This is a genomic window from Bifidobacterium magnum, assembly GCF_000741255.1.
Classification (GTDB): Bacteria; Actinomycetota; Actinomycetes; order Actinomycetales; family Bifidobacteriaceae; genus Bifidobacterium; species Bifidobacterium magnum.
On record NZ_JGZB01000010.1, the window covers coordinates 1 to 57,671 of the forward strand.

The 57,671-nt window shown below is 58.9% G+C and carries 52 protein-coding genes, 3 tRNA genes and 1 pseudogene (1 of these 56 running past the window's edge); 43 read left to right on the forward strand and 13 right to left on the reverse strand.

What is annotated here, in order from left to right:
- The 13 genes from BMAGN_RS06680 to BMAGN_RS06740 form a co-directional block, all read left to right on the forward strand.
- On the forward strand, nt 1–617 hold a 617-nt coding region (locus BMAGN_RS06680), incomplete at its 5' end, for an Asd/ArgC dimerization domain-containing protein (protein WP_034250453.1).
- Complete coding sequence (gene argJ, locus BMAGN_RS06685; protein ID WP_022859347.1) at nt 614–1,783, forward strand: bifunctional glutamate N-acetyltransferase/amino-acid acetyltransferase ArgJ; 1,170 nt, start codon at nt 614–616, stop codon at nt 1,781–1,783. The genes BMAGN_RS06680 and argJ, both read left to right, overlap by 4 nt.
- A gap of 2 nt (nt 1,784–1,785) precedes the next feature.
- The gene (argB, locus tag BMAGN_RS06690) at nt 1,786–2,751 is read left to right on the forward strand and encodes an acetylglutamate kinase (RefSeq protein ID WP_022859348.1); all 966 of its coding nucleotides are present in this window, start codon (nt 1,786–1,788) and stop codon (nt 2,749–2,751) included.
- Entirely contained in the window at nt 2,744–4,033 is a 1,290-nt protein-coding gene (locus BMAGN_RS06695; RefSeq protein WP_022859349.1) for an acetylornithine transaminase, read from the forward strand. Before argB ends, BMAGN_RS06695 begins: the two co-directional genes overlap by 8 nt.
- A 25-nt stretch (nt 4,034–4,058) precedes the next feature.
- Complete coding sequence (argF, locus tag BMAGN_RS06700; protein WP_022859350.1) at nt 4,059–5,024, forward strand: ornithine carbamoyltransferase; 966 nt, start codon at nt 4,059–4,061, stop codon at nt 5,022–5,024.
- Entirely contained in the window at nt 5,024–5,533 is a 510-nt protein-coding gene (gene argR, locus BMAGN_RS06705; RefSeq protein ID WP_022859351.1) for an arginine repressor, read from the forward strand. Before argF ends, argR begins: the two co-directional genes overlap by 1 nt.
- A gap of 73 nt (nt 5,534–5,606) precedes the next feature.
- Nucleotides 5,607–6,845 (forward strand): argininosuccinate synthase, encoded by a 1,239-nt coding sequence (locus tag BMAGN_RS06710; protein ID WP_022859352.1) that lies wholly within the window; start codon nt 5,607–5,609, stop codon nt 6,843–6,845.
- Between the two features lie 27 nt (nt 6,846–6,872).
- Complete coding sequence (argH, locus tag BMAGN_RS06715; RefSeq protein ID WP_022859353.1) at nt 6,873–8,378, forward strand: argininosuccinate lyase; 1,506 nt, start codon at nt 6,873–6,875, stop codon at nt 8,376–8,378.
- On the forward strand, nt 8,375–8,845 hold the full coding sequence (locus BMAGN_RS06720; protein WP_022859354.1) for an HD domain-containing protein: 471 nt from the start codon (nt 8,375–8,377) through the stop codon (nt 8,843–8,845). Before argH ends, BMAGN_RS06720 begins: the two co-directional genes overlap by 4 nt.
- A gap of 148 nt (nt 8,846–8,993) precedes the next feature.
- Complete coding sequence (gene tyrS, locus BMAGN_RS06725) at nt 8,994–10,319, forward strand: tyrosine--tRNA ligase (protein WP_022859355.1); 1,326 nt, start codon at nt 8,994–8,996, stop codon at nt 10,317–10,319.
- Between the two features lie 152 nt (nt 10,320–10,471).
- Nucleotides 10,472–11,935: a hypothetical protein gene (locus tag BMAGN_RS06730; RefSeq protein ID WP_022859356.1), complete on the forward strand. Its 1,464-nt coding sequence runs from the start codon at nt 10,472–10,474 to the stop codon at nt 11,933–11,935.
- A 45-nt stretch (nt 11,936–11,980) separates the two neighbouring features.
- On the forward strand, nt 11,981–13,021 hold the full coding sequence (locus BMAGN_RS06735) for an HAD-IIA family hydrolase (RefSeq protein WP_022859357.1): 1,041 nt from the start codon (nt 11,981–11,983) through the stop codon (nt 13,019–13,021).
- A 13-nt stretch (nt 13,022–13,034) separates the two neighbouring features.
- On the forward strand, nt 13,035–13,805 hold the full coding sequence (locus BMAGN_RS06740; RefSeq protein WP_022859358.1) for a TlyA family RNA methyltransferase: 771 nt from the start codon (nt 13,035–13,037) through the stop codon (nt 13,803–13,805).
- A gap of 51 nt (nt 13,806–13,856) precedes the next feature.
- Here the strand turns inward: BMAGN_RS06740 and BMAGN_RS06745 are convergent, their stop codons facing one another.
- Entirely contained in the window at nt 13,857–14,507 is a 651-nt protein-coding gene (locus BMAGN_RS06745) for a potassium channel family protein (RefSeq protein ID WP_022859359.1), read from the reverse strand.
- A gap of 65 nt (nt 14,508–14,572) precedes the next feature.
- Entirely contained in the window at nt 14,573–16,048 is a 1,476-nt protein-coding gene (locus BMAGN_RS06750; RefSeq protein ID WP_022859360.1) for a TrkH family potassium uptake protein, read from the reverse strand.
- A gap of 275 nt (nt 16,049–16,323) precedes the next feature.
- Between BMAGN_RS06750 and BMAGN_RS06755 the strand changes: the two genes are divergently transcribed.
- On the forward strand, nt 16,324–17,325 hold the full coding sequence (locus BMAGN_RS06755) for an NAD kinase (protein WP_022859361.1): 1,002 nt from the start codon (nt 16,324–16,326) through the stop codon (nt 17,323–17,325).
- Between the two features lie 94 nt (nt 17,326–17,419).
- Nucleotides 17,420–19,156 (forward strand): DNA repair protein RecN, encoded by a 1,737-nt coding sequence (gene recN, locus BMAGN_RS06760; RefSeq protein WP_022859362.1) that lies wholly within the window; start codon nt 17,420–17,422, stop codon nt 19,154–19,156.
- A 6-nt stretch (nt 19,157–19,162) separates the two neighbouring features.
- Here recN and thrC read toward each other — a convergent pair whose 3' ends face one another.
- The gene (gene thrC, locus BMAGN_RS06765; protein WP_022859363.1) at nt 19,163–20,650 is read right to left on the reverse strand and encodes a threonine synthase; all 1,488 of its coding nucleotides are present in this window, start codon (nt 20,648–20,650) and stop codon (nt 19,163–19,165) included.
- A gap of 104 nt (nt 20,651–20,754) precedes the next feature.
- Between thrC and BMAGN_RS06770 the strand changes: the two genes are divergently transcribed.
- The 16 genes from BMAGN_RS06770 (at nt 20,755) to BMAGN_RS06845 (ending at nt 35,415) form a co-directional block, all read left to right on the forward strand.
- The gene (locus tag BMAGN_RS06770; RefSeq protein WP_022859364.1) at nt 20,755–22,065 is read left to right on the forward strand and encodes a glutamate-5-semialdehyde dehydrogenase; all 1,311 of its coding nucleotides are present in this window, start codon (nt 20,755–20,757) and stop codon (nt 22,063–22,065) included.
- Nucleotides 22,066–22,166: 101 nt separating this feature from the next.
- Nucleotides 22,167–22,622, forward strand: coding sequence for a phosphoribosylglycinamide synthetase (locus tag BMAGN_RS06775; protein WP_238548778.1), 456 nt, complete (start codon nt 22,167–22,169; stop codon nt 22,620–22,622).
- A 145-nt stretch (nt 22,623–22,767) separates the two neighbouring features.
- Nucleotides 22,768–23,448, forward strand: coding sequence for a nicotinate-nucleotide adenylyltransferase (nadD, locus tag BMAGN_RS06780; RefSeq protein ID WP_033510523.1), 681 nt, complete (start codon nt 22,768–22,770; stop codon nt 23,446–23,448).
- A 111-nt stretch (nt 23,449–23,559) separates the two neighbouring features.
- Nucleotides 23,560–24,579, forward strand: coding sequence for a ribose-phosphate diphosphokinase (locus BMAGN_RS06785; RefSeq protein ID WP_022859367.1), 1,020 nt, complete (start codon nt 23,560–23,562; stop codon nt 24,577–24,579).
- Nucleotides 24,580–24,678: 99 nt separating this feature from the next.
- Nucleotides 24,679–24,749: transfer RNA gene (locus BMAGN_RS06790), tRNA-Gln, on the forward strand.
- A gap of 147 nt (nt 24,750–24,896) precedes the next feature.
- Complete coding sequence (glmU, locus tag BMAGN_RS06795; protein ID WP_022859368.1) at nt 24,897–26,279, forward strand: bifunctional UDP-N-acetylglucosamine diphosphorylase/glucosamine-1-phosphate N-acetyltransferase GlmU; 1,383 nt, start codon at nt 24,897–24,899, stop codon at nt 26,277–26,279.
- Nucleotides 26,280–26,283: 4 nt separating this feature from the next.
- Nucleotides 26,284–26,661 carry a ribosome silencing factor gene (gene rsfS, locus BMAGN_RS06800; RefSeq protein WP_022859369.1) on the forward strand — a complete coding sequence of 126 codons (378 nt, stop codon included), beginning with the start codon at nt 26,284–26,286 and terminating at the stop codon, nt 26,659–26,661.
- The gene (locus BMAGN_RS06805; RefSeq protein WP_022859370.1) at nt 26,648–27,373 is read left to right on the forward strand and encodes a histidine phosphatase family protein; all 726 of its coding nucleotides are present in this window, start codon (nt 26,648–26,650) and stop codon (nt 27,371–27,373) included. Before rsfS ends, BMAGN_RS06805 begins: the two co-directional genes overlap by 14 nt.
- 220 nt (nt 27,374–27,593) lie before the next feature.
- Nucleotides 27,594–28,676 (forward strand): hypothetical protein, encoded by a 1,083-nt coding sequence (locus tag BMAGN_RS06810; RefSeq protein WP_051892949.1) that lies wholly within the window; start codon nt 27,594–27,596, stop codon nt 28,674–28,676.
- Nucleotides 28,677–28,874: 198 nt separating this feature from the next.
- Nucleotides 28,875–28,947 (forward strand) — tRNA-Ala (locus BMAGN_RS06815).
- A 30-nt stretch (nt 28,948–28,977) separates the two neighbouring features.
- Nucleotides 28,978–29,053: transfer RNA gene (locus tag BMAGN_RS06820), tRNA-Ala, on the forward strand.
- A gap of 233 nt (nt 29,054–29,286) precedes the next feature.
- Nucleotides 29,287–29,613, forward strand: a complete 327-nt coding sequence (locus tag BMAGN_RS06825) for a hypothetical protein (RefSeq protein ID WP_152593219.1) — start codon at nt 29,287–29,289, stop codon at nt 29,611–29,613.
- Nucleotides 29,614–29,675: 62 nt separating this feature from the next.
- Nucleotides 29,676–30,350 (forward strand): DNA methyltransferase, encoded by a 675-nt coding sequence (locus BMAGN_RS06830; protein WP_022859373.1) that lies wholly within the window; start codon nt 29,676–29,678, stop codon nt 30,348–30,350.
- A complete protein-coding gene (locus tag BMAGN_RS06835; protein WP_033510490.1) occupies nt 30,350–31,957 on the forward strand; it encodes an Eco57I restriction-modification methylase domain-containing protein in 1,608 nt (535 codons plus the stop codon). Before BMAGN_RS06830 ends, BMAGN_RS06835 begins: the two co-directional genes overlap by 1 nt.
- Before the next feature lie 2 nt (nt 31,958–31,959).
- Entirely contained in the window at nt 31,960–34,785 is a 2,826-nt protein-coding gene (locus BMAGN_RS06840) for a GIY-YIG nuclease family protein (RefSeq protein ID WP_033510491.1), read from the forward strand.
- Between the two features lie 309 nt (nt 34,786–35,094).
- A complete protein-coding gene (locus tag BMAGN_RS06845) occupies nt 35,095–35,415 on the forward strand; it encodes a hypothetical protein (RefSeq protein ID WP_022859375.1) in 321 nt (106 codons plus the stop codon).
- A gap of 328 nt (nt 35,416–35,743) precedes the next feature.
- Here the strand turns inward: BMAGN_RS06845 and BMAGN_RS06850 are convergent, their stop codons facing one another.
- From BMAGN_RS06850 to BMAGN_RS06865, 4 genes and pseudogenes are all read right to left on the reverse strand, one after another.
- Nucleotides 35,744–37,171 (reverse strand): RNA-guided endonuclease InsQ/TnpB family protein, encoded by a 1,428-nt coding sequence (locus BMAGN_RS06850; RefSeq protein ID WP_022859377.1) that lies wholly within the window; start codon nt 37,169–37,171, stop codon nt 35,744–35,746.
- The gene (locus BMAGN_RS06855; RefSeq protein ID WP_022859378.1) at nt 37,168–37,785 is read right to left on the reverse strand and encodes an IS607 family transposase; all 618 of its coding nucleotides are present in this window, start codon (nt 37,783–37,785) and stop codon (nt 37,168–37,170) included. The genes BMAGN_RS06850 and BMAGN_RS06855 overlap by 4 nt, the downstream gene beginning before the upstream one ends.
- A 51-nt stretch (nt 37,786–37,836) precedes the next feature.
- A pseudogene (locus tag BMAGN_RS06860) lies at nt 37,837–37,959 on the reverse strand (MazG nucleotide pyrophosphohydrolase domain-containing protein); the annotation flags it as partial.
- A 111-nt stretch (nt 37,960–38,070) separates the two neighbouring features.
- A complete protein-coding gene (locus BMAGN_RS06865; protein WP_022859380.1) occupies nt 38,071–39,042 on the reverse strand; it encodes an L-lactate dehydrogenase in 972 nt (323 codons plus the stop codon).
- A 120-nt stretch (nt 39,043–39,162) separates the two neighbouring features.
- Between BMAGN_RS06865 and BMAGN_RS06870 the strand changes: the two genes are divergently transcribed.
- The 3 genes from BMAGN_RS06870 to BMAGN_RS06880 all read left to right on the forward strand — a co-directional run bounded on the left by BMAGN_RS06870 (nt 39,163) and on the right by BMAGN_RS06880 (nt 41,038).
- Nucleotides 39,163–39,840: an SOS response-associated peptidase family protein gene (locus BMAGN_RS06870; RefSeq protein ID WP_022859381.1), complete on the forward strand. Its 678-nt coding sequence runs from the start codon at nt 39,163–39,165 to the stop codon at nt 39,838–39,840.
- 33 nt (nt 39,841–39,873) lie between these two features.
- Nucleotides 39,874–40,509, forward strand: a complete 636-nt coding sequence (locus tag BMAGN_RS06875; protein WP_022859382.1) for an NAD(P)H-binding protein — start codon at nt 39,874–39,876, stop codon at nt 40,507–40,509.
- Between the two features lie 145 nt (nt 40,510–40,654).
- Nucleotides 40,655–41,038, forward strand: coding sequence for a hypothetical protein (locus BMAGN_RS06880; RefSeq protein WP_022859383.1), 384 nt, complete (start codon nt 40,655–40,657; stop codon nt 41,036–41,038).
- A gap of 55 nt (nt 41,039–41,093) precedes the next feature.
- On the opposite strand, the gene BMAGN_RS06885 is transcribed toward BMAGN_RS06880, so the two are convergent.
- Nucleotides 41,094–41,786 (reverse strand): DUF4357 domain-containing protein, encoded by a 693-nt coding sequence (locus BMAGN_RS06885; protein WP_022859384.1) that lies wholly within the window; start codon nt 41,784–41,786, stop codon nt 41,094–41,096.
- 417 nt (nt 41,787–42,203) lie between these two features.
- Here BMAGN_RS06885 and BMAGN_RS06890 point away from each other — a divergent pair, with 417 nt between their 5' ends.
- Both BMAGN_RS06890 and BMAGN_RS08355 read left to right on the forward strand, forming a co-directional pair.
- Nucleotides 42,204–42,431: a hypothetical protein gene (locus BMAGN_RS06890; protein ID WP_022859385.1), complete on the forward strand. Its 228-nt coding sequence runs from the start codon at nt 42,204–42,206 to the stop codon at nt 42,429–42,431.
- Between the two features lie 57 nt (nt 42,432–42,488).
- Nucleotides 42,489–43,652: a proline-rich domain-containing protein gene (locus BMAGN_RS08355; RefSeq protein WP_152593220.1), complete on the forward strand. Its 1,164-nt coding sequence runs from the start codon at nt 42,489–42,491 to the stop codon at nt 43,650–43,652.
- A gap of 105 nt (nt 43,653–43,757) precedes the next feature.
- On the opposite strand, the gene BMAGN_RS08570 is transcribed toward BMAGN_RS08355, so the two are convergent.
- From BMAGN_RS08570 to BMAGN_RS06920, 4 genes are all read right to left on the reverse strand, one after another.
- Nucleotides 43,758–44,756 carry a hypothetical protein gene (locus BMAGN_RS08570; protein ID WP_022859387.1) on the reverse strand — a complete coding sequence of 333 codons (999 nt, stop codon included), beginning with the start codon at nt 44,754–44,756 and terminating at the stop codon, nt 43,758–43,760.
- Nucleotides 44,757–44,788: 32 nt separating this feature from the next.
- Nucleotides 44,789–45,646 carry a hypothetical protein gene (locus BMAGN_RS06905; protein ID WP_022859388.1) on the reverse strand — a complete coding sequence of 286 codons (858 nt, stop codon included), beginning with the start codon at nt 45,644–45,646 and terminating at the stop codon, nt 44,789–44,791.
- A gap of 57 nt (nt 45,647–45,703) precedes the next feature.
- On the reverse strand, nt 45,704–47,224 hold the full coding sequence (locus BMAGN_RS06910; protein WP_022859389.1) for a hypothetical protein: 1,521 nt from the start codon (nt 47,222–47,224) through the stop codon (nt 45,704–45,706).
- 110 nt (nt 47,225–47,334) lie between these two features.
- Nucleotides 47,335–47,547 (reverse strand): hypothetical protein, encoded by a 213-nt coding sequence (locus tag BMAGN_RS06920; RefSeq protein WP_022859390.1) that lies wholly within the window; start codon nt 47,545–47,547, stop codon nt 47,335–47,337.
- A gap of 152 nt (nt 47,548–47,699) precedes the next feature.
- On the opposite strand from BMAGN_RS06920, the gene BMAGN_RS06925 reads away from it, so the two are divergent.
- The 5 genes from BMAGN_RS06925 to BMAGN_RS06940 all read left to right on the forward strand — a co-directional run bounded on the left by BMAGN_RS06925 (nt 47,700) and on the right by BMAGN_RS06940 (nt 52,125).
- The gene (locus BMAGN_RS06925) at nt 47,700–48,065 is read left to right on the forward strand and encodes an MGMT family protein (RefSeq protein ID WP_022859391.1); all 366 of its coding nucleotides are present in this window, start codon (nt 47,700–47,702) and stop codon (nt 48,063–48,065) included.
- 112 nt (nt 48,066–48,177) lie between these two features.
- Entirely contained in the window at nt 48,178–48,915 is a 738-nt protein-coding gene (locus BMAGN_RS07940) for an ABC transporter permease (RefSeq protein ID WP_051126594.1), read from the forward strand.
- Nucleotides 48,879–50,570 carry an FtsX-like permease family protein gene (locus BMAGN_RS06930; protein ID WP_051126595.1) on the forward strand — a complete coding sequence of 564 codons (1,692 nt, stop codon included), beginning with the start codon at nt 48,879–48,881 and terminating at the stop codon, nt 50,568–50,570. The genes BMAGN_RS07940 and BMAGN_RS06930 overlap by 37 nt, the downstream gene beginning before the upstream one ends.
- Nucleotides 50,571–50,727: 157 nt before the next feature.
- On the forward strand, nt 50,728–51,621 hold the full coding sequence (locus BMAGN_RS07945; protein ID WP_022859392.1) for a Fic family protein: 894 nt from the start codon (nt 50,728–50,730) through the stop codon (nt 51,619–51,621).
- Between the two features lie 51 nt (nt 51,622–51,672).
- The gene (locus tag BMAGN_RS06940; protein WP_022859393.1) at nt 51,673–52,125 is read left to right on the forward strand and encodes a PhzF family phenazine biosynthesis protein; all 453 of its coding nucleotides are present in this window, start codon (nt 51,673–51,675) and stop codon (nt 52,123–52,125) included.
- Here the strand turns inward: BMAGN_RS06940 and BMAGN_RS08360 are convergent.
- Complete coding sequence (locus BMAGN_RS08360) at nt 52,023–53,441, reverse strand: hypothetical protein (RefSeq protein WP_152593221.1); 1,419 nt, start codon at nt 53,439–53,441, stop codon at nt 52,023–52,025. The two genes, BMAGN_RS06940 and BMAGN_RS08360, sit on opposite strands and share 103 nt — an antisense overlap.
- A gap of 244 nt (nt 53,442–53,685) precedes the next feature.
- Here BMAGN_RS08360 and BMAGN_RS06950 point away from each other — a divergent pair, with 244 nt between their 5' ends.
- The gene (locus BMAGN_RS06950) at nt 53,686–54,045 is read left to right on the forward strand and encodes a YccF domain-containing protein (RefSeq protein WP_022859396.1); all 360 of its coding nucleotides are present in this window, start codon (nt 53,686–53,688) and stop codon (nt 54,043–54,045) included.
- Between the two features lie 248 nt (nt 54,046–54,293).
- A protein-coding gene (gltB, locus tag BMAGN_RS06955; RefSeq protein ID WP_051126609.1) for a glutamate synthase large subunit crosses the window boundary here: on the forward strand, nt 54,294–57,671 show its 5' portion. Its footprint extends 1,146 nt past the window's final position; 3,378 of the gene's 4,524 nt are visible here — the first part of the coding sequence; it begins with the start codon at nt 54,294–54,296; the stop codon falls past the right edge of the window.

Genomic DNA, 57,671 nt, shown 5'->3' on the forward strand with positions numbered 1-57,671 from the left:
GATGCAATGTCACCGCCGTGACGCTGGCCATGCAGCCGGCCATGGCGAACGGGCTTGTTGACGCGTCCACGCTGGTGGCCGACCTCGCCGTGGGCTACTCGGGAGCCGGCAAAAACCTCAAGCGCACGAACCTGCTGGCGAGCGAGGCCATCAATTCAGCCGTCCCGTATTCCGTGGGCGGCACGCACCGCCATATTCCCGAAATCTTGCAGAACTTGCGCCATGCGGCCGGCGAGCCTTGCGATGCGGCGATCTGCTTCACTCCGATGCTTGTGCCCATGTCGCGCGGCATCCTCGCGTCCGTCAGCGCATGCATGAGCGAACGCGCCAAGGCCATGTCCGACGCCGACATCCGCCAAGCGTGGCTTGACGCCTATGCGGACGAATACTTCATTGACGTGCTGCCTGAAGGCATGCTTCCCGCCACACAAAACGTGCTCGGCTCCAACGCCGCCCACGTGCAAGTCGTGGCGGACCGGGCCAGCGGACGCATCCAGGCGTTCGCCGCCATCGACAACCTCAACCGCGGCACGGCCGGCCAAGCCGTGCAATCGCTCAACATCGCGTTGGGCCTGGATGAATCCACCGGTTTAACCAAGATTGGAGTGGCACCGTGACCGTTACGTTTCCGAGCGGATTTTCCGCATCCGGCGTGTGCGCGCGCATTTCCGCAGTCCCCGGCAAAAAGGATCTCGCCCTTGTCATGAACGAAGGCCCGTACTGGAACGCCGCGGGCGTGTTCACCACGAACCGTTTCTGCGCGGCCCCCGTACGCTGGACGCGCGCGGCCGTGGCCGACGGGCATCTGCGCGCCGTGGTGCTCAACTCGGGCGGCGCCAACGCGTGCACGGGAGCGGAAGGCTATGAGCAGAGCGTCAAGGAAGCCGAATCCCTTGCCGACATGCTGGGCATCGACCCCGCCGACATCGGCGTATGCTCCACGGGCATTATCGGCAAACTGCTGCCGCTTGAACGCGTATGCGACGGCATCCTCGCCGCCTACGCTTCGCTTGGAGACGACGAAAACCACGGCATGGACGCCGCGCAGGCCATCATGACCACCGACACGCGATCCAAAACGGTGGCCATGGAAGGCTCGGGATACCGCATGGGCGGCATGGTCAAAGGCGCGGGCATGATCGCGCCGCAGCTGGCCACCATGCTGTGTGTGATCACCACGGACGCCGTCGTCAGCTCCGGACAGATGCAGGCGGCGCTCAACCTTGCCGTGGACACCACCTTCAACCGCATTGACGTGGACGGATGCATGTCCACCAACGACACGGTGCTGCTATTGTCCTCGGGCGCCAGCGACGTGGTGCCCGACCCCGACGAGTTCAACGCGCTGGTCAAAGCGTGCTGCAAGGAACTGAGCCAGGCCATCGTCAATGACGGCGAAGGCTCCAGCCACACCATCCGCATCACCGTTGCGGGCGCCCAGACGCAAGACGCGGCGCTCGCATGCGCCCGCGCCATCGCAGCCTCCAACCTGCTCAAATGCGCCATCAGCGGCAACGACCCCAATTGGGGCCGCATTGTCAGCTCGCTGGGCACCGTTCCCGTCGGCGTGGCCGCGTTCGACCCCGACCATGTGGACGTGACCGTCAACGACGTGTGCGTATGCAGGGGAGGCACTCCCGCCACGGATCCGCGGGAAGTGGACATGGCGCCGCGTCTGGTGCGCATCGACGTGGACCTGCACGCGGGCGAGGAATCGGCCGACGTGTGGACCGACGACCTGACGCATGAATACGTGCACATCAACGCGGACTATGAAAGCTGAGCATGGTGGAACACAATAGGCAGCACGTGGATTTCTCCGACCAGGAAGTGGTCGCCAACTTGGAAAACAGCCAGAAAGCGCAGGTGCTTATCGAAGCGCTCCCATGGCTCGAAGAGTTCGCCGGGCAGACGGTAGTGGTCAAATACGGCGGCAACGCCATGGTCAACGACGAGTTGCGCCGCTCGTTCGCGCAAGACATGGTGTTCCTGCGCCAGGTCGGCATGCATCCCGTGGTGGTGCACGGCGGAGGGCCGCAAATCTCCCGCATGCTCAACGCGCTGGGCATCGCCTCGGAATTCAAGGGCGGCCTGCGCGTGACCACGCCGGAAGCGATGGACGTGGTGCGCATGGTGCTCACGGGCAAAGTCTCGCGTGACCTCGTCGGACTGATCAACGCGCACGGGCCGTTCGCCGTGGGCCTTTCGGGCGAGGACGGGGCGCTGTTCCGCGCCACGCAGCGCAAACCCATCATCGAAGGCAAACGCGTGGACGTGGGCCTGGTGGGAGACGTGGTGCGCGTGGACCCCTCCGCAGTGGAAGACCTCATCCGCGCGGGCCGCATTCCCGTAGTCTCCTCCGTGGCGCCCAATGTGGACGACGCGACGCAGGTGCTCAACGTGAACGCCGACTCGGCCGCCGCCGCGCTGGCCGCCGCATTGGGCGCGCGAAAGCTCGTGATCCTCACGGACGTGGAAGGCTTCTACACGAACTGGCCCGACCGCGATTCGCTGGCCAGCCGCATTGGCGCGCACACCTTGCGCCAGATCCTTCCCGACCTGGAAGCGGGCATGCGCCCCAAGATGGAAGCGTGCCTGCGCGCCATCGACGGCGGCGTCAGCCAAGCGCACATCATTGACGGACGCGTGCCGCATTCGATTTTGAACGAAGTGTTTACCAGCGCCGGCATCGGCACCATGGTGGTGCCCGGAACCGGCATGGACATGAGAGACGGGAAGCACCATGAATGACGCGACCACACCGCAGCGCCAGCGCTCGGACGAATGGACGGACGCGTACACGCGCGTCCATATGAACGTGTTCGGCACGCCGCTGCGCGTCCTGGACCATGGCAAAGGCTGCCACGTGTGGGACGTGGACGGCAACCAATACCTCGACTTCCTCGCGGGCATCGCCGTGAACGCCTTGGGCTACGCGCATCCCGACTGGGTGAAAGCCGTGGGCGAGCAGGCCGCCAAAGTGGCGCATACCAGCAACTATTTCGCCACCGTCCCGCAGATCGAGCTGGCCCAACGCCTGATTGCCCTGGCCGGAGCCCCCGAAGGCTCGCGCGTATATTTCGCGAACTCGGGCGCCGAAGCGAACGAGGCCGCGCTCAAACTCGCGAAAAAATACGGCGGATCCCTGCCCGACGCGTGGCCCCACATGGGTGACAAGCCCGCGCGCATCCTCGCGCTGACCCACGGGTTCCACGGCCGCACCATGGGCGCACTGTCCGCCACATGGAAGCCCGCGATCCGCAAACCGTTCGAACCGCTGGTCCCCAATATCGAATTCGTGGCAGCCGGCGATGCCGGTGCCATGCGTGACGCGTTCGCCCAGACGGGACTCGGCCACTACGGCAAAGGACCCGTCGCCGCCGTCATCATGGAACTCGTGCAGGGGGAGGCCGGCGTGGTTCCCCTCAAGGCCGACTATGTGCGTGAAGTGCGCGAACTGTGCACGCAACACGACGCGCTGCTCATCATCGACGAAGTGCAAACGGGCGTGGGCCGCACGGGCGAATGGTTCGCATTCCAACGGGAAGACCTGGGCGGAGTCGCGCCCGACGTGGTCTCCTTCGCCAAAGGCGTCGCCTCCGGATTCCCCATGGGCGGCATCATCACATTCGGACCGAAAACGTCCTCCATTCTCGATCCCGGCTCGCACGGCTCCACCTTCGCCGGCAACCCGCTCGGGGCGGCCGCAGCGCTCGCCACGCTCAACGTGATCGAACGCGACTCGCTGCTCGCCAATGTGGAAGAGCGCGGCAAGCAATTGCGCGAAGGCATTATGGCCACGGGCAATCCGCTGTTCGCCTCGGTGCGCGGATCCGGCCTGCTCAACGCGGTGGTGCTCAACCGTCCCTGCGCCCACGAGGCCATGCGATGGTGCCTCGACCACGGACTGATCGTGAACGCGGCGGCCCCCTCGGTGCTGCGCCTGGCGCCGCCACTGATCGTAACGGCCGACCAGGTGGACGAGGCACTCGCCATTTTGGCGCGGATTCCCGCGGATTTGGACAACGACTGATTTTTTTACAAGAAAGGCTTGGCTTATGGCACAGCAGTTACGGCACATGTTGCGTGACGACGACGTAACGCACGAGGAACAAAAGCAGATTCTGGAATTGGGCATGAAATTCCGCGAGAACCGGCACTACCACATGCCGTTCGCGGGGCCGCAAGGCGTGGCCGTGCTGTTCGACAAGCCGAGCACGCGCACGCGCTCAAGCTTCTCGATCGGCGTGGCCGAATTGGGCGGCTATCCGCTGGTCGTCGACAAGTCCGGCTCCCAGCTGGGCCGCGGCGAGCCCGTGGAAGATACGGCGCGCGTGCTCACGCGCATGGCGAGCGCCATCGTATGGCGCACGTTCGGTCAGGACCGTGTCGAGACGATGGCCGAATATTCCACCGTTCCCGTCGTCAACGCGCTGACCGACGACTTCCATCCGTGCCAGGTGCTGGCCGATTTCCTCACCATCGCGCAGCACAAGGGCGGCGTGGACGCGCTTGAGGGCATGACGATCGCCTATGTGGGCGATGCCGCGAACAATATGGCGAATTCCTACCTGCTGGCCGGCGCGGTGGCGGGCATGCATGTGCGCGTGGCCGGACCGTACGGATTCCTGCCGCGCGAGGACATTGTCGCCGACGCTGAACGCATCGCGGCCACTACGGGCGGCTCGATCCTCGTGACCACGGACGTGCGCGAGGCGGTGGCGGGAGCGGATTGCATTTTCACCGATACTTGGGTATCAATGGGTGAGGAAAGCGAATACGCGGTAAGGTCCAAGCCGTTCTGGCCCTACCAGGTGAACGAGTCGCTGATGGCATTGGCGAAGCCCGACGCCCTGTTCCAGCATTGTTTGCCCGCGTATCGCGGAAAGGAAGTCACGGCCGCCGTCATTGACGGCCCCCAGTCGGTAGTCTGGGATGAGGCCGAGAACAGGCTTCATGCACAAAAGGCACTGCTTACGTGGCTTATCGGTAAGCAACGAGACGACGAAAGCTTATTACTCTAATGACACAGCAATACGACAACATGTTCCGTCCCGCAACCAGAACCGCGCGTCTGAACGCCATTGAACAGGCGTTGCGCGCGCACGTGATCACGTCCCAGGCACAGTTGGCCGCCATTCTGGCGCAGCAGGGCATCGACGTGACGCAGGCGACGCTGAGCCGTGATCTCGACGAGATCCACGCGGCGAAAAGCAGGCTGGCGGACGGCACCATGGCGTATATGCTTCCCGACCACGATCCGAACATGCATCCCGAGGATCTCGTGGACGAGAAGGAAGAGCAGCATATGGCGCGCGTGCTGTCCGGACTGGTCACTTCCGTGGCCCGCGCCAACAACCTCATCGTGATCCATACCTCCAGCGGTGCGGCCCAGTATGTGGCCAGCGTCATCGACCGCCAGATCACCCAGGAAGTGCTGGGCACCATCGCGGGCGACGACACGGTGCTGGTGATCTGTGCGACGGACGCCATCGCGCAGGAAAAAACGGACTGGCTCGTCAATATCGACTAGTACCGCGGCACGCACGGTGAATATATATACAGACCATTGTATACTTTTATGTATCAAATGAAAGGGATACCCGATGACTGAACAAAACCGCATCGTATTGGCATATTCCGGTGGCCTGGACACTTCCGTGGCAATTCCGTACCTGAAGGACCGCACCGGCAAAGACGTGGTGGCCGTGTCCTTGGACGTCGGACAGGGCGGCGAAAGCCTCGAAACCATCAAGGAGCGCGCGCTGGCTTGCGGCGCCGTGGAATCCTACGTGGTCGACGCCCGCGACGAATTCGCCAACGAATACTGCATGCTCGCGCTGCAGGCCAACGCCATGTACGAAGGCGTCTACCCGCTGGTGTCCGCCATCTCGCGCCCGCTGATCACCAAGCATCTCGTGCGCGCCGCCCACCAGTTCGGCGCCGACACCATCGCCCACGGCTGCACGGGCAAAGGCAACGACCAAGTGCGTTTCGAGGTCTCGATCCAGTCGATCGACCCGACACTCAAGGCCATCAGCCCGATCCGCGACCTGTCGCTGACGCGCGACGTGGAAATCGCGTACGCCAACGAGCACAACCTGCCGATCGTGCAGACCGAAAAGAGCCCGTTCTCCATCGACCAGAACGTGTGGGGCCGCGCCATTGAAACGGGCTTCCTCGAAGATCCGTGGAACGCGCCGACCAAGGACTGCTATTCCTACACCGACGATCCGGACTTCCCGCCTGTCGAGGACGAAGTCGTCATCGAATTCAAGCAGGGCATCCCCGTCAAGATCGACGGCCGCGACGTCACGCCGCTGCAGGCCATCGAAGAGATGAACCGCCGCGCCGGCGCCCAGGGCATCGGCCGCGTCGACCTGATCGAAGACCGCCTCGTGGGCATCAAGTCGCGCGAACTGTATGAGGCGCCGGGCGCCATCGCACTGATCACCGCGCACCAGGAACTCGAAAACTGCTGCCTCGAACGCGAACAGCACCGCATCAAGCGCGACATCGACAAGCGCTGGGGCGAGCTCGTCTACGACGCGCAGTGGTTCAGCCCCGCCGTCAAGTCGCTCAACGCCTTCATTCGCGACACCCAGGAATACGTGTCCGGCGAAATCCGCATGGTCATGCACGCCGGCCGCGCCGTGGTGGTGGGACGCCGCTCCGACAGCTCCCTGTACGACTACAACCTCGCGACCTACGATTCGGGAGACTCCTTCGACCAGCACGCCTCGAACGGATTCATCGAGATCTACGGACTGCCCACCAAGGTGGCCGCCGCCCGCGACGTGAAATTCGGCAACGGCATCGAAGTCCCGCAAAACGACGTAGAGTAGCCAAGCCAAGGAAAGCAGGCCAATCCCATGACCGACAACACGGCATCACAACCATCGGCACCACAGGAAGAGCATCTGGCGCTCTGGGGAGGACGTTTCTCCTCGGGCCCGTCCGCCGCGCTCGCCAAACTGAGCAAATCCACCCAGTTCGACTGGCGCCTCGCCGACGACGACATCGCCGGGTCGAGGGCCCACGCCCGCGCGCTCGGCCGCGCCGGCCTGCTCAACGGCGAAGAGCTCAACCGCATGGAACAGGCGCTCGACGAGCTTCAACGCCAAGTCGACAGCGGCGAATTCGAACCGCGCGAAGATGACGAGGACGAGGCGACCGCGTTGGAACGCGGACTGCTGGCCATTGCGGGCGACGAACTTGGCGGCAAACTGCGCGCCGGACGCTCGCGCAACGACCAGATCGCCACGCTGATCCGCATGTGGCTGCGCCGCCACGCACGCGTTATCGCCAACCTTGTGCTCGACACCTGCGACGCGATCATCGACCAGGCCAAGCGCGCCGGCAACACCGTCATGCCCGGCCGCACGCACATGCAGCACGCCCAGCCCGTCCTGCTCGCGCACCAGCTCATGGCGCACGTATGGCCGCTGCTGCGCGACGTGCAGCGCCTCGTGGACTGGGACGCGCGCATCAACTACAGCCCGTACGGCGCCGGAGCGCTCGCGGGCAACACGCTGGGACTGTCTCCCATGTCCGTGGCGCAGGAGCTGGGCTTCGCGAACGTGACGGCCAACTCCATCGACGGCACGTCTTCGCGCGACCTTGTCGCCGAATTCTCGTTCGTCGCCGCCATGATCGGCGTGGACCTGAGCCGCCTTTCGGAAGAAATCATCATCTGGAACTCCCAAGAATTCTCGTTCGTCAAACTCGACGACGCGTATTCCACGGGCTCCTCGATCATGCCGCAGAAGAAGAATCCGGACATCGCGGAACTGACGCGCGGCAAGGCCGGACGCCTGATCGGCGACCTGACGGGACTTCTCGCCACCTTGAAGGGCCTGCCCACCGCGTATGCGCGCGATCTGCAGGAAGACAAGGAGGCCGTGTTCGACCAGGTGGACACGCTTGAAGTGGTGCTGCCGGCGTTCACGGGCATGGTCGCCACGATGGTCTTCCAGACCGAACGCCTGGAACAGGAGGCGCCCACGGGCTTCGCGCTTGCTACGGACATCGCCGAATGGCTTGTGAAGAACGGCGTCCCGTTCCGCCACGCCCACGAACTTTCCGGAGCCTGCGTCAAGCTGGCGGAAGGCCGCGGACAGGAACTGTGGGATTTGACGGACGAGGATTTCGTGGAAACCTTCCAGGAATTCGTCGCGCCCGAACTGGCGCCCGAAGTGCGCGGCGTGCTGTCGGCCGCCGGGTCCGTCTCGTCGCGCAACGGCAAGGGCGGCACGGCGCCGCTGCGCGTGCGCGAACAGATTGTGGCCGCCAAAAGCGAGACCGAAGCGTTGCGCGCATTCGGCCGTTCGAATAGTGACGGCACGGCCTTCAAGCCGGCGCATAGTCTGAAAGGGTGATTTCTAGAACCGCCATCGACCGTATCGTGCAGTATTACGGACGCGACATTCTCGAACACGAGAATATGGAAATAACCAAGTCCGCGATGCAGCACGGTACGGTCTCCACATATGAACATTCCCTCAAAGTGGCCCGTCTGGCCGTCCATTTGGCCGACAAGCTGCGTCTATGGAACCATGTGGACTTGCGTTCGCTCGTACGCATCGCGCTGCTCCACGACTATTTCCTCTACGACTGGCACCATGTGGGGGACGGGTCGCACCGGTTCCACGGATTCCGCCACGGGTTCCGCGCCGCACGCAACGCGCACCGCGACTTTTCACTCGACAAAGTGGAACGCAACGGCATCCGCCACCACATGTTTCCGCTGACGCCGATCCCGCCTCGCTTCCTCGAGGGAATCCTCGTGTCCCTCGCCGACAAAATCAGCGCCACATATGAAACCTTCCATATCGAACGCTGGTAGGCGCCGCCACATCCAAAAGGGCGCCGCATAAATGGCAAACCTAATAATCGCAACGGTTTTTCTGTCTTGTGTTGCTGCCACACTGGTACAGCTACGCGGTACGCCGCGCGGCGGTATCCACCATGAGGCAACAAGGAGAAAGTGACCGATGGCTCACGTAATCGACTTTAAAGAAGCAGGATTTGATTCGCTTCTCGACGAATTGCAGTGGCGCGGCTTGATCTCCCAGTCTACTGACCGGGAGCGGCTCGCGCAGACGTTGAACGGAGAGCCGGTTACGTATTATTGCGGTTACGATCCCACCGCCGCTTCGCTGCATATCGGCAACCTCGTGCAGCTGATCATCATGCGCCACCTGCAGGAAGCCGGACACCACCCGATCGCGCTGGTCGGCGGCGCCACGGGCCTGATCGGCGATCCGCGCCAGTCGGGCGAGCGTACGCTCAACTCCAAGGAGATCGTGGCGGGCTGGGCCGAGCGCCTCAAGCGCCAGATCGGCAACATCCTCGTTCAGGACGGCAACAATCCCGTACAGTTCGTCTCGAACTACGACTGGACGGCGTCCATGAACGTCATCGACTTTTTGCGCGACGTCGGCAAGAACTTCCGACTGGGCACCATGCTCGCCAAGGACATTGTGGCCAGGCGCCTGAACTCCGAAGAGGGCATCTCGTTCACCGAGTTCAGCTACCAGGTGCTGCAGGGCAACGACTTCCTGCACCTGTTCGACGAGTTCGGCTGTGTGCTGGAGCTGGGCGGCTCCGACCAGTGGGGCAATCTGACGTCCGGCCTCGACCTGATTCACAAGGTGCGCGGCGTGGACGTCAACGTCATGACGAGCCCCATCATTACGGACGCGCAGGGCAAGAAGTTCGGCAAGTCCGAAGGCAACGCCGTGTGGCTTGACCCGACCATGCTCAGCCCCTACAAGTTCTACCAGTTCTGGATCAACCGTCCCGACGCGGAAATGGAAAGCCTGCTCAAGGCGTTCACGTTCCTGCCGAAGGCCGAGATCGAGCGCCTCGTGCACGAAAGCGAGACGAACCCGGGCGCCCGCGAAGCGCAGCGTACGCTGGCTTGGGAAGTGACGAGCCTGGTCCATGGCGAAGACGCGACGCGGGCCGCCATCGAGGCTTCGGGCGCGTTGTTCGGCCGTGGCGGCGATTTGCGCGCCATCGACGAGGCCACGCTGGAAAGCGCTCTGGACGGCTTGAAGGTTGAAGACGAGGACGGTGGCAAGGAATTCGCCCAGGCCCATGTGGATGAACGCGTGGCCGAAGCGGCCGTGACGGCCGGACTGTTCAAGTCGCTGTCCGAAGCGCGCAAGACGATCAAGTCGGGCGGCGTGTACCTCAACAACACGCGCGTGGAAGACACCGAGCAGACGCTTGGCGCCGACGATTTCCTCGCCCGGCGTTTCGCGCTGATCCGCCGTGGCAAGAAAGCCCTCGGCGTGGTGGAACTCGGCGAGTGATTCGTGACGCTACTATAGTTTTCTATAGTTTCCCCCTAAAGCGGTGTGCCGTACAGGCGCGCCGCATTGTGGGTTTTACCGGCAGCGCGTATTGACACGTATTAACTAATAGATAACCATGGGCGCAGGCCCAACGAAGATAAAGGACAAACATGGCAGACGAACGCGGATCTCATCGTTCGAATGGACAGGGCCGTTCCCACGGTTCCAACGCTTCCCGCGGCAACTCCAACGGCCGTGGCTACAAGCCGCGCGGCAAGTCGTTCGGATCGAACCGCTCTTCCGGCGGTTTCCACAAGGGCAACCGCAACGGATCCTTCCGCCGCGACAACGGACACGGCCAGGACCGCGACTTCCGCCGTGACGGCGAGGGCGGCCAGGAGCGCCGTTCCTTCCACCGCAACGACCGCTTTGAGCATGGCGAGCGCCGTGACTTCCATCGTGATGACCGCCGTGACTTCCATCGTGATGACCGCCGCGACTTCCACCGTGACGACCACCGCAACGACCGTGGCAAACGCCGCGATTTCACGGCCGAGGAGAAGCAGCAGTACCGTGAGAAGAAGCGCCGCGACTACATGTCCAAGTCCCGCCGCAACTCAGACGGCACGGTAAGCTTCCCGTCCCAGAACCCGTACACCGCACGCCGCTCCAACGAGCCGAAGATGCCGGCCGGCATCGAATGGCGCATGCTCAGCAAGGAAGAGCGCGAGCGCCTGCGCGGCCTGTCCAAGGAACACGCCGAGAACATCGGCCTGCACATCCTCGCCGCCTTCTCGCTTGAAGAGATCGATCCGGACCGCGCCTTGGCCCACGCCAAGTGGGTGGCGCACCAGGCTTCGCGCATCGATTTCGCCCGCGAAACGCTGGCTCTCATCGCTTACCGCCGTGGCGACTACAAGCTCGCCCTGCGCGAGTTCAAGACGGCCCAGCGCATGAACGGCTATCTCGACTACCTGCCGTTCATCGCCGACTGCGAGCGCGGTCTGGGCAATCCGAAGAAGGCCGTGGAAATCGCGCAGTCCGACGAAGCCAAGCAGCTGACGGGCGAAGCCAAGGCCGAAATGTTCCTCGTGTACGCAGGCGCCCTGGCCGACCTGAACATGTGGAACCAGGCCATCGAGATCGTCAAGACGCTCTCGCACGCCAAGGGCCTGCCGGGCGAGTACCGCATGCGCGCCGCCCAGGCCGAGCAGTACTTCCTCGAAGAGTCGGGCCGTTCCGACGAGGCCGTGGCGCTCGACGAATTCATCGATTCGCTCGAGGACCGTTACGCCGACGTGGAAGAGGACGAGAACGACGATTCCTACGTGGTCGACTACGATGTGGCCGACCTGCCGGAAGACCTCATGGCCAAGCTCGGCGTGACGCCGGACGACGCCCAGTACGCTCCGCTCGACGGTGAGGACGGCGTCAACATGGACGACGAGACCCGCCTCGAAGAGCAGGAGGAGCTGTCGGGCGCCGAAATGACGATCGAGCCGGCCCAGCAGCAGGAAATCAACGAACGCCACGATGAAAACGGCACGATGGGTGATCCCGATCTCGACGATCTGGGCCGCGCCACGGCCGAACCGGGCGATTTCGAGGAACAGGTCAAGGAAGAGCTCGAGTAGTCGCTACCGGGTTCAGCAAACAATCAATCAAGTAGAGGGTGGGTCGTGCTCAAAGCTACCAGTGCGCCGTTGAGCGAAACATATCGTTTGGCATTGTTGGATCTGGACGGGGTGGTGTACCGCGGGAAGAATCCCGTGGAACACGCTTCGGCCAGCATCCGCAAGGCGCAGGCCCATGGCATGACGATCGAGTACACGACGAACAACTCGTCGCGCATGCAGCAGGTGGTCGCCGACCAGTTGCGCGGTTTCGACCTTGACGTCGAACCGTGGCAGGTGATCACCTCGTCCGTGGTGGCGGCGCGCATGGTCGCCCGCGCCGTCGAGCCGGGCGCCGACGTGCTAGTGTTGGGCGCCGAGCATTTGCGTGAGGAAGTGGCGCGTCAGGGGCTGCATGTGGTCGACGACGCGCAGGCCCACCCTCAGGCCGCCATCCAGGGATGGTATCCCGAAATGACGTGGTCGATGATGGCCAACATGGCGTATGCCGTGGAGGCCGGCGCCAAGTATTTTGTCACGAACCGCGACCTGACGATTCCGCGCGAGCTCGGCATCGCGCCCGGATGCGGTTCCATGATCCGCGCCGTGATCGCGGCCACGGGAGTCGAGCCGATCGCGTCGGCCGGCAAGCCCGAATCCGCCATGTATGACGAGGCGCGCATGCTGGCCGCCCATGACGGCGAAGATCTTGTGCCCGTAGAATCGTCGCTCGCCATTGGCGACCGCCTCGACACCGATATCGAGGCCGGCAATCGCGGCGGCTACGATTCGCTCGTGGTGTTGACGGGAGTCACGGACGCCACGATGCTCATGACGGCGCCCATCGCGCTGCGGCCCACGTATATCGCCGCCGACCTGCGCGGGCTCAACGAACCGCAACCGCAAGTGGACCTCGACATGGACCGTCGCGTCGCCACCTGCCGCGAGGCGCGCGCCGTGGTAAGCGAACAGTCCGTCGTCGTCCAGGGAGGCGACGCCGTGGACCAGCTGCGCGCCGCATGCCAATTGTTGTGGCATATGGCCGACAGCGGTATCGACATCATGCAGTTCACCCTGCCGCGCATCGACGTGCCGGCCGGCGAATGATCGGCGTTCTCTGATGGATACGAATACGCGTTCCGCGTCCGTGCGCGAGGAACGGCTCGACAAGACGCTCGTGGACTTGGGGCTCGTGGACACGCGTTCCAAAGCGCAGCGCCTCGTGCGTGCCGGCCATGTGCTTGTGGACGGCAAAGTCGTCGACAAGCCTTCGCGCATGGTGCTTTCGAGTGCCGAAATCCGCGTGGACAAGGGCGACGATTACGTTTCGCGCGGCGCCTACAAGCTTGCGGGCGCGTTCAAGGCGTTCGCGGATGCCGGACTGTCCGGCCCCGAAGGTTTGCGCTGCCTCGATATCGGCGCGTCCACGGGCGGCTTCTGCGATGTGCTGCTTCGCGGGGGAGCGGAGCGTGTCATCGCGCTCGACGTGGGACACGGCCAGTTGGATCCGCGCATCGCCAATGATCCGCGCATCATCGAAATGAGCGGAGTCAACATCCGCGACGTGCAGGACGGCGGCCTTCCGTACCGTCCGCAACTGGTCGTTTCCGACGTGTCTTTTATTTCCCTGACTTACGTGCTGCCCGTCATCGCGCGTATCGCGGACAAGGGCGCGCAAATCATGGTATTGGTCAAGCCCCAGTTCGAAGTCGGCCGCGCCAATCTCGACCGTCACGGCATTGTGACGGATCCGGCCGTGCGCGAGCGTGCGCTGGAACGTGTCGTCGATTGCGCGCGCGCATGCGGACTGGACGTTGTGGCGACCACCGTGAGCCCCATCGAAGGGACGCACGGCAATGTCGAATACCTGTTGTTCGCGCGCCGTCCCTGATGTGCGGCCGAGTACCGCAATTATTGGCGGATCGCGTGCGCGTGCGGCCCGCTATCCCTTGATGAAACGGTCGATCTGGTCCTGCTTGCCCATGATGATCAGTTCGTCGTTGCGGTGCATGACCAGGTTCGACGAACCGTATTCGAACTCGTGGCCCGGCGATTTGATGCCGACCACCGTGATGCCGTACCGTTCCAGCACTTTCGCGTCGCCGATCGTATAGCCGATCAGATACGTGGGAGTATGGATCTTGACGACGTTGTACTCGCCTTCCAGCTCGATATAGTCCAGATAATTGCCCGACACAAGGTGCCCGATACGGTTGCCCGCGTCGGTTTCCGCGTTCACGATATGGCGCGCGCCGATGCGCTGCAGGATGCGCGCATGCTCCTTGGAAACGGACTTGGCCCAAATGTCGGAAATGCCGGCGTCCAGAAGGTTGCCGGCCGTGATGACGGACGCCTCCACGCTGTCGCCGATGGCGACGACGGCCGTGTCGAAATCCGCAGCGTTGAGCTGTTCGATGGCGAGCACGTCCGTCATGTCCGCCTGGACGGTGGGAATGGAGGAGGACCAGCGGTTGACGAGCAGCGGATCCTTGTCCACGGCCAGCACGTCCTGGCCCATGCTGTCGAGCGTGGTGGCCACGGCACTGCCGAAACGGCCCAGTCCGACTACCAGTATGCTTCTGTTTTCCGCCATCGTTCCAGTTCCCTTCTGTGCGGATTGTACAGTTCCAGTTGTTGCAAGTCGTATGGACGGGACGCTCAGCCGACCACGATTTCGTCAGTGGGGTAGCGGATCGCCTCGATGTTGCCCGGACGGCTCACCGCATAGGCGAGCGTCATGGGGCCTAGTCTACCAATGATCATGGTGGCCGCGAGAATGTACAGCACGGCCGGATGAGTGCTCGCGTCCACGCCGATCGAATAGCCGCCCAAACCGAAAGCCGAGCAGGCGTTGAACAGCGCGCTGGTCAGGTCCATGCCCGTGTTGAGCATGATCGCCATGGACGCCACGCACACCACGAGCAGGCACGACGTGCTGATGCTGATGGCCGTCATGACGACTTTGGTGTGGATGCGCCGGTGGAACACGGTCACGTCGCGGTGGCCCGTGAACGAGGCGCGGCACACGAGCAGGATCACGGCGAAGGTCGTCACGCGGATGCCGCCGGCCGTGGAGGTGCTGCCGCCGCCGATGAACATGATGATGCTCATGAACAGTTTCGTCGCGTCGCCCACTTGCGGCACCCACGACAGGTCGAAGCCCGAGCTTCGGGGCATGACGGCGGCCACGACGGCGCGGCGCAGATGCGCCTCGATGTCGTCGCTGGCGAACAGGGACGTGTTGTTCCATTCAATGATGAGGAACCACAGCAGCGACATGAGCACCAGGCAGAACGTGGTGCACAACGTCACTTTGGTGTGCAGGTTCCAGCGCCGGGGCGACTGGTGTTTGCGGGCCGTGCGCACGATGTTCAAAATGACGGGGAAGCCGAGCGTGCCGCAAAATGCGCTGAGCACGATCGGCATGCCCACCGACCAGTTGCTCACATACAGGCCGGCGCCGTCGGGCGTGAATCCCGCGTTGTTGTACGCCATGACCGCGAAGAACAGCGCTTCCCACGCCGCCCTGCCGTAATCGTTGTGGTTGACGTGGGCCAGTCCCGGCAGCAGCGCGATGAACGTGATGACTTCGATGCTCAGCGACGTGATTAATACCACGCGCAGCACGCCGCGGATTTCGCTGAGCTTGTTGGTGCCCAGCTCGCTGGCGGTAAGCAGCCGTTGCGTGGCCTTGATGTGGTGGTTGACAGCCAGCGCGATCAGCGAGGCGAACGTCATGACGCCGATACCGCCCAACTGTACGGCGATGATGAGCACGCCCTGGCCGAAAGTGGTCCAGTGCGTGGTGGTGTTCACCATCGCGATGCCGCATGTGGACAAGGCCGAGACGGCCGTGAAAAAGGCCGAGGAAAAGTTTGTAGAGCCTTGACCTTGGTAGGCGGCGGGCAGCAGCAACAGCGAGGTCACGATCACGATAAGCGTGGCGAAATAGATGATTGTCAGTCGTCCGGGACGCGAATTGAGCTTGTGCAGCAGCGTGTTTGTGCGCGAGCCCCTGCGCTCGTCCAGTGCGTCGCGTTTGAACGCGTCGCCGGAAAACCACCACGAATACGCGTCGGACGCCTGGTTCTTCGCGTTGCGGGAAGACGGTGAATGGGGCAGGCGCCAAGCCATAATGGTCCACTCCTTGAAGTCATGGTCATGGGGAAGCGGCCTCGGGAAGGTCACCTGTGAATCGATTGCATCACCATTGTAGACCGAAGCGGGCCGGCGCGTGTTGCCTTCGTGACGGGCATAGCGCCCGCATTGTGGCGTCCTTGCGCAAATCTTGCTCAGAACGCAGCCGGAATCTGGCCACTACAGTGTGCCGTGGTTTACCATAGGCACGGATATCCGCAACAATTGGCAACAGTTCGGAACGATAAGGACGCGACCATAAGGGGAAGCATATGAGTGTGCGGCGGCATGTCACGGTAGTGACGCATGAGCGATTGCGCGAAACCAGCAACGTGGTGCAGGAGTGCGTTGCCAAATTGAAGGAGCAGGATTTCGAGGTGGAGCTCATCAGCCAGCCGGAAACCCCGGAATTCGGCCAGCCCACCGCCTGCGTGCCGCCGAACACGGAGATCGTCGTGGTCCTGGGTGGAGACGGCACCATTTTGCGCGCCGCCGAACTCGTGCACTGCACGGAAGTGCCGATCCTCGGCATCAACATGGGCCACGTGGGTTTCCTCGCCGAATTCGAAAGCTTCCAGATTCAGGACGCGATCCGGCGTGTGGCCTCGCGCGACTATTCCGTGGAAGAGCGTCTCACGGCCCATGTGGATGTGTGGCTGCCGGGCGCCACGAAACCCATTGAGGACTGGGCGCTCAACGACATTACGATCGAACGCGCCGACCGCGGCAAGATGGTGGAAATGTCGGTGAGTGTGGACGGCGTGGAAATGAGCTCGTTCGGCTGCGACGGCGTGATCGTCTCCACGCCCACGGGATCCACGGCCTACGCGTTTTCCGCGGGCGGCCCGATCATCTGGCCCGACGTGCAGGCGCTGCTCATGGTGCCGCTCGCCGCGCACGCCCTGTTCGCGCGTCCGCTCGTGATCGGCTCGCATTCCACGTTCTCGTTCACCATTTCCCAAGACTCCACCTCCGACGGATGGATCTGCTGCGACGGACGGCGCAAACGCGAACTTCCCAAAGGCACGCGCATCGACATTCGCCAGTCGTCGAGCTGGCTGAAGCTCGTCAGCCTCTCGGGCGCGCCGTTCACGAGCCGACTCGTCACCAAATTCGATCTTCCCGTGGTCGGATGGCGCGAACAGAACAAGTCGCCGGAAGCCACGCTGGTGGACCATGCCGAGGAGACGGCGCACATCCGCCATGACGACGCCGACCGCGACGCGGGAGGGTTCAATCTGGACGGCGCCATGCACGGCACGATCCGCGGATAGCGGGCCCCGACACGGTCCGGACACGCATCGCCTATAGAACATACGTTCGAGACTATGTTAGACTGTCGCCGTACCGGAACCATGGGAGGCATGAGTGCTCGAAGAACTTGAGTTGCGCGATCTGGGACCCATCCGCAAGGCCGTTATCGCGCCGGCGGCGGGAATGACGGCCATTACTGGCGAAACGGGCGCGGGAAAATCCATGCTGCTCAGCGCGCTCCAGCTCATTAGCGGCGGCGGAGCGGACAGCGCCCGCGTCAGCCCCGAAGCCGACAAGGCGTGGGCGCAAGGCGTGTTCAGCGTGGGGGAAGGCCATCCCGTACTGCAAGCGGCCCAGGATTGCGGGGTCGAGGCGGAAGACGGCGAACTGTTCCTCTCGCGTACCGTGCCCGCGTCGGGACGCTCGCGCGCAGTGTGCGGAGGCAAAACGGTGCCGCGTTCCGTGCTCTCGCGCCTGGCGGAATATCTCGTGACGATCCACGGCCAGTCCGACCAGATCCGCATCGCCTCGCCGGCACGCCAACGCGCCTTCCTCGACGACTACGCGCGCAACACGGACGAACGCGCCGCATACGCCATCGCTTGGCAGGACTACCGGGAAGTGTCCGACCGGCTCGAACGCCTGAGCGCCCAACAGGCCCAAGTGCGCCAGCAGGCCGACTATTTGAAAGACTCCATCGCCCAAATCAACCGCGTGGACCCGCAACCCGACGAACTCGACACGCTCAAGGCGCAGCGCGACACCATCGAGCATGCGGCGCAAATCGCCCAAGGCGTGCGCGCGGCCATGACGGCACTCGACGCGTCCTCGCTCGACGAAGCCGGGGACGAGCCAGGCGCCTGCCAGCTCGTCACCCAGGCCATTCACGCGCTTGAATCCATCGGCATCGCCCGCATTAGCGACGAACCCGTCCAGCAGCTCAAGCAGCTGCGCGCGCAAATGTTGGACGTGACCTTCTCGCTGGGACACTATGTCGACACCGAGGAGGAGGGCGCCGACCTCGACCAGCTCAACGCCCGCATCCACGAGCTGACCGAACTTGTCTCGCGGTGGGGTCCGACGCTGCAGGACGTGATCGCCTGGCGCGACCAGGCCGAACTCAACGTGCAAGACCTCGACGCGTCCCCTGAAAAGCTCGCCGAACTGCAGGACTTGCGCCAGCGGCGCTACCGGAGATTGCAACAAGTGGCGCGCAAACTCACCGTTTCGCGCCAGACGGCGGCCGACAGGCTCGGGGAAACCGTCACGAAAGAACTTGCGCAACTGGCCATGTCCGGAGCGCGCCTCGACATCCGCGTCGAGGAGCGCACCGCGGACGGGGACGGTGTCCCGTTCGACGCGACAGGCGGAGACACGGTCTCGTTCATGTTCACTCCGTTCCCCTCGGCCCAGCCCATGCCCATGGGCAAAAGCGCGTCGGGCGGCGAACTGAGCCGCCTCATGCTGGCGCTTGAACTGGCGCTCGCAGAACGCGTATGCGAAGACCCTTCCCAAAACTCACAAGCGGGCATGACGTTCATTTTCGACGAGGTTGACGCGGGTGTAGGCGGCAAAACCGCCGTGGAACTGGGCCGGCGCCTGGCCAGGCTCGCCCAAAGCGCCCAAGTGCTGATCGTGACCCATTTGCCGCAAGTGGCCTCATGGGCGGACGCGCACTATGTGGTGGCCAAACAGGTGGGCGCCAAGGCTACGGCCACCACGGTGCGTCAAGTGAGCGGCGAGGAGCGCGTGGAAGAGATCGCGCGCATGCTCGCCGGCAATGAATCCCATGCGTCCCTCGACCATGCGCGCGAACTGCTCGCCATGTCGTCGCTGGACCATGTGGCGTAACGCGCTTTAGAGCGCGTCGGCGGCGTCGCGCACGACCTCGGTCATGCCCTCGACGCTTGTGGACTGCGTGAATCGCACGGTAGCCTGCTCCAGGTCGCGCAGCATTTGTGGAGCCGCCGTGCCCGTATGCTCGGCCAGCAGGTCCATGCACGCGAAATCGGATTCGGGCACGTCCAGTCCCAAGGATTCGCCCACCACGCGCGGGAACTTGTAGGGGCTGGCCGTGGCCAGCAGCACGCGCGGCGTGTCCTCGTCATGCGGCATTTCGTGCATCACGAAGTAGCCGCACGCCGTATGCGGGTCGATCAGGTAGCCGTGCTCCTTCCAGCATTCGGCGATCATCGCGCGCACCTGGTCCTCGTCGGCCCAACCCGTGTTGAAGATGGCGCGGATGCGCTGCAGCAGCTGCGGCGGGACCTCGTAGGCGCCCCAATGGTTCAGGTCGTTCATGAGCATCTGGATCAGGCGCGTGTCCTTTTCGCACAAGTAGTACAGCATGCGTTCCAGGTTCGAGGAGACGAGAATGTCCATCGACGGGGAAATCGTCTCGTAGAACGGGCGCTGGCGGTTGTAGGTGCCCGTTACGAGGAAGTCGAACAGCACGTTGTTGCTATTGGAAGCCACCACGAGATCCTTGACCGGCAAGCCGAGCAGCTTGGCGTAGTAGCCGGCCAGCACGTCGCCGAAATTGCCCGTGGGCACCACGAACTCAACGCGGTCGCCCAACGCGATCTTGCCGGACTCGACGAGCTGCGCGTAGGCGCTGAAATAGTAGACCACCTGCGGCACGAGACGCCCCACATTGATGGAATTGGCCGACGAAAGCACCACATGGTCGTCCATGCGCAGCGCCTGCGCCAGATCCTCGTCCGCGAAAATCTCCTTGACGCGCGACTGCGCGTCGTCAAAATTGCCCTCCACCGCGCACACGCGCACATTCGCGCCGCGCTGCGTGGTCATCTGCAACTCCTGGACATGGCTGACCTTGCCCTGCGGGTAGAAGACGGTGATGCCCGTACCCTCCGCGTCCGCGAAGCCCGCGAGCGCCGCCTTGCCCGTATCTCCCGACGTGGCCGTCACGATCATGACGCGCTCGGCGCCGCCAGCGTCCTTCATGGCGTAGGACATGAAACGCGGCAGAATCTGGAGCGCCACATCCTTGAACGCGCAAGTCGGGCCATGGAACAGTTCAAGCACATAGTCGCCGTCGCCCAGGTCGTGCACCGGAGTGATGCGATCGTCGTCCCACTGGGCGCCGTACGCCTGGTCGATGCAGTCGCGCAGATCGTCCTCGGAAAAATCGGGCAGCAGCACCGACAGGACCTCGTACGCGATGTCCTTGTACGGTTTTCCTATCAGCGAAGCCACATCCACCTGGCGCTCGCCCAGCGAGTCGGTGACGAGCAAGCCGCCGTCGTCCGCGATGCCTTTGCGGATCGCCTGCTTTGCCGTATAAGAGTGCGTGTGGGAACGTGTGCTATGGAATGTGGCCACGGTACATCCTCCAATAGTCGGGATCAAGATGCTTTTCAGTGTACTGAATCCATAAGCGACCCAAGGAAACGCATTTCGTGCAATGAAACGGTATATTGAACGGTATGACGAACAATGAATCCGCGCAGCGCGACACCGCGCAAGTATTTGAAGCCGTTTGCGCCATGGCCGACCAGGCCGGACAGGCCCAGCGCGTGCTGGCCAAAGAGCATACGGCGCGCAAAAACGCCCTGCTCATGGCCATCGCCGACGCATTGGACAAGCGCGCCGGGGAAATCGCCGCCGCCAACGAGCTCGACATGCGCGAAGCGTTCGAATCCGGCATGGACGCCGGCAAACTCGACCGTTTGAAGTTCGACGTGGTCCGTGTGGCCGCCAGTGCCGAAGGGGTGCGCCACGTGGCCACGCTCACCGACCCCGTGGGTGAAGTGGTGCGCGGATACACGCTCGAAAACGGCGTGCGCCTCCAGCAGGTGCGCGTGCCGCTGGGCGTGATCGGCATGATCTACGAGGCCCGCCCCAACGTGACGGTGGACGTGGCGTCGCTGTGCATCAAATCGGGCAACGCCGTACTGCTGCGCGGCGGACACGCGGCCGAGCGCACGAACGCCGCGACCTTGCGCGTCATCCGCGACGTGCTGCGCGACAACGGACAGGACGAACATCTCGTCGCCTCGGTCGACGAATACGGCCGCGACGGCGCCAACGCCATGATGCAGGCCCGCGGACACATCGACGTGCTCGTGCCGCGCGGAGGCGCCGGCCTCATCCAGGCCGTGGTGCGCAACTCCAAGGTTCCCGTCATCGAGACGGGCGCCGGCAACGTCCACATCTACGTCGACAAGGCGGCCGACCTCGACATGGCGATCCCGATCATCCTCAACGCAAAAACGCAGCGCGTGGGCGTGTGCAACGCCGCCGAAAAACTGCTCGTGCACCGCGACGTGGCCGACCGGTTCATCCCCATGGCCGCGCGGGCGCTCGCCGAAGCGGACGTCGTGCTGCACGCCGACGAGGACACGTACCGCATCGTTAAGGACGCGAATATCGAGGACATCCAGATCGTGGCCGCCACGGACGAGGACTGGGACCGCGAATACCTGGCCTTGGAAATGGGCGTACGCGTGGTCGACTCGCTTGACGACGCGATCGCGCACATCAACCGCCATTCCACGGGACACACGGAGTCCATCATTTCCGAGGATTACGCGGCGGTGGAACGCTTCACGCGCGACATCGACTCGGCCGTGGTCATGGTCAACGCCTCCACGCGATTCACCGACGGCGGTGTGTTCGGATTCGGCGCGGAACTGGGCATCTCCACGCAGAAGATGCATGCGCGCGGCCCGATGGGACTGGCGGAAATGACCACGACCAAGTGGATCGGCTACGGCATGGGGCAGGTGCGCGCATGAACCCGCAAGAAAACGCGCCGGTACAGGCGTTCGCCGACAACCTGCACCACACGAACGTGCATGTGATCGACGACCTGCCGCTGGAGGAACAGTACGTATTGATGTCGCTGGCAGCCGAACGGCTCAGCATCGTCCGCTACGTGTATCTCGTCCAGATCGAGGAGGGCATCGCCTCCGCCGAACAGCGCGCCTCGCTCGAGTACGCGGACGCCGTGTTGATCGGTTGGCCCGACGAGTCCTCGAAGGAACTCGTCACGATCAACGAACAGCAAATGAACGTGGTGCGTACGAAAATCCGGGAAATGGAAGAGTATATCGCCAAATTCCGCGTCATGGAGTCGCGTGCCGACATCGACAGCATGACGGACACACTGATCCGCGTTACGGAACGTGTCGCCGACATCCGGCGCCTGTTCGAACCGAGCTTCCTGCTGCCGACATTTGCGGAAATTCGCCGCGTGGTACAAGATGAATGGGACGAGGACATGGGCCGGATCAATCCGGAGGCCAGCGAAGTGGACCTTACGGAAGAATCGGACGGCGCGAACGACGCCTGACCGGCGTCCCACCCATATTCTAGATATCGATTCTTAGACGCGGATGTATACGAACAACGCGGCCACAACACAGACGGGCGAATACACATTGGCACAAGAGCAAGGGGAGGGCGCATCCCAGACGGCGCAAAGCGGCGAACGGAAGATGTCGGCGTTGTCGGGAGACGTGCGCGTGGCGCATGTGGTGACGGGCAACGGCGAACACCGTTCGGCGCGCGGCAACTGGCATACACGCAAACGTATCGGCATCATGGGCGGCACGTTCGACCCCATCCACAACGGCCACTTGGTGGCGGCTTCGGAAGTCTCGTGGGTCTACGACCTTGACGAGGTGATTTTCGTGCCGACGGGACGGCCCGTGTTCAAGCTCGACAAGCATGTGACAAATGCCGAGGACCGGTATTTGATGACGGTGATCGCCACGGCCTCGAATTCGAAATTCACGGTGTCGCGCGTGGATATCGACCGTCCGGGCGTCACCTACACGGTCGACACGCTGCGCGACTTGCGCCGCCAGTACCCGGACGCCGACCTGTTCTTCATCACGGGCGCGGACGCCGTGGCCGAGATCATGCAGTGGAAGGACACGGAAACGATGTTCGATCTCGCGCATTTCGTGGCCGTCACGCGCCCCGGCTACCTGCCGGCCTCCCAAATGCAGCTGCCCGAAGGCAAAGTGGACATGCTCGAGATTCCCGCACTGGCGATCTCCTCGACGGACGTACGCAACAGGGCTTCCCACGGAGAGCCAGTATGGTATCTCGTTCCCGACGGAGTGGTGCAGTACATCAGCAAACACGGGCTGTACGCGGACACGTCCAAATAAGGCCACGACCTCCTGTGGAAATTTTGCGTGCATGAACACGCAAAGTTGGTTCCGTCGGTAAATCGAATTACTATAGTTGTCGATTCACGTAGCTAAACGTTTGGAGATACGGTGAGCGCAATCCTCGAAGGAAAGCCGGATAAAAACCTCATTCTTGTTACTGGAAGGGCGCATCCTCAACTGGCGTCCGACGTGGCGGAACAGCTCGGCATCGACGTGCTGGAAACCACCGCTTACGATTTCGCGAACGGCGAGATGTACGTGCGGTACACCGAATCGGTGCGTGGCGCCGACGTGTTCGTGCTGCAGAGCCACAGCGATCCGGTCAATCAGGCCATCATGGAACAGCTCATTATGATCGACGCCCTCAAGCGCGCGTCGGCGCGTTCCATTACCGCCGTGTGCCCGCTGCTCGGCTACTCGCGCCAAGACAAGAAGCACCGCGGCCGTGAGCCCATTTCCTGCCGTCTGGTGTTCGACCTGCTCAAGACCGCAGGCGCGGACCGCATTATGAGCGTGGACCTGCACGCCGCCCAGTCCCAAGGCTTCTTCGACGGCCCGGTGGACCATCTGATCGCCATGCCTGTGCTGGTCGACTACATCCGCGACCGTTTCCAGAACGATCTTGACAACGTGACCGTGGTGTCTCCTGACGCCGGCCGCATCCGCGTGGCCGAGCAGTGGGCGTCCCGTCTCGGCGGCGGCCCGCTGGCCTTCGTGCACAAGACGCGCGACATCACACGCCCGAACCAGGCCGTCGCCAACCGTGTGGTCGGCGACGTCAAGGGCAAGGATTGCGTGCTCGTCGACGACCTGATCGACACCGCCGGCACGATTGTGGGCGCATGCAACGTGCTGCGCGAGGCGGGCGCCAAGTCCGTGACCGTGGTCGCCACGCACGGCGTGCTGTCCGGTCCGGCCGTGGAACGCCTCAAGAACTGCGGCGCTCGCGAAGTGGTGCTTACCGACACGGTTCCGATTCCGGAAGACAAGCGTTGGCCGGAACTCACGGTCCTGTCGATCGCGCCGCTGCTGGGCAGCGCCATCAAGGCCGTGTTCGAAGACGGATCCGTGGCCAAGCTGTTCGACACCTATCCGGAACACCACGGCGAGGGCTTCCAGTTCGCCTGATCCTTAAGGGATTACGGTTAGAGTGAACAAGACATGCCGCAATTTTACAAATCTCGAACATATGGCATAATTGACACTCGGCGGACGTGAGTTCGCCGTTCCCCCATGGTGTAATGGCAGCACACGGGTCTTTGGAACCCTTTGTCTTGGTTCGAGTCCAGGTGGGGGAGCTTGCGTAGCGCTCGCGTTCGCTTATAGAAGCGGATGTGGGCGCTTTGTTGTATGGATGGCCGGAAGCGCCATCGGTGCATGGCACATGACACGCTTCCGCCAGGAGCGCCGCCCGCGTTCTTCGTTACCAATATGGGAGGAATCCTATGGCATTGACTGCCGCGATTATTCTTGCTGCGGGTGAAGGAACCCGCATGCGTTCTCACAAGCCGAAAGTGTTGCACGAATTCGCCGGGAAGACGTTCTTGCAGCGTGTGATCGGCGCGGTAAACGCGCAGGAGCCTGACACCACCGCCGTGGTGGTCCACTTCCAGGCCGAGCGTGTGGCCGCCGCCGCCCAGTCCTATGACGAGGACGTGGTGATCGTGCACCAGGACGATATTCCGGGCACGGGCCGCGCCGTACAGTGCGCCATGGAACAGCTTGACGGGGAAGACCAGCTGTCAGGCCCCGTGCTTATCGCGGCTTCCGACATGCCGCTGCTCGACGCGGAAACCCTGCGCGAGCTCGTGGCGTTCCACCAGGAAAGCGGCGACGCCGCCACCGTGCTCACCACGATTCTCGACGACCCGACGGGCTACGGCCGCATCATCCGCAACAGCGCGGGCGAAGTGCTCGGCATTGTGGAACAGCGCGACGCGAACAGCAACGAGCTGGCCGTGCGCGAGGTGAACACCTCCGTGTACGTGTTCGACGCGCAGGTGCTCAAGGACGCGATCTCGCACCTGGATTCGAACAACGCACAGGGCGAGTTCTACCTGACCGACGCGTTGCAGTCGGCGCGCGCCATGGGCAAGGTCGGCGCGTTCGCCGCCCCGGATCCGCTCAGTGTGGAAGGCGTCAACGACCGTGTGCAGCTGGCCCACCTGGCCAAGGCCCACAACGTGCGCGTGTGCGAGGACTGGATGCGCAAGGGCGTGACGATTCTCGACCCGCAAACCACCTGGATCGAAGACGACGTACAGCTCGACCGCGACGTGACGGTGCTGCCGGGCTGCTACCTGCAGGGCCACACCACGGTCGCCGGCGAAGCGGTGATCGGTCCGGACACCACGCTGATCGACGCCACCATTGACCGTGGCGCCCATGTGGAGCGTTCGCGCGTACAGGAATCCTACATTGGCGAGCGCGCCAACATCGGCCCGTGGACGTACCTGCGTCCGGGCAACGAACTTTCGGCGGACACGAAGGCCGGCGCTTTCGTGGAAATGAAGAAAGCCCACATCGGCGAAGGCACGAAGGTGCCGCACCTGAGCTACGTGGGCGACGCCGATCTTGGCACGCACACGAACATTGGCGGCGGCACGATCACCGCCAATTACGACGGCGTGCACAAGAACCATACGACCATCGGCTCCGACGTGCACGTGGGCGCCGGCAACCTGTTCGTGGCTCCCGTCACCGTGGGTGACAACGTGACCACGGGCGCGGGTTCCGTGGTGCGCCACGACGTGCCCGACGACGCGATGGTCTACTCGGAAAACACCCAACACGTGGTGGAAAACTGGAAACCAGCCTGGGAACGGTGAACATATGAGCGCATTTCAACCGGCAATTGACGCCGCCCGTGTGGCGGCCAACGCGGCGCACCGCATCAAGGCGGACGGCATCGCCGCTTACGACGTGAGCAACTCGTTGGGCATCACCGACGTGATGCTGCTCGCCTCGGCATCCAACGAACGCCAAGTGCTAGCCGTGGCCGAAGAGATTGAAAAGGACTTGGCCCTTCAGCTGCACCGCAGCCCGCGTTCGCGCGAAGGCGTGGAGGAAGGCCAGTGGATCCTGCTGGACTACGGCGACCTTATTGTGCACGTGATGCACGAAGACAGCCGCGACTTCTACCGCCTCGAACGCCTGTGGGACGACGAGACGAACAGCATCGACCTGGAGCTCTCCGATGTCCGCGAATGACATGGCCGAGCGCCACACACAGGCCCGCTCCATCACCATCGTGCGCCACGGCCGCACCGCATACAACGCGGCGCACCGCATCCAGGGATGGGTCGACATTCCGCTGGACGAAGTGGGATTGTGGCAAGTGAACCAGACGGGCGAAGCGCTGCAGAACCTGTACGTGCAGCCCGACTCGGGAGTCAAGCAGCTGGTGGTCGCCTCCGACCTGAGCCGCGCCATGCAGACCGCGCACGCGTTCGCCGACCGTATCGGCGTGCCCGTGCACACGGACGAACGCTTCCGCGAGCGCAACTTCGGCGGCTGGGAAGGCCAAAGCATCGACGAGCTCGCCGAATTCTATCCGGAAGACTTCCAGTCCTGGATCCGTAAGGAAGGCGGGGAACTGCGCCACGGCGCCGAAACCCACCACGATTGCGGCGTGCGCGGCGCCGAGGCGATCCGCGACTGGAGCCGCAAAGCCGGCCCCGACACGGACCTGTTCATCTTCGCGCACGGATCAGTGATCGAAAACATGGTGCAGCAGCTCTTGGGATTCGATCAGGTACATGCCGACTACCTGTCGCTGGGAACCATGGGCAACGCCCACTGGGCGCGCATCATGCCCGCGTTCCACAACGACGAGGAAGACCGTTGGACGATCATGGAATACAATCACGGACCGGCCGTGGCGGATACGCCGCAGTGGACCAATCCTGTGAACGTTTCGTGAAAACAGCGCGCAACTGACCACCCATGCCGCTACATTACAAGCAGCGAATGAGTGCGCAACCGGCATAGAGGCCCGCCGCCGTCACAACATGTTGACGGTTGGCGGGCCCTTGCGCTATTGCGGCTCACGAACCAATACACACTAGTTGGATGAGCAATCGTGAAAAACTTTTTTTAAGGGACTATCGTTCTCCCAGCTGTTCGCCGGCGCGCTCGCCGCGGTGACGTCGTTCCTGCTGTCCGCCAAAATCGGCATCGCGGGATCGGTAATCGGCGTGGCCGTCGGCTCCATCGTGTCCGCCACCGCGTCGCAGCTGTATAAGAACGTGCTGGAGGAATCCGGCAAACGCATCATGGGCGTCAACTCCGACGATGACGGCAATGCGGACGATACTGAGAATCCTGACAACTCGGACAAGACTTCGGATAACGCCGCGGACTCCGACGATTCGCGCACCGTCGCGATGGACGCCGTACAAGACGGCGAAAGCGAGGACGGCGCACGCAAGGTGGCTTCCGGAACCGGTGACGACACAGACGCCACGCAGACCATGGAAACCGCCACGGACGCCACCAGCGTCATGCCGGCCGGCAGCGTTCCGCGCACCGTGAGCAGCGGCAACGGCACATCCGGTCAAAACGGCAAGCAGGGGAGCGGCAAGACGGGCGGCCAGCACGTCACCATGAGCAAGCGCAACAAGCGTGTCGCCATCGTGATCGCCGTGGCCAGCGCGCTCGCCGCCGTGGCCATTACCGCAGCCATCATCCTCGCGCTGACGGGCGGCAAGGGTACGGATACGGTCGTGTCCGACATTATCCAGCCTTCGTCCACGCCAACCCAGACCGTGGCGCCGGCGCCGGAAAACACGTACGGACCAAGTTCGGATCAGGAGGGCGCGAATACGCCGTCCCAGGATTCGACGACGGGAACCGACACGGACGGCAAGGAATCCGGCACTTCCGGCAGCACGACAAGCGGCGACAAGACGGGTACGAGCGGTTCCCACCAGTCCACGGACGGTTCGACCAGCTCGGACACGCATTCGCAAACCGGTTCCGACACGCAGTCCGGTACGTCGCAAAGTACGGATTCGCAAGATTCGACCGGTTCGACTTCCAGCGGCACGACAAGCGGCACGGGAACGGATTCTAGCGGTTCGACTTCCAGCGGGTCCACGGACAAACCGCAGCAGGGCGCCACTACCGACCAGGGCAGTGGTACGGCCGGAACGGATTCGTCCGGCGCGGCGCAGCGCAATGCGACACGCCAGCAATCCGATCAAACGGGAACCGCCGCGCAATAATAGCCGGATAATTTTCCGGATATTGATGCGACGATAATCATGTGCCGCTCGGGTACCTTGCGTACTCAGGCGGCATTTTTTATACAAATTAACCAGAAAAGTCCATTTTTATACCCCCGACATGCCGAGAGCAACATAGATTTGCATATTTGCAAAGTCTGTTATAACCTATCACTCGTTGCGTTCGAGAGAACACACGGGGCTATGGCGCAGCTGGTAGCGCATCTCCATGGCATGGAGAGGGTCAGGAGTTCGAATCTCCTTAGCTCCACTCAACTTCGGTTGATATAAATGAATATTTGGGGCTATGGCGCAGCTGGTAGCGCATCTCCATGGCATGGAGAGGGTCAGGAGTTCGAATCTCCTTAGCTCCACCAGAGCTACTACACTCGAACGGAGTGTTTTTCCAAGTAGGGTGTGTGTCGTATAAGGTCATGACTAAAATGACCGAAACAAAGAAAAAGGGTGCTAGGGGGTACTTCTCCTAGCACCCTTTGTGTTTATGAGACAAAGAAGAGGGAGCGCGATGCGCCCCCTCTATCGCTATACAACAGAGTCTCAAACTGTCATTGAGAAAAGTGTTGAATTGGTTAGGTCAATGAACGACTTCATGGCAGATTTAGAGGAAGTGGATTTACCAAAATCAATACGCAAAAAGGCGAAAGCTCTAGACAAACAAGCAATAGGTTTTCTGGATAACCTCATTGGTTTCAATAATGCTTTTGAGCGGATACGTGATGTATTTGAGAACACAGCTCTCTACAAGCTCATTGCAGAAAAGATGGGTAAGAAGAAGGAAGAGTTTAGAGAAGCAGTTAAGAAACAAGAACAAGAAGCAATCGAGATTGAGCAGACAGACACTTGGCAACCTACAACCTCTGCTTTTGATAAAGCTACTAACGGTGGAGTTGGTGTTGACCGAGAAATGAGTTTGTAGGAAATATTGTTCATGAGAAAATAAGGGTTAGCAATTATTCAAGATAAGGATGAAAAGTAAGCGTGTCACAGATTAAGTCAAAAGAGAGAGTAACTGACCATGGTGAGGTGTTCACTAACGAACGTGAAGTGAACGCTATGCTCGATTTGGTTAAGCAAGAAACAGAACGTATTGATAGCAGGTTCTTAGAGCCTGCTTGTGGCGATGGCAATTTCTTAGCGGAGATACTTAGGCGCAAGCTTGAGGTGGTTAAGAAACGCTATGGCAAGAACTGTCTTGACTATGAACGCTATGCTTTCGTGGCTGTATCAAGTATCTACGGAATCGACCTTCTTCCAGACAATGTTGAGGACTGTCGCAACAGGCTTTTTAACATTGTTATGGAAGCTCGCTGCAATGGCTGTAAGGGTGAAGGTGATAACCGTTTTGCCGATGCTATTGCATACGTGTTAACCCGCAACATTTTGTGCGGGGATGCACTGACCTTAAAGCAAGAAGATGGTGAGCCAATCATCTTCAGCGAGTGGTCTTTTGTTATGGGAAACAAAGTGAAACGCCGTGATTTCAGGCTTGATGAAATGCTTGAGGGAAATGTAGATGTGGGTGAAGCCATGCCTCTGTTGGGTGCTTCTGGTTCGCTTACGACTGAGTGGGTATATGACGAAGAGACGCAAGCGTATCTTCCTCTCCCTATTAAGGAGTATCCGCTAACTGACTTTTATGAGGTGGGTAAATAATGGCATTACTACTTGAAAGAGCATACAACCCGGATGTGTTGTCATGTCTCGCTAATTTATCTAATGACGAGGTATTTACCCCGCCTGAGGTTGCAAACCAAATGCTAGATTTGCTGCCACCTGAGATTTGGAAAGACAGGAATATCAAGATACTTGACCCTGCTTGCAAAACAGGTGTGTTCCTTCGTGAAGCAGCAAAGCGTTTCATTGATGCTCAGATACCTAACTACCAAGAGATAGCTCGTGGTGTAAACGAGAAGATACGTAAAGGTGAAGAACTTTCTGAAGCCGACAAGTATTTCTTACATGACCTCGAAGCGGTTACTGAGCATGTTTATAAAAATCAACTTTTTGGTATAGCAATCACTGAAATGACGAGTTTGTTATCTCGCCGTGGCGTGTATTGCTCCAAGTATCCGAACAGCAAGTATTCGGTTGTTGAGTTTGATAACCCTGAAGGAAATATCAGGTTTAGAGATATTAAACATACTTGGGGCAGTAATAAGAAATGCATATATTGTGGTGCGCCTAAAGACTTATTTGATAGAGATAGCTCTTTAGAAAGTCACGCATATGAATTGATTCATCTAAATAATCCTGAGGAGATTTTTGACATGAAGTTTGATGTAATTGTTGGTAATCCCCCTTACCAATTGAATGATGGGGGAAATGGGGCGAGTGCTAGTCCTATTTATCATAAATTTATCGAGCAAGCTATAAAGTTGAATCCTCGTTATTTAACAATGATTGTCCCTTCTCGTTATTTAGCGGGTGGAAAAGGGCTGGATGCATTTAGGCAAAGGATGTTATCTGACCATCATTTGATAAAAATGGTCGATTTCATTAATGCGAAAGATTGTTTCCCTCAAAACAGTGTGGGCGGCGGCGTAAATTATTTTCTTTGGTCACGTGATGAAGAGCGTCCTTGTGAATTTACGACAGTTGCAAATGGACGACGCGATACCATGGTTCGCTATTTGGATGAATTTTCTTCATTTGTTAGAAGAAATCAAGCTGTAAGTATCATCAAGAAGATTCTTGATAAGACTACAAATAGTTTTAGTGAACGTCTGTCTTCTCGTAATCCTTTTGGTTTGCCTACTTCAACACGTGGTTTAGATGAGAACAAAGTTGGATATTTGAAGATGCTTTCAAGTAAAGGTTTTAGTTATATTGAACTTGACAAAGTTGCTTCAGGTGAGCAGTATATTGATGAATTTAAAATTTTGATTAGCCGTATTACATATGAACATGCTGGTGAACCTGACAAAGACGGCAAACTTCGTGTTTTGTCTAGGGTAAAGATATTGAATCCTGGCACTGTTTGTACTGATTCGTATTTAATTGCTACTGGGTTTACAGATGCAAATCAAGTAGAGAACTGTGCTAATTATTTATCATCAAAATTTGTGAGGTTTTTGATTGCTCAAACATTGACATCTATAAATTTATCAAAAGATAAATTCGTATTTGTTCCAGACCAAGATTTTGGGAGTGGGTCTTTTGATGATGAGTCTTTGTATAAAAAGTATGGTTTAGATGTTGAAGAAATTGAGTTTATAGAAGCAAATATTCATGAAATGTCATATGAAGCTGAGGATGATTAATCATGTCAGATAAAGTAACATTTCCTCAGCGACCAGACCTTGCTCCAAGGGTCTACGCTTATGAGGAACATAATCCAAATTACGATGGCTACTTAAAGGTTGGATACACAACACGTACTGCTGAAGAGCGTGTTGCTGAACAGTTCCCGATTATCAAGCCTGATGAGAAGCCTTACACAATAGTTTTTGATGAACCTGCAATGCGTGATGACGGTACTACTTTTACCGATGATGAGTTGCATAAATGGCTCAAAAATAATGGCTACAAACACATAGCTGGCGAGTGGTTCAAGTGCAATGTTGATGATGTCCGTGCTGCTTGGATGTCCGTCAAGGACCGCACTGAGTATGACAAGAACCGTATCTATGACTTTCCGATGCGTCCTGAACAGGCACGAGCGGTAAGTCAGACAAAAGCCTACTTCGATAGCATTAATGAAGAAGATACTCATCGCAAACCTAAGTTTCTATGGAATGCAAAGATGCGTTTCGGTAAGACCTTTGCGGCTTATGAGTTAGCTAAAGAGCTTGATGCAAAGCGAGTTCTGATACTCACCTTCAAACCTGCCGTTCAAAATGCTTGGCATGATGACCTCATGCTGCACGTTGATTTTGAAGGCTGGCAGTTCGTTACTCGTGACGAAATGCACTTTGAAGATTGTGACGAAGATAAGCCAATAGTTTGCTTCGGTTCGTTCCAAGATTTCCTTGGTGTAGATAATGAAACAGGCGGTATCAAGCCACGCAACGAGTGGGTTCATTTGACCGAGTGGGACTTGGTTATTTTTGATGAATATCACTTCGGGGCATGGGGTGAAAAAGCTAAGGGTCTGTTCGCAAAAGAAGATGACGAAAAGCTCTATAGTGATGGTGAGTATGAGAGTTCGGGAAACGAACTTGATGAGTCTTGGCTGCCGATTGAAGCCAAGCGTTATTTGTATCTTTCAGGCACACCGTTTAGGGCATTAAACTCTGGCGAGTTCATTGAAGAGCAAGTCTTCAATTGGACGTATGGCGATGAGCAAGAAGCCAAGGCTAATTGGTCTAAAGAACATCCAAATGAGCCTAATCCATATGCTGCACTTCCGAAGATGGCACTGCTTACGTATCAGATGCCAGAAGAGATTACTCGTGTGGCAATGAAAGAAGAGTTCAATGAGTTTGATTTGAACGTATTCTTCTCCGCTAAGGGTGAGGGCGATGATGCCGAGTTCGTGTATAAGAACGAAGTGCAAAAGTGGCTCGACCTTATGCGCAATTCATACGATGTTGAGACAGGTTTGAAGCAAGGTGGAGAGAAGCCACCTATGCCATATTCAGATACAAGATTGCTTGGTGTTTTGAACCATAGCGTTTGGTTCTTACCAAGGGTCAATTCTTGTTATGCCATGCGCAACTTGTTGGCTGAGAAGCAAAACGTTTTCTACCACGAGTACACGGTTAACGTATGTGCGGGTGCAGGTGCAGGACAAGGTGCAGACGCGCTCCCAGCCGTTGAAGAGTCAATGGAAGAGCCGTTGAAGTCAAAGACGATTACGCTTTCATGCGGCAAGCTCATGACTGGTGTTACGGTTCGCCCTTGGACGGGCATCTTGATGCTTCGTAACTTGAATAGTCCTGAAACGTATTTCCAAGCGGCGTTTCGTGTTCAATCCCCTTGGGAGGTTGATACCGAAGAGGGACGCGAAATTATGAAGCAGGAGTGCTATGTCTTCGATTTCGCTTTAACTCGTGCTTTGCGTCAGGTTTCAGACTATAGTTGCAGGCTTTCTGTTGGGAATAAATCACCTGAAGAGAAGGTTGCAGAGTTCATCAAGTTCTTGCCTGTTTTGGCATATGACGGCTATCGCATGCAAGAGGTAGATGCTGCCGACATTCTTGATTTAACGATGGCTGGCACATCAGCTACCTTGCTTGCAAGGCGTTGGGAGTCTGCAATGCTCGTTAATGTTGATAATGAGACATTGGCAAGACTGCTTGCTAATCCAGAAGCTTTGGAAGCATTGATGAGTATTGAAGGTTTCAGAAGTCTCAATCAAGACATCGAAACCATCATCAATAAGAGCGAGCATGTAAAGAAGGTCAAGAAAGAAAAGCAGAGCCTCACTAAGAAAGAGAAGAAGGAGCTTTCTGAGGAAGAAAAGGAATACAAGAGCAAGCGTAAAGAGATACAAGAGAAACTTATCAAATTCGCCACTCGTATTCCGATTTTCATGTACTTGACTGATTACCGTGAACAGACGCTTAAAGACGTTATTACTCAGCTAGAACCAAACTTGTTCAAACGTGTCACAGGTCTTGACGTTAAAGATTTCGAACTGCTTGTGTCGCTTGGTGTCTTTGATGACAAGCGCATGAACGAGAGCATCTATTACTTCCGCAGGTATGAGGATGCAAGTCTTGTGTATTCAGGCTTGGATAAACATGCTGGTGAACGTGTTGGTCTGTTTGATACAACTATTTCAGAATATGAGTATCTTGAAATGGCGCAGCGCGACTCAATGGTGTCTCCGCAAGGTTATTCATATGACAGCAAGGAAGCTGCTGAAATTAGCGAAAAATGGACTCAGGATATTTCAGAACATGTGAATAGTTATCAGACAGTCGAGGAAGAAGAACCTGAGGTTGTAGAACCAGAATTTGATGAAGAAGCAATCGAGAATATTGATGTTGGAGATGTGGTCTTCCATAAAGGCTTTGGCTATGGTTCGGTTGTTCGAATGGATGGCAAATATATTATCGTCAAGTTCGATAGTGATAAAAAGAAAGAAAGGTCGTTCAGATACCCGAATGCCTTTTATGATGGTTTCCTTTCTATTGAGGGTTAATTATGACTAACATCATCGGTTTCCGCAATGGGAATGGCATGTTGCCCGCATGTTGCGTGACGTCATGTTGTTCGTTGTTCGCAATATTGCCGGTATCGCCACGGCACGCGCGTGTGGTATGAATAACGCCGCGCCACACTAGTCGCAGCGAAAATATGGCGATCTTAAAAATGGGCGCGGCGGCGCGCAGACAATCCTCATGCAACCTCGCACGACTCAGCGCACAGTGGAGCGACGTTGCGCCACCTAAACTGAACTCCAGCACAGCCGCGAACGGCGCGGCGCGCCACGTGATACATGGAGGACAACATGAAGGTTCAGGAACTGACGAACTATACGTACCAAGGCCCCAACGAGTGGGATACCGTGGATTTCTGGGTTGGCACGATTGCAGATGACCAGGGCAAGACCACCCAGGTGCGCGTCATGGATCAGGATCCGCGCGATAACAATCCCGGCAACGTCGTGCGCTCGCTGCTCGACCAGCTGCGTTCCGGAGAGCTCACGGAAGACGATTTCGCCCGCCAGCTGCTGCGCTACGACGATCCTGCCAAGATCGACGAAGAGCATACGTGGACGCTGACGAGCGAATTCACGCCGATCAAGGATGGGGTGCTCAAGGCCGAGTAAAAGAAGAATCTTACTCGATGGCGCGTGCGGCATCCTCGACTTGACGCAAGCGGTTGCGTAACGCGCCTTCAATATCGATACCGGCCGCGTCGGCGCGGCGCACCAAGGCCAACAGTTCGTCGGCGATCTGCTGTAACTAGAATTGTGGTTGTTTGTATACATACGCATACATTGTCCACTTTTCTAGAGGTTTCCTGTTTCGTCATGCCCGTTTTGGCGGCCACGGGGAGTGGCTGGCTACTGGCGTTGGTGTGGCATTCCACAGGCGTTACTTTCCGTGTTACCCACGGTAGCGGCAAGTTTAGGGCCGTTCGGAGGCCATGTTTGGTTATGCGATGACGGTGTATTCGGTTGCTGCCTTCAGGTTCTTGGCTGCGTTGACATCACGGTCATGATGCACGCCACAGGACGGACAGTCCCATGCGCGTATGTTGAGATTGCGCACGGCCGTGTTCCGGTAGCCGCAGTCCGAGCACAATTGGCTGGACGGATACCACCTGTCCGCTTGGCGCAGCTCGATACCGTGTTCGGCGCATTTCGCCTTCAGATGCGTGACGAAGCGGCCCAGTTCCTGTTCGGCGAGGGTTCTCGACAGGTGCCGGTTGCGCATCATGCCTTGGATGTTCAAGTCTTCGATGGTGATGAACCGTGGTTCTTGGCCCACCAGCTGGTCGATGGCCTTGTCCATGTGGTCGTGGCGGATGTTGGTGATGCGCTGCCATGTTTTCTGTATGGCGAGCCGGGTCTTGGCGATGTTCCTGCATTCCTTCAGGGGTCGCTTGTAATTGACTTGCTTGACTTTGCCTTTGTCTTTTCCTTCCTCGTGGTAGGTGCGCACCGTGATGCGTTCGAGCTTGCGGGCGAGGGCGCGCTGTTGGCGTTTGAGTTTTCGGCTTAGACGGCGTGGTTCCTTACGCCGGTTGGGGTTGTCGATGAGGGTGCCGTCGGACATGGCGGCGAGGTTCTTGATGCCGAGGTCGATGCCCAAGCCGTCAGTTTTCCCATCGTGGCGGGGTTCATGTGTTTCGACAGTGTTCCGTTTGGGTGTGCAGGACACGTAGTGGCGTCCCGCCACCCGGCTGACCGTGACCGACGAGACGGTGTCCGTGCCGATGGGGATGTATCCGTATTCCTTCAACCGTACCCATCCCATGCCGGGCATTTTTATGCGGTGGCGTTCCACCCTGATGTGTTCGACAAGGTAAATGCTGTCCTTTGACCTGTTCTTCTTCTTGAACCTCGGACCGGCCAGCGTCTTGCCCTTGCGGCCTTTTGTCGTTTTGCCGGTCTTGCGGTTGGCGAAGAGTTTCGCATAGGCCTTGTCGGCGTTGATGAACGCCTGCTTGACGCTCTTGGAATGCGCCAAGTCCATCCACGGCTCATACCTGGGCAGTTGTCGCGCCTCGGTGAGCGCGTCCAGCAGCAGGCGCGCCAAGTCCGGCCCCAACGTGTTCAAATCCACGGCGGGCAGGCATGCGCACACCAACAATTCATTCAGCAGGCGCGCCTGAGCCACGGTCGCCTTGCGCACGTTGCCTTCGACGCGTGCGTGCAAGAGCTTGGCCAGCGAGTAGCGTGCCGCAACCGCGTAGGCGTTGCAATACCCGTAATCGCCGTACCCGTCCTTGCGATGCCGGTAGCGGGCTTGGTTGAAGCCGATGAACTCGTTGTACGCCCACCTCGCGTTGCCGAACGCCTGCGCAAGATACCGGCATTGCTCCGGCGTGGGCTTGATTTCCGTCCGGTACGCCTTCACCTCGCACCGTCCCCATGCAGACGCGGGTCGGCTTCGACTTGCTTCTTGTATTTGCGCAAACCGTACACGCGGCAGGAGAACACGTGGATGATGGAAATGAGGTCATCCACCAGTTCCTGCTGGGGACTCGTGTCGGGATTGTTGACGACCACGATTCCACACCCGTACCTGTCGCACAATTCCTCGAACCAGTCGAACCCGAATCGCACGAACCTGTCCTTGCACGTGACATACACGGTTTCGACCTGTCCTTGCAGTATCAGGTCGAAAATCAGGTGGTTCCAGTCCTTGCGCTTGTAGTTCAAGCCACTGCCGATGTCGGTGAACACGTCATCCAAGATGACGCCCGTCGCGTTCACGTAGTCGCGCAGGAACGCGACCTGCGAGGCGAGGTCGTCCTTCTGCCCGGCCGACGAGACGCGCGCATAGGCAACATGCAACCGTTCGGGTTTCCGGATTCTGCCCAAGTAGGCGAGCACCTGCTCTTCGGTGTAGTAGCGACGCCCCTGCGGATTGCGGTGTGCGGGGAAGATGCCCGCCTTGTCCCAACGCTGCAATGTCTTGACACTCACGCCAAGCCGGGCAGCCACGTCTTTCGGCTTCAACATGGTCATATTATAGACGAAATGACATCATATGTCAACATATTTGTCAACAGATGATTACTCCTCACGCATATTGTCGCGGTCGCCCGTTTCCACGGCGTCGATATATTCGTACGTTTCCTCAAGCAGCGGCTTGATAAGCGAACGGTTGGTCTGTTCGCCGTCCCACGGGCATCCGCCCGGAAGCTGATAACTGCGTGCAATTTCGGTGGATTCTTGAGATTTCAGGGGCGTCATTGACGACTCATGTTGCGGTTCGTTCATGCTTCTATTGTGACGGGCGTTATTGACGTGTCACGCCAATCCCACGCGCTCCAAATTCTTGCGCACAGGGGCGCAGCTCGCGTGGAATTTGTCGATTTCCTCATCGGTCAAATCCAATTGCATCACTTCTTCCACACCGTCCGCGCCAATAACGCACGGCAATGAGGTGAACAGTCCGCTTTCCCCATACTGGCCGGTCATCAGCGTGGAGCAGGGTGTCACGTAATGTTCGTTCGACACAATGGCTCGCACAATGCGCGCGGCAGCGTCCGCCACGGCGAATTCCGTGCACTGTTTGCCCGCATACGTTTTGTATCCGCCCTGACGCGCCAAATCCTCCACTTCGTCAAGAGACATGGAGAACCGCTTTGGCTGCTCGGCCATGAGCTGCGCCAACGGTTTGCCGCCAATGTTCACGGCGCTCCACGCAGCGAACATGCTGGCGCCATGCTCGCCGAGCATATAGGCACACATGGAGTGCTGGTCGTATCCCGTCACACGGGACAGCGCATATTTCAGGCGGCTCGAGTCAAGCGCCGTGCCCGTACCGATCACACGGTTGGAATCGATGCCCGACAGCTTCCAGATTTCCGTGGCCACCACGTCGCACGGGTTGGCGATCGACACCCAGATGCCTTCGAATCCGGCTTCGGTAATGGGCGCAATGAACCGTTTGGCCGTATCGGTGGTATAGAACAGTTCGCCGTCACGGTCTATGGAGGAGCGCTGCACGTCGCCGGCCGCATTGATGATGACATCGCATTGGGCGAGCTGCGCATAATCCTCGCCTGCGTTGACAAGCGCCACATTGTGCGGGCAGAACGCCAGAGAATCGCCAAGATCCTGCACTTCGGCCTCAAGCTTGGCTTGCTTGCTGTGTTCGCCCGAGCAGATTTCCGTCATGACCAGTTCATCGGCGATACCTTGCAAAATAAGACTGTTGGCCACGTGCGCGCCCACATGTCCCATGCCGACAATGCCGATTCTCGTAACCGTACCCATAATTCCTCCCGTTCTCGAATGCTGTGCCGTGACAGTTGGGTTGCCGATATTCTATGAAGACCAGAATGCGCATCCCGCTTTTTGCCCTCCAACTCATCCGCTGGCGAATATCGGTCTCAAATGGTGGAATTGTGGGCCGTATTGCCTTACTGTGAAGCCATGTGCGCGCATTACACGGGATTTTCCGATGAAGACATCGACTTACTGGTAGCCCAATTGATGGGGGAGGAACCCCAATCTCAGGAGACTCAGTCCCAATCCAACCAGGATCGCAAACGCATCGACGTGTATCCGCAACAAGTTGCACCCGTAATCGTACCGACGTTCGACACGTCCGTCGGAGTGCCGCAGTTCGCCCAAGGAACGCTGGAACGTGCGGATTTGGAGTGGGGGTACAGTTCACAGTGGAATCCGCGGCCGATTTTCAATACGCGGATCGAAAGCGCGGACAAGCCGATCTGGCGTTCGTCCATGGAACATGGCCGTTGTGTGATCGCGTGCCGCAGTTTCTATGAATCAAGCGGTACGGAAACGCGCATTAGCGAACGTACGGGCCGTCCGATCAAACAGCAGTACATATTTACGATTCCGAACATGCCCGTCATTTTTATTGGCGGTATCCGTCGCGACGATGAATATTCGATGGTGACGACGCGCGCGAACGCGCTGATGGAACCTGTTCACGCGCGTATGCCGCTTATTTTGCATCCGACCGAGCTGACCACATGGCTGGGTCCGGATTACATGCGTCTTGCCGACCGTTCCCAGGTTCCGCTGGCCTTGCATAAGGCGGACTAGGGAACGACGGCAACAATATTAGGGAGGAACAACATGCGAGTATTTGTAGCCGGAGCATCCGGACGAGTGGGAACCCTGCTGACGCAGGATCTGGTGAAGGATGGCAATGAAGTGGTGGCCGCGTCGCGTCATCCCGAGCAGTTCGCGGGCCAAGATCACGTTATGGCCGTAACTCTTGATCTTCATGCCTCTGAAGAACAGTTGGCCGAGGACCTTCGCGGATCCGACGCCGTCTATTTTGTGGCCGGTTCGCGCGGCAAGGATTTGCTGCAGACCGACGCGTTCGGTGCGGTAAAGCTCATGATGGCCGCGGAAAATGTGGGCATCAAGCGTTTTATTCTGCTGAGTTCCATATTCGCCGACGAGCCGAGCAAGTGGGACGATCCGAACCTGCGCAACATCACCAACTACAACATCGCCAAGTTCTTCGCCGACCAGTGGCTCATGACGCGTACGAACTTGGACTACACGATCTTGCAACCGTGCAACCTGATGGAAGAACCGGCCACGGGCAAGGTGTCGTTCGGCGTGACGCATTCGACGACCAACAGCATTGCCGACGTAGCCGCGGTGCTGGCCGCTGTGCTCGACAAGCCGAACACCTTCCACAAGATCATCATGATGTCCAACGGCGAGACGCCGATTGATGAAGCTGTGGCGGAAGTCTGAGGCGCTAAAAACACTCATAAATAAGAGGCCGCGCAGTTTTGGCGCGGCCTCTTATTTATCTGAGGATACGCTACTATAAGCAACCATATGTGCTATTGCCCTGCGCGACGGCGGCCAATAGGATGGGAACCGGAGGAAAAGAAATGTGAGTAGCGAAGATATTTTCAATCGGATTGTCTCCGAAGCCATATTCCAGAGCAAAGTAGCTTCGAGAATTAATGCTATTGATCTCAATAACGATATTCAAACCCTCTATAAAGATTTGCAACAATTGGCAGAAGAACTGCTTCCACTTCATGGGAAGGTAGAAGCGGAATACGCAACAATAAAAGATGCGGATGACTATGACTCGATGCTGCGGGTCCTTAATGATAAGGGCGCGCTTTCTCGTGCCGCGATCATACTAGGTTATAAGAAACAAAAATATACGGACACCGTTTTGAGGCTCTTGCGAACTGAAGGGAATACTGCTATGCAATTGAGCGAAGCCATGCGGAAATATATTCCCCTTCCGCGAGATATTTTCTAATGTGAGTCTTTTCTAAGGCGGTTACTGTGGATCTGTGATCGATAGAACATAAGAATTAGCTGATTCGGAATATATTGATCGTTTCTCCGCCCTGCGTTTTCCATATGGTCCAGCCATTCGAAGAGCATCCTCTGGCGAAACGGGCCGCCGCGGATGGCGAATCGAAACACACATCATCGATCAACCGTCCATCATCATCCAGATGATGCGCCCGCAATTCACGCAACTTTTCCGACAAATCCGGGGTTTCCGCAACTGACACCATCTGGCCAGCGGGAATCGTCAGCGTACCGTTATCCACCCTCATCTCCACGTGCGGCGGCTGGTCCGCGCCGCGCGCCTGATAATCTAAATGGTACGTACCGTCGGGAATGCGCAACACGTCCATACGGTTGCGGTGCTCCGCCGCGGCGCGGATGAACACTTCCTCCTTACTCTCCCGTGAAGGCTCGGGGTACACTTGGCTCCCCTCGAAAGCGGAGAGCAACTGTTTGGCCAAATCGACATCCAGGGCGAACAGTTCGCTTCCACCCACGCGCGACTTGGCAAAAATCTCATGAAGCAGTCGTTCCTTTTCGTCGTAATCCTCGACCTTGATGGCGAACTCGCGGTGGAGACCCGCCACATTGCGGTATCCGTTGCTTTCCAGAAAACGCATGCGCTCGCGGTAATTGCCGGTTTCCGTTTTGCCGATTTTTATCAATCCGTCCACCGCGGTAGACATGACGTAAATGATTCCGGCGCCCATACATCCTCCTTGATTGACGGCAGAAGATGAATATCACGGTATCGTTTTCGCGCCATATCTAAAAGAACTTGGCCCTTGTTTGCACATGATTTTTTCATACTGGTGACGGAAATGCGGCACTAGAATAAGGGGCCACCAAATTCTTGAGTCAGGAGGGGAGAAGCCGGTTGAAACGTAGCAATACAACAACGATGTTGAATGATTATTCAGATCGTATTGCAAGCATGTGGATGCACTGTGACCCAGCCCTATATATTGGATCCTGAATATTTCAAGGATTTGACGCATGGTTGGCTACGCTTCTGAAGCAGACTACAAGCATCTGCTTGCCAAGGAGCATTTGGGGAGGCCGCATGGAAGTATCTCGAGCGGACGTTCGGTCATGAAGACCATATTGACGCCTCTTCCGAAGATGCAATGAACGATTTGCTTGTAAATCAGGATGGTGATTTGCGGCATGTATTTACGGTGGGCGTCAGCAACGGCGAACATGGTGAACGGCTGGGACTCATGTATCTCAAGCGCCAGGAACTGCAGGAGATGCTCGATCAGGTGATGGACGGAACATTCAATCCCGATGACGCGCATTGGGTGTTGCCGATACTCATTGAAGAGGAAGCGTACGAAGAGGATTCGCTCGTATAATTTAATATTTTGTTCCCATTTTGCGGCAAACGGGGGTATCGTTCGGAACACATCATATTGGAAGAGGGGGAGTCAATGGAGATGAAACCGAATTCTCAAGGGGAAAATCGTGGTGAGCTGCCCAAAGAAGCGCAGCAAAACAGCAACGCGCAACCGCATACGGACGCGTCAGGCGCCTCTGCACCAATGAACGCACCTGCGCCAATAAATCCGGGCAACGCAATGCCCCAGCAAAACTACGGGCAACCGCCCATGAACCATATGGGACCGCCGCCCGGCCGCACACCACAATTTGGAAATCCCTATAGCAATCCCGCCAGGCCCAATCCGGCGCCACAGACACGCATGCAACCCACGGGACCACATCCCGCCGGCGCACCACAAGCGTCCCCGGGCGGCGACCGGAAACGGTTCGGACAGGTGCGGGCAATATTCTCCGCCACTGACAAACGCGTCCGATCCCTGCTTGTCATAGTGTCGGGATTGCTCGTCACCTTTTTGGTGGCAACTATCATATTGGGCTGCAGCCTCGTGTCCCGCAACCATCAGATCGCGCAACTAGAGTCCACCGTGGAGGGTCACGTTTCCACCATTGCCGAATTGAACGAATCCAAAGTCCAACAGGATACGCAAATCAAGGATCTGTCTCTTGAGCTCGACGAACTCAAGAACGGCAAAGACAAAATGCTGGTCGATGTGCGCAACGCGTATGACCAGAAGGATTGGGAACAGACCATAACCGCGGCAGACGCGCTGCACGACAAGTACAACGGTAGCGAGCAGGACAAGGAAGGCCAGAAACTCAAGGCCGAGGCCCAAAAGAAAATTGACGAGGCGAAAGCCGCTGAAAAGAAAAAGCAGGAGGAAGAGGCCGCACGAAAAGCTGAAGAGGAGGCGCGCGGTTACGAGACAGGTATCACTTACGAGCAGATCGCTCGCCAGCCCGATGAATACAAGGGCAAGAAAGTAAAGTTCTACGGCAAAGTGATACAGGTGCTCAATTCCGCCGATTCGGATTCCGTCACTATCCGGCTGATTGTCGATGATGATTACGATCAAGTAATTATGGGAATGTATGCCAAGAATATCGTGCCAACGCGCGTATTGGAGGACGACCATATCACCATTTATGGCACGTTTATTGAGGAATATACATACACGGCTGTACTCGGCAATTCCGTTACTGTTCCACTAATCAACATTGCCAAGATTGATCAGTAGCATTCAGCGGATTCATTATCTTCTGAAATGAATGGTGGGTTATATGCGTGTGCATATAACCCACCATTTGCGTTGAGCTACACGGTTCTAATCAATTGGGTAAACTCAACTTTCCACTTCACGCATATGCTCCAGCAGCTTGCCTGATTCTTCAGTAAGACTGCCATCCTCTTTGAGGAGGGGAGTGTCCAGCACGGCCTTGATGGAAGCTGCCAAACTGGCCGCCGCGGCCACTGACTGGCGTTCTTGGGCATCATACTGCGCATAATCGTCGCCACGTTCGCAGATCAAGCGATCCAATTCCTCTATGGCTGGCGCGAACTTGGCATCCAAATCGGCCAGCAATGCGTAGAACAGGTAAGCGCGGTCGCGGATGGCCACACACAAGTCATACGCGGCTTCCCATTGCGCGACATACTTGTCTGTCTCGGCGCTGTGCGCTTTGGCGTTTTCCAGATTCTTGCCGCCGTTGAGGCCGAGTACCATGCCAAAGGCTAGTAAAGCGGGCCCAGCCACGAGACCGCCAAGCACAACTGCGCCGCCCGCCATGCCCAATCCTCCGCCAGCAAGAGCGCCACCCCCGAAGAAGGCCAGCGTTGCGTTCGCTGCAGCCGCGCCGGACAGTGAGCTGATAGCTGTGCCGGTAGATGCTGTCGCCAAGAGTCCGGCGGCACCATAGGCGCTCATCGCGGTGAGAGCTCCGGCTCCCACCCCAGCAATTCCACCCTGCAACATCTGCGCGGCCATGTCGCTGAGCTGTTCTAGCTCCGAGAACGAGGCTTCGTCTACCTTGAGACGGCGTACTTCATCTATGCCTAAGGAATCGCGGAAATCGACATTCTTGAGCTGTTTGAACGAAGCCACGAAGCGTTGCATGTCATCGTCAAGAACGACCATCTTTTCTCGTCCCAATGATTGAAGTGCGGCGGAACATGCTTCGCGTTGTAATTCGAGGCGACCTGCAGCTACATCCCTGCGTTCTTCGGCATTCTGAATGAGATTCTTGGCTTTTGCGTTGTCTCCGAATCCTTTGATTCCTGCGGCGATGCCGGTTCCTCCCATCGCCACCGCGGCCGCTCCCAATATAAGCGGAATGAATACCATAATTGCCTATCCTTTCATAAATGGACTGCGGCTCAGCGCTTGAACCATCCGCCAATGGTGCTCGCCGCCGCGTTCCATGCGTCGCCGACCTTCTTTTGTGCGTCTTGCGCAGCTTTGCCCACTGCATCGGCCGCTTGCTGCGCCGCGGGGGCGACGTTGTGTTCAAATACGTGCTGCACGTTGTTGACGGCGTCCCCAACACCGTGTTGCACGCCTTGCATTGCGTTGCCGATTTGTTCGCCAGCCTGGCCCATGGCGTGGCCGATCGCTTCTCCGGCCTGGTCCACAATGTCCTTGTTTGCCACTTTGGCGGCGGGAACCTTCGGTACGGTTTCGTCATGGATGAGCGCTTGTGCGGCGTTCACTAATGTTTCCTGGCGTAACGTGAGCTCATTCACCTTGGCCTCCGCCTGGGCGTAGGAGAGACTGGAATTCTTGACCCGTTCAAGCTCCCGACCCACAGCCACGCAAGCGTGCATGAGCTGCTCCATTTGGTCCGCCACGCGCTGCTGGCGAATGGAAGTGCGGATCACGTGGTGTACAAGCCGGCGTTCATCATCGGTAGCGTTACCGTCGGCATGGATAAGCGCCAGCATGTCCCAAAGCAGCAGACGGGGAGTGACTCCTTCGGTATTGCCCACTCCATGGTCTTTCAACGCTTCATCCATTCCTTCGGAACTCAGTTCGTAGCGTTCCTGGCTATCATGGGCGCCAGCCATTCGCGCGGAATGCTGGTCTACGATTTTGTTCCGGTAGTTCCGGAAATGTTTGGGATCCAGTTCATTTCCGAGTTCATCGAACAGGTCGAGCTCGCGTTGGGCGGTGGTTCCGTCCAACGCAATCAGGTAATAGCACGCGGTAAGCGCGCCTTTGGCAGTGAATGCTGGCATGCTGCACCTTTCTGTGTAAGGGATTGGGTAGATCGTGTGTGTGATGCACGGGTTGATTCAAAGTACCAACGGGTCGTCGGAATCCATGAATTCGTCAAACTCTTGTTGTGACCGGAATTGCGCGTCATGGTGGAGAATGCGTTGAATGTCGGCGTTTGCGGCCAGGAATCCGTCAGGGTCATTGGCCACCAGCGCGGCGTCCATGGCTACCATCGCTTCGTTGAAAACCGACAAACGCTCACCCATATATTGCGATACGTTGCGGCTCAGTTGCGTGCGGTAACGCGTAATAAGCTCGACGACTTCGGCGCATTCACGTTCAATGCGGATGCGTTCTTCCTTGGCATGCTGATAATCCTTAGCCGATTCTTTGAGAATGGTGTATGTGGCCATGGCAAGCTGATAGCCGAGTGTTCCGCCCACCATGCCGGCGGCAAACTGCGCTCCGGCACTCAAGGAAAGAGCATGGGCGCCAGTTTGGGCTATGGCCGCACCGTACAGGTTTCCCAAGGCGCCAATGTTGTGGTCTGCGAGCGCATCCATGAATTCTTCCTGGTTGATTTGCCCGCGGGCCAAGGCATTGACCAGCTTGACGGTGTCCACGGCGCTATCCATGACAGCGGGCATGATTCCGGCGGCTCCCAGCGATTTGACATAGTCGCTGCCCGAATTCCGCATGGCTCCGGTGACGGCCGTGGAAATGGCGGTGGCCACATAGTCAAATGCGGCCGTCAGGGCGGTCGATTTCCCCGTATCTTGAGCGGCCTGCACCGGAGTTTTTTCTCCCTGTATGCACGCCACCAAATTCGTGATGAAAGCAACCGTTCCTGCTCCCACTGCGGCATGTTTGGCGTGCGCGGCGGCGGCCTCATGCACGTTTTTGACCACACCTTTGGCCGCTCCGTATCGCGCATGCTTCGCTTCGGTATTGGTGGCCCCAGCTTTGCGTAGATTGCGTTTGATGTGCTGGTTGCGGTCGATACGCTCTTGAATATGTTGCGCCGCGTTGTTGTCTCCGGATTCCCGCGCACGCTGCAACTTGTCGCGCAATGCGGCGATTGCGGCGTCAATCGAATCGGGTCCGTCGCCCATGAGCACGTCATAATGGTCGTCGGGGATGGCGATCGCGACATTGTGGTCCAGGTATTTGCGATGCTCGGGATCATTAAACTTCGCCAATGCCTCTTTGGCGTTCTTTCCCTCGAACTTGACCTGTATGCCCATACCGGGAATGGAACGTCCGTGACCGTCCAATACGGCGAGGTCCACAAGCGGATCATTGTTGTTGGTGCGCCGGACGCGTTGCGCCCGGCCTTCCCGGATGGCTTGTTCGTTCATATGCGCTTCGCATAGGATTTCACCGGCAAAGCCTTTGCGTGCGTCGGCGGGAGCACGATTACGCGCAAGCTGGCCCAGATCGCCCACTTTCCCGTCTGGATGTGCAGACCTGGCATCATGGTTGAGATAAGCGTTGAGATATTCCCGGACAATTTCGCCCTGTTGCTGGACCAGTTCGTCCTTTCCGGATCGTATCGCTTCCCGTATTGCATGATCGGCGTCGAAACGAAAATCTGTCATGATATTTCCTTACCAAGCGCGTGTGGAGGATGTTGTACCGTTCGAAGTCGCATAAATCGGAGAAAGGCGCCCCATAAGGAGCGCCTTTATTTATTAGTGTTGCGCAACGTTCATGACGAAGCGACGCATTGCGTCTTCTTCGGCCGGCCGCCTCCAACCCCGCGTCCCGGACGATTCTTGCGCCATTCTTCAATGGTCTCGTGTTTCCAGCCGCGCGTACGACCAATCATCGCGTCGGGCGCGGGCAGTTTCACCCCGGCCGACGACGCGTTCTGGATACCCAGCAGCGCTGCAACTTCTTTAACTGCCAAATAACGTTCCATTGTATAAAAATATTCCTTCATCGTTGGAGGATGGACTTCTAACAGTTCCCATTACATAGCATTTATGGCCGGGAATCAATGGAAAACGTTGATATTTAACGTATGTGCACAGTTTCTGCATATTTTCATGCTTCAGGCGGCATAATGATCATATGACTGAAGGATTTTCGCAAGCCGTCTACCGCATCGTCTCATCCATTCCCGCCGGCCGGGTCGCCACGTATGGAATGGTGGCCGAATTGGCGGGGCGTCCGCGTGCGGCGCGCATGGTCGGGGGAGTGCTGCACCATAATCCCGAGCCCGGCATTATCCCGTGTCACCGTGTCGTGTTCCGTGACGGCTCGGTCGCCCCCGGATTCGCGTTCGGCGGTCCCGGCAGGCAGCAGGCGCTGCTGGAACGTGAGGGCGTGCGTTTTATCGAGGGGAATGATCGCAACGCGGGCGCGCCCGGTCCGCGCGTGGACCTGAACGCGTGCCTGTGGGATGGCCGGACGGACGCGACTCATTCGCAAGGATGACGTCGCGCACCAATTCATTCTCCTGACCGACGCCCCGTCCCCGTCCTTTTCCGTATCGTTGGCGGCATCACGCCGTAAGGCGTACCTGAAACGATAGGAAAGGACGGGAATCATGTGGCGGTTGACGCTGACCATGATGAAGAAGAATGTGCGCATGCTTGTTCCCGCGGGCATCGCCGTGGTCATCAGCACCATGTTCATCACCTGCTCGCTCATATTCGGCGACGCGATGAGCGCGTCGATCAAGGACCAGGTGACCGCGGGATTCGGCAACGCGAACTGGGTGATGACCGCCCAAGACCATGAAGAAGACCCCGACTGGCAGCCCACGGTCGGCACGTTCAGCCTGGACCGTACGCGCACGATTGTGGACGGCACGAGCGAGGACGGGGCGCAAGCCAAACTTGCGGGCGTACGCGCCGACGTGCAAATCAGCGCCAGGCTCGTGTCGGGAAACGAAAGTTCGAACGGCGTGGCCATCTCCCCGGGATCGAACAACGCGCTGCTGCCGGTCACCATTAGTGAAGGCCGCCAGCCCAAGGGAGACAACGAAGTGGCCCTCCCCGCTGACCTCGCCCAACGGCTCCATATTTCCCTTGGCAAACATGTCGACATGGAAGCTGCGGTCGCGGCGGAAAACTCCAACACCATGCGCGATGTAACACGCCAGGTCACCGTGGTGGGACTCACCGAAGATCCGTACGGCGCATACGGATACTATGGCGGCGCCATGGTGTTGTCCGAAAACACGATCGCAGCGCTGCGCGGCAAAAGCTCGCCCAACGCCGCCGCACGTTCGCGCTGCTGCGCATTGTGGGCGCCCGCACCGACCAGGTCTACCGTTCCGTAGTGTTCGAATCCCTCATATTGGGAGCGGTAAGCTCCGCGCTCGGCGTGGGGGCCGGCGTGGGCGTCATGGAACTGGTCGCCCGGTCAGGCGCGCTTGGATCCATGGTGCATTTGCGTGTGGTGCTGACCGTGTGGACGTTCATCGTGCCCATCGTGTTCGGCACGATCGCTACCATAGTCGCCTCGCTCGGCGCGGCCCGCATGGCCACGCGCGTCACGCCGCTCGAAGCGATGCGTCCCATGGAAGCCGCGGACCAGTCCGCCACCCATCGCGGGCGCGCCATTCTCGGCACCGTCATGATGCTCGCCGGCATCGCGCTCGCCATATTCGCCATGCGCCACGTGGACCAGAGCTCTGCCATGCTGGCCGCCATGGCCGGCTGCGCGCTCCTGTTCATCGGCACCGCCGTAACGGCCAGGTTCTGGCTGCCATGGCTCATGAAAGGACTGGGAGCGCTCGCCAGCCACTGCGGGCCGTCCGCAAAACTCGCCGCCGCCAACATCTCCAAAAACCCGCGGCGCGTGGCCGCCACCGGCACGGCGCTGCTGATCGGCGTGACACTCGTCGCCACCATGGGCACAGGCGCCGCATGCGCCAAACAAACCATGGATACGGCGCTCGCCACACGCTACAGCACGGACGTCGTCATCACCGACGTGCCCCAAAACCAGGCCGACAAACTTGCCACACGCATCAAGGGCCAGGAAGGCGTACGCAACGTGCTTGCCGCACCGGTTGCCACCGTAACCGTTAAGGGACAAGTGCCGGCCGCCATGAAAGAAGACAACGCCAACACCACCGTACGGCTGCTCGGCGTTCCCGACATCAAGGCGCTCTCGGGCGTGCTCAACGTCGACTGCTCGCACCTCAAACTCGACGCGGACACGGTAATCCTGCCCGAATACCTGCCCGCCAACGGCAAAAAACTCGACCCCGGCGCCCACATCAGCGTCAGCGAACAGGATGACACGAGCCCATCGGCACCGGGCACAGTGAACCTTACGCCGCAAACGCTCGACTTCCGCGGAGTCCTCCCATATGGCGCGACCGCCGGATTCGTGAACGAGACGCTGTTCGACAACGGAACACTGCAAGCCGGATCCGCAATCCTGCTCATATCCATCGATCAGCACAGCGCCGCACCCATGTCCGACATCATGGACGCGCTCCACAGCGACATCGCCTCCATCGCCGCCGCCCAACTCGTCGGACCCATCGCCGAAAAACAACAGTGGGACCAGATGGTCGACATGATGCTCATGCTGCTTGTCGTGCTGCTCGCCGTGGCCGTCATCATCGCGCTCATCGGAGTCGCCAACACGCTCAGCCTCTCCGTCATCGAACGCACGCGCGAATCTGCCACACTACGCGCCATCGGCATGACCAAAGAACAGTTGCGCGCATCCCTCGGCATAGAAGCGTGCCTGATCACCCTGGTCGCCAGCATCACAGGACTCCTGCTCGGCACCGCATTCGGCGCGCTCGGCACCTACATGGTCATGAAACCCGCCGTAGGATCCTACAGTTTCGCCACCGACTGGCGCGTCGACATCGCAATCCTCGCCATCGCCATCCTCGCGGCGCTCGCCGCCAGCATCGGCCCGGCCAGACGCGCCAACAAGGTGCTGCCAGTGGAGGCGCTCGCCGAAAACTGACGGCGCGACACGCGGCAATTTCGACTAAGGCCGGGATACGGTTACGCTCCCGGCCTTTTTACAGGGTGCATTTACGAACATGCCGTACAATATGGTGCCTGTACACAAGGCGTGAATGCGGCGGCGGATGGCCGCATGCGGATAACAGAAGGATGTCATGTTCGTCGGCAAAACGGTTGATCAGAAAATCATGGAACTTCCGCTGGTGCTGGAAGCGCTGGCGAGTCGTGACGTGGTGGCCGAATCGTTACGTATCGCCGACCAGGCCAACGAGATGATTCTCGCCAAGGACTTGTGGGCCGAAAGCCAGTTCGCGGACATGGCCGAGTACCGTGCGGACTGGATCGCCCAATACACGTATTACGCAACCAAATATGAAGGCTCGCGCCTCTCCTTGCCGGAAACGGAGCGCGTGCTGTTCGGCCGCACGCTGCCGTCGGGAGCGAAATTGAACGACATGTATGCGGCCAAAGGCATGGGCGACGGCTTCAGCCGTGTGGAAGCCATGGCCGGACAGGAAACGTTCCCGGATATCCACGACATTGACGCGCTGCACCTGTTGACCGCGCTGGACGTGCCCGCCAGAAGGCGCGGTGTGTTCCGCCCCAGCGGCTATGAAGTCTATATCCAGGGTTCTTCGGCGCAGGCCGCTCCTTCCGAAGAAGTCGAACGCGACATGGTCGTGCTGCTGGAAATGGCGGCGCAACTGGATCGTTCAGTCCATCCGATTGTGCTCGCCGCCGCCGTGCACGCGCTGTTCGAAATGATCCACCCGTTTGTGGACGGCAACGGCCGTACGGGCAAGCAGCTCGTGAACGCGATGCTTATGCGCCACGGATACCAGCCCATCGCCATCCGTTCCAGCCAGTACGACATGTACACGGAGGCACTGGAACAGTGGAACGTGTACGACAATCCCGAGCCGCTGGTGCTACTGTTTGCCGAAACGGAATGTAAGGAAGCGGAAAAGGTGCGCGACACGTTGCAGCACAGCCTGCTCGTGGCGCAAATGTTCGGGCGCCAGTCCGCCGGCATGTTCGCCGCGCGGTAGCAGGAAGAATATCTCTTCCGCAGCCGGTAGCCATTAGGCGGAAGGGAAATCATGAGCATAAGGCAATACGTGGTGGACGCGTTCGCCGACCACCTGTTCGAAGGCAATCCGGCGGCCGTGTGCGTGCTGGATCATTATCCGTCCGACGAGCTCTTGCAGCAGATCACCAATGAGAACAGGCTGTCGGAAACGGCGTTTGCCGTACCCGAGCGCGACGGCTACCGGTTGCGCTGGTTCACACCGGGCGGTGAAATCGACTTGTGTGGGCACGCCACACTCGCCACGGCATACGTGCTGATGAACTATTACGACACGACGCTTGACACCGTGCGTTTCCATACGCAAAGCGGCGAGCTGAGCGTGCGCAAGCAGGATGGACGTTATGAAATGGACTTTCCGGCCTATGACCTCGTCCATGTGCCCGTGACCGAATCTCCCACATATTGGGAGAACGGATATACAGGGACCTTGCCATTGGATTTGGGAAGTCGGGGCTGTTTATAAAGGTAAGACGTGTGGCCATTAACGGGAATCGCTGTCTTGCAGCATTTTATCAATATGGGGATGATACAGCGTAGGCGGGTCGGACGGATCGAAGTTCTTGCGCCACTCTCTAGAAGGCGCTCGCCGGTATTTTCTGTTTCTGCTGAACCGAGTACAGGGGCATCAGTGCTTTCCGCTAGATGCAGATGGTCGATATCGTCGTAATCAGGTAATAAGGAAACCCATTCCTCGGAGTCTGAAAACAGTATGGAGAGCATGGAGCCATCCCAGGAATGCCCTTTGATTAACATTTCCGGTCCGGGCCCGATTCCCACTGTGATGTTACGGCCGTTGTCGGCGTAGGGAAAATGGCGGAACATGTCATTTCCCGTGGATGAATCGGTCTGCTGGAAATCATTTGCATAATAAACGGGAGTGTTCTCGAATACGGGACTGTCCATATAGTCGATGGTTGCGGACGGTGGCCACAGCAATACGGTGTCATTGGAACGTTCGGTTAGTCGGTATCCGAAACGGGAGAGAATTCTGGCGCAATTTTGCAATATTGCCATATCCTCCGTGTCTTCCACACACATGGAAAAAACGGTAAAATTGCGCCCTTCTCCTTGCACTTTACCTAGATATTTCGCATGCAGGCTTTTTCTGGCATGATCGTCCAGATACTGCTGTGTCATGAGGAAATATTCTTCGCCGACATATATCTTCCCGTTTGGGAGAATATGGCGTCCTCCATGCTTGCCGAATGAATCGTTGAAGATAAGAGTGTCCCGTTCCTCTCGGAAGAAATCGGGAACGGATACAAGTCCTTGTCCGTCAACAACTTTGACAACGAGGGACAGCCGGGTGGGGAAGGGCCTTACGGGAACTTTGAATTCCGGTTGACTGGCAAAATGCCATATTCCGTAGGACTTGGTATGAACCCGCAACCCTATGGAGGAGTCGTGGAGCAGTTTCCGTTCCTCTTGACCCATACCGTTGATGCCCAATTCCACATGCCACACATGTTCCTGTTCCCGCAAATAAAGCGGGAACAGGATGGCTCGACGGGAAGTGGTCGGGTCGAAGGATTCCGCGCTTTCGTCTTCATTCGAGTTGTACAGAGAACAATGCTGTGCAACGGGATCATCTTTTTGGTGGCGAAAAAATGGTGTGACACTGCTGGCTATTGTGAATCCGGCGGCAACAACGGGACGGTTGCATTCCGGGCATCGCAACCGTCGGCGTATGCTCTCCGGAGGTCTTGCCGGATAATATTTGCGCCATAGTTGTTGGGCGCTAATGATGTCACCAGAACCGTTCCATACAGCTTTATCCATAGCACCTTTGTGATGATCGATCTTTATTTAGAGTGGGGTAGTACTAGACAGTACAATATTTTTATCTGATTGGGAATAGATAAATATTGGAATTTTAGGAATATGATCGACATAATATCGAAATTATAGTAAATTCATTTCATCTTAATTGAATAAATTAACTAATAATATTGAAAGACGGGAGCCTGTCCCATCTCCCAATATTTTTCCCTATTTCCCAAGTGTCTTCCCTATACTGATCGTCATGAAAATTTTGGGAAACATTCTGTGGTTGGTATTGGGCGGACTTGAGATCGCGATGGGATGGGCCGTCGCGGGACTCGTCCTGTGCTGCACGATCGTCGGCATTCCGCTGGGAATACAGGCGTTCAAAATGGCTGGACTCACGCTCACGCCGTTCGGTCATACCGTTACGTACGGGGGAGGCGCGGGATCCGCGATCCTCAATATTCTGTGGGCCATATTTTTCGGAATCTGGCTCGCGCTCGGCTATCTGGTCGCTGGACTCCTCAACTGTCTGACGATTATCGGCATTCCGTTCGGACTGCAGGCGTTCAAAATGGCCAAGCTCGCGCTCTGGCCGTTCGGATCGGAAGTGGACTGACCGCTCGCCGCGCGCCGGAACTGTACTTATCTCCGAAATCTGACGAATAACCGTAATGTGGACACAAACATGGTCTGTTACATGGGAATCGATACTCTGTGAACACATTTTCGGCATCACCAACGGATTTCAAAGGGGTGAGCATGGAACCGACCACGCGCGCGGATTCTCGAACTCAAACGTCTCGAACAAAGGCTTTCCAGGCGACAGAACCACGATTGGACCTCACCATTCACGCCAAACAAGGCATGTATGATCCTGCCGCCGAACACGACGCGTGCGGCGTGGGCATGGTCGCCACCCTCAACGGACGCCCCGAACGCCGCGTCATTGACGATGCCATTGAAGTGCTCATCAACCTCAACCACCGCGGTGCCGTGGGTGCTGAGGAAAACACGGGCGACGGTGCCGGCATCCTCATGGCCATGCCGCACGAATTCATGCGCCGCGCCATAGGGGAGCACCTGCCCGAAAGCGGCCACTATATCGCCGGCATCGCGTTCCTCGACCGCGACCCGGCGGCCTGCGCCACGCAACAGCAGCGCATCGCGGCCATCGCCAAGGAAGAGGGCCTCGCCACGCTCGCCTGGCGCACCGTGCCCACGAACCCCGACGGCCTCGGCCTGCAGGCGCTGGCCACGATGCCCACGTTCACGATGCTCGTGCTTACGGATCCGGCAGGCGAACTCGAGGGCATCGGCCTCGACCGCGTGGCCTTCCGCGTACGCAAACGCGTCGAACATGAAGTCGGCACCTATTTCGCGTCGCTGTCCGCGCGCACGCTCACCTACAAGGGCATGCTCACCACGATGCAGCTGACCCCGTTCTTCCCGGACCTGCTCGACGAACACATGGCCAGCCGCGTGGCGATCGTCCACTCGCGTTTCTCCACGAACACGTTCCCGTCCTGGCCGCTGGCCCAGCCGTTCCGCCTCATCGCGCACAACGGCGAAATCAATACGATCCAAGGCAACCGCAACTGGCTGCAGGCGCGCGAAGGCATGCTCTCCTCGCCGCTGCTCGGCGACATCCAGGACCTGCTGCCGCTGCTGACGCCCGGATACTCGGATTCGGGCACCTTCGACGAAGTGCTCGAACTGCTCAATCTGGCGGGGCGGTCCCTCCCGCATGCCGTGCTCATGATGGTGCCGCCCGCATGGGAAAGCGACGAGTCGCTGTCCGACGACGTGCGCGCGTTCTACGAATACAACAACACGCTTATCGAACCGTGGGACGGCCCGGCCGATATCATTTTCACCGACGGTTCGCTGGTGGGCGCCGTGCTCGACCGCAACGGATTCCGCCCGGGACGCTGGATGGAAACGGACGACGGGCTCGTGGTGCTCGCCAGCGAAACGGGTGTGCTGCCCGGCATTGGTGAAGAGCATGTGGTGCGCCGCGGCAGGCTCGAACCGGGCCGCATGTTCCTCGTGGACACGGTGGCCGGCCGCATCGTGCCCGACGAGGACATCAAGAACGGCCTCGCGCACCTGCACCCCTACCGCCAGTGGCTTGAAGGCAACAGCGTGCGCCTCAACGACCTGCCGGCGCGCGAGCACGTGACCTACAACAGCCACTCCGTGCTGCGCCGCCAGCGCGCGTTCGGCTACACGCAGGAGGACCTGAACCTGCTGCTGGCGCCTATGGCGCAGACGGGCAAGGAGCCGCTTGGCTCCATGGGCAGCGACATTCCGATCGCCGTCTTAAGCGGCCACGGACGCATGCTGTTCGACTATTTCACGCAAAAGTTCGCGCAGGTGACGAACCCGCCGCTCGACTGGGAGCGCGAGCGCATCGTCACGTCGATCCGCTCCGCGATCGGCCCGGAACCCAACCTGTTGGAAGACAGTCCTGCGCACGCCAAGAAGATCGTGATCGACGAGCCCGTGCTCGACTCGGTACAAATGGCGCAGATCAAGCGCATCGACCGTGCGCGCGCCCTGGAAGGCTATTACCGCCCCTACGTGGTCAAGGGCCTGTACCAGGTGGCCGGGGGCGGCAAGGCGCTGCGCGAGCGGCTCGAGGAAATCATGGCGCAGGTGGACGCGGCGCTCGAGGACGGCTGCAACGTGCTGGTCCTGTCCGACCGCGATTCGAACCACACATGGGGTCCCATCCCGTCGCTGCTGCTGACCAGCGCCGTCCAGCACCACCTGCTGGCCAACCATACGCGCACGCAGATTTCGATGGTGGTCGAGACGGGCGATGTGAGGGAAATCCACCATGTGGCGCTGCTCGTCGCCTATGGCGCCGCGGCCGTCAACCCGTACCTGGCGTTCGATTCGGTCGAGCAGATGGCGCGCGCCGGCACGATTGGCGTCGACGCGGAAACGGCCGTGCGCAACCTCAAGCGCGCGCTTTCCACGGGCGTGCTGAAGATTATGAGCAAGATGGGCGTTTCCACGATCATGAGCTACCGTGGCGCGCAACTGTTCGAAGCCGTGGGCCTCAACCAAGACCTCATCGACGAGTACTTCCCGGGAACCGTTTCGCGAGTGGGCGGATGCGGTCTCGACGAGCTTGCCGAAGAAGTGGCGATGCGCCACCGCGTGGCCTATCCGGACCAGTGGACGGCCACCCCGCACCGTACGCTGCCCACGGGCGGCGAATACAAGTGGCGCCGCGTGGGCGAGGACCATTTGAACGATCCCGACGCGATCTTCCTGCTCCAGCAGGCCGTGGGCCGCGGCGACTACGGCATGTTCAAACGCTACACGGACCATATCAACGACACTTCGCACCGTTTGATGACGCTGCGCGGCCTCATGAACCTCGTCACGGACCGTGCGCCCGTGCCGCTTGAGGAAGTCGAGCCGGCTTCGGAAATCGTCAAGCGCTTCTCCACTGGCGCCATGAGCTACGGATCCATTTCCAGGGAGGCGCACGAAACGCTGGCCGTGGCCATGAACACGATCGGCGCCCGTTCCAACAGCGGCGAGGGCGGCGAATCCCCGGAGCGTCTGCTTGACCCGCTCAAGTGCAGCCGCATCAAGCAGATCGCCTCGGCGCGCTTCGGCGTGACGAGCAACTACCTGGTGCACGCCACCGACTTGCAGATCAAACTCGCCCAGGGCGCCAAGCCCGGCGAAGGCGGCCACCTGCCCGGCGCGAAAGTGCCGCCGTGGATCGCCGCGGTGCGCCACGCGACAGCCGGCACGGAACTCATTTCCCCGCCGCCGCACCACGACATCTATTCGATCGAGGATCTAAAGCAGCTGATCAACGACGCGAAAATGGCCAACCCGAAGGCGCGCGTGCACGTCAAGCTCGTCTCGGAGTTCGGCGTGGGCACCGTGGCCGCAGGCGTGGCCAAATGCCATGCCGACGTGGTGCTCATTTCCGGCCATGACGGCGGCACGGGCGCGGCCCCGCTCAACGCGATCCGCCACGCGGGCACGCCATGGGAGATCGGCTTGAGCGAAACGCAGCAGACGCTTGTGCTCAACGGGTTGCGTTCGCGCATCAGCGTGCAGTGCGACGGCGAGCTGAAAACCGGCCGCGACGTGATGGTGGCGGCGCTGTTGGGCGCCGAGGAATTCGGTTTCGCCACCGCGGCGCTTATCGCCGAAGGTTGCGTCATGATGCGCGTGTGCCAGAAGAACACATGCCCGCAGGGCGTGGCCACG

What these genes read in the sequence shown, in the direction of transcription:
- BMAGN_RS06940 (WP_022859393.1), top strand. Translation starts at nt 51,673, where the DNA reads ATGAGCATAAGGCAATACGTGGTGGACGCGTTCGCCGACCACCTGTTC.
- argH (WP_022859353.1), top strand. Translation starts at nt 6,873, where the DNA reads ATGACCGACAACACGGCATCACAACCATCGGCACCACAGGAAGAGCAT.
- BMAGN_RS06855 (WP_022859378.1), bottom strand. Translation starts at nt 37,785, where the DNA reads ATGACCATGTTGAAGCCGAAAGACGTGGCTGCCCGGCTTGGCGTGAGT.
- BMAGN_RS06750 (WP_022859360.1), bottom strand. Translation starts at nt 16,048, where the DNA reads ATGGCTTGGCGCCTGCCCCATTCACCGTCTTCCCGCAACGCGAAGAAC.
- BMAGN_RS06870 (WP_022859381.1), top strand. Translation starts at nt 39,163, where the DNA reads ATGGTGGAATTGTGGGCCGTATTGCCTTACTGTGAAGCCATGTGCGCG.
- BMAGN_RS08570 (WP_022859387.1), bottom strand. Translation starts at nt 44,756, where the DNA reads ATGGTATTCATTCCGCTTATATTGGGAGCGGCCGCGGTGGCGATGGGA.
- BMAGN_RS08360 (WP_152593221.1), bottom strand. Translation starts at nt 53,441, where the DNA reads ATGGATAAAGCTGTATGGAACGGTTCTGGTGACATCATTAGCGCCCAA.
- BMAGN_RS06835 (WP_033510490.1), top strand. Translation starts at nt 30,350, where the DNA reads ATGGCATTACTACTTGAAAGAGCATACAACCCGGATGTGTTGTCATGT.
- argR (WP_022859351.1), top strand. Translation starts at nt 5,024, where the DNA reads ATGACACAGCAATACGACAACATGTTCCGTCCCGCAACCAGAACCGCG.
- BMAGN_RS06885 (WP_022859384.1), bottom strand. Translation starts at nt 41,786, where the DNA reads ATGGGCGCCGGAATCATTTACGTCATGTCTACCGCGGTGGACGGATTG.
- argB (WP_022859348.1), top strand. Translation starts at nt 1,786, where the DNA reads ATGGTGGAACACAATAGGCAGCACGTGGATTTCTCCGACCAGGAAGTG.
- BMAGN_RS06775 (WP_238548778.1), top strand. Translation starts at nt 22,167, where the DNA reads ATGTCGCTGGCAGCCGAACGGCTCAGCATCGTCCGCTACGTGTATCTC.
- BMAGN_RS06840 (WP_033510491.1), top strand. Translation starts at nt 31,960, where the DNA reads ATGTCAGATAAAGTAACATTTCCTCAGCGACCAGACCTTGCTCCAAGG.
- BMAGN_RS06905 (WP_022859388.1), bottom strand. Translation starts at nt 45,646, where the DNA reads ATGCCAGCATTCACTGCCAAAGGCGCGCTTACCGCGTGCTATTACCTG.
- BMAGN_RS06740 (WP_022859358.1), top strand. Translation starts at nt 13,035, where the DNA reads ATGGATACGAATACGCGTTCCGCGTCCGTGCGCGAGGAACGGCTCGAC.
- BMAGN_RS06875 (WP_022859382.1), top strand. Translation starts at nt 39,874, where the DNA reads ATGCGAGTATTTGTAGCCGGAGCATCCGGACGAGTGGGAACCCTGCTG.
- BMAGN_RS06770 (WP_022859364.1), top strand. Translation starts at nt 20,755, where the DNA reads ATGACGAACAATGAATCCGCGCAGCGCGACACCGCGCAAGTATTTGAA.
- BMAGN_RS06710 (WP_022859352.1), top strand. Translation starts at nt 5,607, where the DNA reads ATGACTGAACAAAACCGCATCGTATTGGCATATTCCGGTGGCCTGGAC.
- tyrS (WP_022859355.1), top strand. Translation starts at nt 8,994, where the DNA reads ATGGCTCACGTAATCGACTTTAAAGAAGCAGGATTTGATTCGCTTCTC.
- BMAGN_RS06925 (WP_022859391.1), top strand. Translation starts at nt 47,700, where the DNA reads ATGACTGAAGGATTTTCGCAAGCCGTCTACCGCATCGTCTCATCCATT.
- BMAGN_RS06950 (WP_022859396.1), top strand. Translation starts at nt 53,686, where the DNA reads ATGAAAATTTTGGGAAACATTCTGTGGTTGGTATTGGGCGGACTTGAG.
- BMAGN_RS06805 (WP_022859370.1), top strand. Translation starts at nt 26,648, where the DNA reads ATGTCCGCGAATGACATGGCCGAGCGCCACACACAGGCCCGCTCCATC.
- BMAGN_RS07940 (WP_051126594.1), top strand. Translation starts at nt 48,178, where the DNA reads ATGTGGCGGTTGACGCTGACCATGATGAAGAAGAATGTGCGCATGCTT.
- BMAGN_RS06745 (WP_022859359.1), bottom strand. Translation starts at nt 14,507, where the DNA reads ATGGCGGAAAACAGAAGCATACTGGTAGTCGGACTGGGCCGTTTCGGC.
- BMAGN_RS06890 (WP_022859385.1), top strand. Translation starts at nt 42,204, where the DNA reads ATGAACGATTTGCTTGTAAATCAGGATGGTGATTTGCGGCATGTATTT.
- nadD (WP_033510523.1), top strand. Translation starts at nt 22,768, where the DNA reads ATGTCGGCGTTGTCGGGAGACGTGCGCGTGGCGCATGTGGTGACGGGC.
- BMAGN_RS06755 (WP_022859361.1), top strand. Translation starts at nt 16,324, where the DNA reads ATGAGTGTGCGGCGGCATGTCACGGTAGTGACGCATGAGCGATTGCGC.
- glmU (WP_022859368.1), top strand. Translation starts at nt 24,897, where the DNA reads ATGGCATTGACTGCCGCGATTATTCTTGCTGCGGGTGAAGGAACCCGC.
- BMAGN_RS06845 (WP_022859375.1), top strand. Translation starts at nt 35,095, where the DNA reads ATGAAGGTTCAGGAACTGACGAACTATACGTACCAAGGCCCCAACGAG.
- BMAGN_RS06730 (WP_022859356.1), top strand. Translation starts at nt 10,472, where the DNA reads ATGGCAGACGAACGCGGATCTCATCGTTCGAATGGACAGGGCCGTTCC.
- BMAGN_RS06825 (WP_152593219.1), top strand. Translation starts at nt 29,287, where the DNA reads ATGGCAGATTTAGAGGAAGTGGATTTACCAAAATCAATACGCAAAAAG.
- rsfS (WP_022859369.1), top strand. Translation starts at nt 26,284, where the DNA reads ATGAGCGCATTTCAACCGGCAATTGACGCCGCCCGTGTGGCGGCCAAC.
- BMAGN_RS07945 (WP_022859392.1), top strand. Translation starts at nt 50,728, where the DNA reads ATGTTCGTCGGCAAAACGGTTGATCAGAAAATCATGGAACTTCCGCTG.
- BMAGN_RS06695 (WP_022859349.1), top strand. Translation starts at nt 2,744, where the DNA reads ATGAATGACGCGACCACACCGCAGCGCCAGCGCTCGGACGAATGGACG.
- BMAGN_RS06920 (WP_022859390.1), bottom strand. Translation starts at nt 47,547, where the DNA reads ATGGAACGTTATTTGGCAGTTAAAGAAGTTGCAGCGCTGCTGGGTATC.
- BMAGN_RS06865 (WP_022859380.1), bottom strand. Translation starts at nt 39,042, where the DNA reads ATGGGTACGGTTACGAGAATCGGCATTGTCGGCATGGGACATGTGGGC.
- argF (WP_022859350.1), top strand. Translation starts at nt 4,059, where the DNA reads ATGGCACAGCAGTTACGGCACATGTTGCGTGACGACGACGTAACGCAC.
- BMAGN_RS06910 (WP_022859389.1), bottom strand. Translation starts at nt 47,224, where the DNA reads ATGACAGATTTTCGTTTCGACGCCGATCATGCAATACGGGAAGCGATA.